At 65.7% G+C, this 41367-nt stretch carries 32 protein-coding genes and 2 rRNA genes (2 of these 34 only partly in view); 27 read left to right on the top strand and 7 right to left on the bottom strand.

Features of this window, described 5'->3' with window-relative positions; translation table 11 throughout:
• Positions 1–2612: ribosomal RNA gene (locus tag K2L43_RS16570) — 23S ribosomal RNA — on the top strand (it extends 264 nt beyond the left edge of the window).
• A 120-nt stretch (positions 2613–2732) separates the two neighbouring features.
• Positions 2733–2845: ribosomal RNA gene (rrf, locus tag K2L43_RS16565) — 5S ribosomal RNA — on the top strand.
• 173 nt (positions 2846–3018) lie between these two features.
• Here the strand turns inward: rrf and K2L43_RS16560 are convergent.
• Positions 3019–4115 (bottom strand): IS3 family transposase gene (locus K2L43_RS16560; protein ID WP_255580481.1). Its coding sequence is split into 2 segments (ribosomal slippage): positions 3019–3863 and positions 3863–4115, totalling 1098 coding nucleotides; the frame shifts between segments, so codons are not numbered across the junction.
• 138 nt (positions 4116–4253) lie between these two features.
• On the opposite strand from K2L43_RS16560, the gene K2L43_RS16555 reads away from it, so the two are divergent.
• The 7 genes from K2L43_RS16555 (at position 4254) to K2L43_RS16525 (ending at position 11707) form a co-directional block, all read left to right on the top strand.
• On the top strand, positions 4254–4664 hold the full coding sequence (locus K2L43_RS16555; RefSeq protein WP_011806870.1) for a MerR family DNA-binding transcriptional regulator: 411 nt from the start codon (positions 4254–4256) through the stop codon (positions 4662–4664).
• A gap of 129 nt (positions 4665–4793) precedes the next feature.
• Entirely contained in the window at positions 4794–5984 is a 1191-nt protein-coding gene (locus K2L43_RS16550; protein ID WP_220638033.1) for an isovaleryl-CoA dehydrogenase, read from the top strand.
• A 55-nt stretch (positions 5985–6039) separates the two neighbouring features.
• A complete protein-coding gene (gene can / locus K2L43_RS16545) occupies positions 6040–6702 on the top strand; it encodes a carbonate dehydratase (RefSeq protein WP_015914330.1) in 663 nt (220 codons plus the stop codon).
• A 37-nt stretch (positions 6703–6739) separates the two neighbouring features.
• A complete protein-coding gene (gene aceK, locus K2L43_RS16540) occupies positions 6740–8569 on the top strand; it encodes a bifunctional isocitrate dehydrogenase kinase/phosphatase (RefSeq protein ID WP_220638032.1) in 1830 nt (609 codons plus the stop codon).
• A complete protein-coding gene (locus tag K2L43_RS16535; RefSeq protein ID WP_220638031.1) occupies positions 8566–9756 on the top strand; it encodes an acetyl-CoA C-acyltransferase in 1191 nt (396 codons plus the stop codon). The genes aceK and K2L43_RS16535 overlap by 4 nt, the downstream gene beginning before the upstream one ends.
• Positions 9757–9858: 102 nt before the next feature.
• Positions 9859–10527, top strand: a complete 669-nt coding sequence (locus K2L43_RS16530) for an SDR family oxidoreductase (protein WP_015914327.1) — start codon at positions 9859–9861, stop codon at positions 10525–10527.
• 49 nt (positions 10528–10576) lie between these two features.
• Complete coding sequence (locus tag K2L43_RS16525; RefSeq protein WP_011806864.1) at positions 10577–11707, top strand: acyl-CoA dehydrogenase family protein; 1131 nt, start codon at positions 10577–10579, stop codon at positions 11705–11707.
• A 70-nt stretch (positions 11708–11777) separates the two neighbouring features.
• On the opposite strand, the gene K2L43_RS16520 is transcribed toward K2L43_RS16525, so the two are convergent.
• On the bottom strand, positions 11778–12245 hold the full coding sequence (locus K2L43_RS16520; RefSeq protein WP_015914325.1) for a DUF421 domain-containing protein: 468 nt from the start codon (positions 12243–12245) through the stop codon (positions 11778–11780).
• 55 nt (positions 12246–12300) lie between these two features.
• Here K2L43_RS16520 and K2L43_RS16515 point away from each other — a divergent pair, with 55 nt between their 5' ends.
• A complete protein-coding gene (locus K2L43_RS16515; RefSeq protein WP_103738676.1) occupies positions 12301–12699 on the top strand; it encodes a YchJ family protein in 399 nt (132 codons plus the stop codon).
• A gap of 86 nt (positions 12700–12785) precedes the next feature.
• Here K2L43_RS16515 and K2L43_RS16510 read toward each other — a convergent pair whose 3' ends face one another.
• Positions 12786–14297, bottom strand: coding sequence for an ABC transporter substrate-binding protein (locus tag K2L43_RS16510; RefSeq protein WP_220638030.1), 1512 nt, complete (start codon positions 14295–14297; stop codon positions 12786–12788).
• 137 nt (positions 14298–14434) lie between these two features.
• On the opposite strand from K2L43_RS16510, the gene K2L43_RS16505 reads away from it, so the two are divergent.
• A complete protein-coding gene (locus K2L43_RS16505; protein ID WP_255580480.1) occupies positions 14435–16474 on the top strand; it encodes a diguanylate cyclase domain-containing protein in 2040 nt (679 codons plus the stop codon).
• Positions 16464–17144: an HAD family phosphatase gene (locus K2L43_RS16500; RefSeq protein ID WP_015914321.1), complete on the top strand. Its 681-nt coding sequence runs from the start codon at positions 16464–16466 to the stop codon at positions 17142–17144. The genes K2L43_RS16505 and K2L43_RS16500 overlap by 11 nt, the downstream gene beginning before the upstream one ends.
• Positions 17145–17203: 59 nt before the next feature.
• Here the strand turns inward: K2L43_RS16500 and K2L43_RS16495 are convergent, their stop codons facing one another.
• Positions 17204–18274, bottom strand: coding sequence for an AraC family transcriptional regulator (locus tag K2L43_RS16495; RefSeq protein WP_220638028.1), 1071 nt, complete (start codon positions 18272–18274; stop codon positions 17204–17206).
• 145 nt (positions 18275–18419) lie between these two features.
• Here K2L43_RS16495 and K2L43_RS16490 point away from each other — a divergent pair, with 145 nt between their 5' ends.
• Genes K2L43_RS16490 through K2L43_RS16455 form a run of 8 tightly spaced genes read left to right on the top strand, consistent with a single transcriptional unit; the run spans position 18420 to position 27721 of the window.
• Positions 18420–20156, top strand: a complete 1737-nt coding sequence (locus K2L43_RS16490; protein WP_220638027.1) for an AMP-binding protein — start codon at positions 18420–18422, stop codon at positions 20154–20156.
• A gap of 14 nt (positions 20157–20170) precedes the next feature.
• A complete protein-coding gene (locus K2L43_RS16485; RefSeq protein WP_088888299.1) occupies positions 20171–21775 on the top strand; it encodes a carboxyl transferase domain-containing protein in 1605 nt (534 codons plus the stop codon).
• A 10-nt stretch (positions 21776–21785) separates the two neighbouring features.
• Entirely contained in the window at positions 21786–22295 is a 510-nt protein-coding gene (locus tag K2L43_RS16480; protein ID WP_220638026.1) for a DinB family protein, read from the top strand.
• Complete coding sequence (locus K2L43_RS16475; protein WP_135148321.1) at positions 22292–23074, top strand: enoyl-CoA hydratase/isomerase family protein; 783 nt, start codon at positions 22292–22294, stop codon at positions 23072–23074. Before K2L43_RS16480 ends, K2L43_RS16475 begins: the two co-directional genes overlap by 4 nt.
• A gap of 6 nt (positions 23075–23080) precedes the next feature.
• On the top strand, positions 23081–23800 hold the full coding sequence (locus K2L43_RS16470; RefSeq protein WP_220638025.1) for a DUF4126 domain-containing protein: 720 nt from the start codon (positions 23081–23083) through the stop codon (positions 23798–23800).
• The gene (locus tag K2L43_RS16465; RefSeq protein ID WP_220638024.1) at positions 23801–25819 is read left to right on the top strand and encodes an acetyl/propionyl/methylcrotonyl-CoA carboxylase subunit alpha; all 2019 of its coding nucleotides are present in this window, start codon (positions 23801–23803) and stop codon (positions 25817–25819) included. It abuts the gene before it with no gap.
• 38 nt (positions 25820–25857) lie between these two features.
• Positions 25858–26778: a glyoxylate/hydroxypyruvate reductase A gene (locus K2L43_RS16460; RefSeq protein WP_047350697.1), complete on the top strand. Its 921-nt coding sequence runs from the start codon at positions 25858–25860 to the stop codon at positions 26776–26778.
• A gap of 28 nt (positions 26779–26806) precedes the next feature.
• Positions 26807–27721, top strand: coding sequence for a hydroxymethylglutaryl-CoA lyase (locus tag K2L43_RS16455; protein WP_015914312.1), 915 nt, complete (start codon positions 26807–26809; stop codon positions 27719–27721).
• Positions 27722–27735: 14 nt separating this feature from the next.
• On the opposite strand, the gene K2L43_RS16450 is transcribed toward K2L43_RS16455, so the two are convergent.
• Positions 27736–29469 (bottom strand): diguanylate cyclase, encoded by a 1734-nt coding sequence (locus K2L43_RS16450; protein ID WP_220638023.1) that lies wholly within the window; start codon positions 29467–29469, stop codon positions 27736–27738.
• A gap of 113 nt (positions 29470–29582) precedes the next feature.
• Between K2L43_RS16450 and K2L43_RS16445 the strand changes: the two genes are divergently transcribed.
• The 6 genes from K2L43_RS16445 to K2L43_RS16420 all read left to right on the top strand — a co-directional run bounded on the left by K2L43_RS16445 (position 29583) and on the right by K2L43_RS16420 (position 34702).
• Complete coding sequence (locus K2L43_RS16445; RefSeq protein ID WP_220638022.1) at positions 29583–30071, top strand: YbaK/EbsC family protein; 489 nt, start codon at positions 29583–29585, stop codon at positions 30069–30071.
• Complete coding sequence (locus tag K2L43_RS16440) at positions 30068–30352, top strand: DUF1289 domain-containing protein (protein ID WP_047350700.1); 285 nt, start codon at positions 30068–30070, stop codon at positions 30350–30352. Before K2L43_RS16445 ends, K2L43_RS16440 begins: the two co-directional genes overlap by 4 nt.
• Complete coding sequence (locus K2L43_RS16435; RefSeq protein WP_220638021.1) at positions 30349–31002, top strand: 2-hydroxychromene-2-carboxylate isomerase; 654 nt, start codon at positions 30349–30351, stop codon at positions 31000–31002. Before K2L43_RS16440 ends, K2L43_RS16435 begins: the two co-directional genes overlap by 4 nt.
• Before the next feature lie 446 nt (positions 31003–31448).
• The gene (locus K2L43_RS16430; protein WP_220638020.1) at positions 31449–33143 is read left to right on the top strand and encodes an MFS transporter; all 1695 of its coding nucleotides are present in this window, start codon (positions 31449–31451) and stop codon (positions 33141–33143) included.
• A gap of 238 nt (positions 33144–33381) precedes the next feature.
• On the top strand, positions 33382–34392 hold the full coding sequence (locus K2L43_RS16425; RefSeq protein ID WP_220638019.1) for a porin: 1011 nt from the start codon (positions 33382–33384) through the stop codon (positions 34390–34392).
• A gap of 136 nt (positions 34393–34528) precedes the next feature.
• Entirely contained in the window at positions 34529–34702 is a 174-nt protein-coding gene (locus tag K2L43_RS16420) for a hypothetical protein (RefSeq protein ID WP_162844577.1), read from the top strand.
• 86 nt (positions 34703–34788) lie between these two features.
• Here K2L43_RS16420 and K2L43_RS16415 read toward each other — a convergent pair whose 3' ends face one another.
• Both K2L43_RS16415 and K2L43_RS16410 read right to left on the bottom strand, forming a co-directional pair.
• On the bottom strand, positions 34789–35913 hold the full coding sequence (locus tag K2L43_RS16415; protein WP_103738660.1) for an ABC transporter substrate-binding protein: 1125 nt from the start codon (positions 35911–35913) through the stop codon (positions 34789–34791).
• A gap of 134 nt (positions 35914–36047) precedes the next feature.
• Entirely contained in the window at positions 36048–37160 is a 1113-nt protein-coding gene (locus tag K2L43_RS16410; protein ID WP_088888310.1) for an ABC transporter substrate-binding protein, read from the bottom strand.
• A 158-nt stretch (positions 37161–37318) separates the two neighbouring features.
• Here K2L43_RS16410 and uvrA point away from each other — a divergent pair, with 158 nt between their 5' ends.
• Positions 37319–41367, top strand: the 5' portion of a protein-coding gene (gene uvrA, locus K2L43_RS16405; RefSeq protein WP_220638018.1) for an excinuclease ABC subunit UvrA. The gene runs 1777 nt beyond the window's last position; the window shows 4049 of its 5826 coding nt (coding positions 1–4049); its start codon is at positions 37319–37321; the stop codon falls past the right edge of the window.

The raw sequence follows: 41367 nt of genomic DNA, 5'->3' as shown, positions 1-41367 counted from the left end.
CTAGTGATAGCACGACTGTTAGCAAAGCGGCATGGAAAGGCCGGCCATAGTGGGTGATAGCCCCGTATGCGAAAACAGACGTGTGGTACTAAGCTAGAGAAAAGTAGGGCGGGGCACGAGAAACCCTGTCTGAACATGGGGGGACCATCCTCCAAGGCTAAATACTCATCATCGACCGATAGTGAACCAGTACCGTGAGGGAAAGGCGAAAAGAACCCCGGGAGGGGAGTGAAATAGATCCTGAAACCGCATGCTTACAAAAAGTCGGAGCCCTTAGGGGTGACGGCGTACCTTTTGTATAATGGGTCAGCGACTTACATTCAGTGGCGAGCTTAACCGAATAGGGGAGGCGTAGAGAAATCGAGTCCGAACAGGGCGTTCAGTCGCTGGGTGTAGACCCGAAACCAAGTGATCTATCCATGGCCAGGATGAAGGTGCCGTAACAGGTACTGGAGGTCCGAACCGACTAGTGTTGCAAAACTAGCGGATGAGCTGTGGATAGGGGTGAAAGGCTAAACAAACTTGGAAATAGCTGGTTCTCTCCGAAAACTATTTAGGTAGTGCCTCAAGTATTACCTGCGGGGGTAGAGCACTGTTTTGGCTAGGGGGTCATGGCGACTTACCAAACCAAGGCAAACTCCGAATACTGCAGAGTACAGCTTGGGAGACAGAGCACCGGGTGCTAACGTCCGGACTCAAGAGGGAAACAACCCAGACCGCCAGCTAAGGTCCCTAAAATTGGCTAAGTGGGAAACGAAGTGGGAAGGCTAAAACAGTCAGGATGTTGGCTTAGAAGCAGCCATCATTTAAAGAAAGCGTAATAGCTCACTGATCGAGTCGTCCTGCGCGGAAGATGTAACGGGGCTAAGCCAGTTACCGAAGCTGCGGATGTGCAATTTATTGCACGTGGTAGGAGAGCGTTCTGTAAGCCTGTGAAGGTGTCTGGTAACGGATGCTGGAGGTATCAGAAGTGCGAATGCTGACATGAGTAGCGTTAAAGCGGGTGAAAAGCCCGCTCGCCGTAAGCGCAAGGTTTCCTACGCAACGTTCATCGGCGTAGGGTGAGTCGGCCCCTAAGGCGAGGCAGAGATGCGTAGCTGATGGGAAACAGGTCAATATTCCTGTACCGATCAATAGTGCGATGTGGGGACGGAGAAGGTTAGCTCAGCCAACTGTTGGATATGTTGGTTCAAGCCTGTAGTCGTGCCTGGTAGGCAAATCCGCCGGGCTTAGATGAGGGGTGATAACGAGTCTGCTTGCAGACGAAGTGAGTGATACCCTGCTTCCAGGAAAAGCCACTAAGCTTCAGCTATTGACGACCGTACCGCAAACCGACACTGGTGCGCGAGATGAGTATTCTAAGGCGCTTGAGAGAACTCAGGAGAAGGAACTCGGCAAATTGATACCGTAACTTCGGGAGAAGGTATGCCGCAAGTAGGTGAACTTGTACAAAGGGAGCCCAAAGCGGTTGCAAAAAATCGGTGGCTGCGACTGTTTAATAAAAACACAGCACTCTGCAAACACGAAAGTGGACGTATAGGGTGTGACGCCTGCCCGGTGCTGGAAGATTAAATGATGGGGTGCAAGCTCTTGATTGAAGTCCCAGTAAACGGCGGCCGTAACTATAACGGTCCTAAGGTAGCGAAATTCCTTGTCGGGTAAGTTCCGACCTGCACGAATGGCGTAACGATGGCCACACTGTCTCCTCCTGAGACTCAGCGAAGTTGAAATGTTTGTGATGATGCAATCTCCCCGCGGAAAGACGGAAAGACCCCATGAACCTTTACTGTAGCTTTGTATTGGACTTTGAACGGATCTGTGTAGGATAGGTGGGAGGCTTTGAAGTGAGGTCGCTAGATCTCATGGAGCCAACGTTGAAATACCACCCTGGTGCGTTTGAGGTTCTAACCTAGGTCCATTAGCTGGATCGGGGACAGTGCATGGTAGGCAGTTTGACTGGGGCGGTCTCCTCCCAAAGCGTAACGGAGGAGTTCGAAGGTACGCTAGTTACGGTCGGACATCGTGACGATAGTGCAATGGCATAAGCGTGCTTAACTGCGAGACTGACAAGTCGAGCAGATGCGAAAGCAGGACATAGTGATCCGGTGGTTCTGTATGGAAGGGCCATCGCTCAACGGATAAAAGGTACTCTGGGGATAACAGGCTGATACCGCCCAAGAGTTCATATCGACGGCGGTGTTTGGCACCTCGATGTCGGCTCATCTCATCCTGGGGCTGTAGTCGGTCCCAAGGGTATGGCTGTTCGCCATTTAAAGAGGTACGTGAGCTGGGTTTAAAACGTCGTGAGACAGTTTGGTCCCTATCTTCCGTGGGCGCTGCAGATTTGAGGAAGCCTGCTCCTAGTACGAGAGGACCGGAGTGGACACACCTCTGGTGTATCGGTTGTCACGCCAGTGGCATTGCCGAGTAGCTAAGTGTGGAAGAGATAACCGCTGAAAGCATCTAAGCGGGAAACTCGTTTCAAGATGAGATCTGCCGGGGCCTTGAGCCCCCTGAAGGGTCGTTGTAGACCACGACGTTGATAGGCTGGGTGTGGAAGTGCAGCAATGCATTAAGCTAACCAGTACTAATTGCCCGTGCGGCTTGACCCTATAACTTTGACTGCCAATCGCAGTTCAAGACTGTTATGCCAAGTACGCAATCAAATCCACGCTGATTCACAGACTCTATGAATTCGCTGTGCAGTCCTCACTGCTCAGCAACCCTTTATGCCTGATGACCATAGCAAGTTGGTCCCACTCCTTCCCATCCCGAACAGGACAGTGAAACGACTTCGCGCCGATGATAGTGCGGGTTCCCGTGTGAAAGTAGGTCATCGTCAGGCTCTTACAGCCCAAACCGCCCTCCCACTAAAACAGTGGGAGGGCGTTTTGCTTTTGGGCTTGAGCGGTCAACATCGGCTGGCGCACAGCATTCAACAACTCCCAGTTGCCGTAGATCTACATCTGCTTGATGTGTTGACGGGGATGTTGAAGTCCCCTCGAATTTCTGAGCCAATCAGAAGTAGAGGTTGGGGAACAGTTTGACACGGTACTCAACCGGTGGGATGCGGCCGAGGGCTTCATGGGGGCGATGGTGGTTGTATCGGTGCAGCCAGTCGGCCGTCATGTCACGCACCTCCTGCAGGTTGTCAAAGACGTAGCAATCGAGCACCTCGGTACGGTAGGTCTTGTTGAATCGTTCGACATAGGCGTTCTGCGTGGGCTTGCCAGGCTGGATATGGTTAAGGGCAATGCCCTTGGACTTCGCCCATTCGGACAGGGTATGGGCGATGAACTCGGGGCCGTTGTCCAGGCGAATCGACAGTGGCGCACCACGCACCTCCACCAGTTCGTTTAGGGCCCGGATGACGCGAGTAGCCGGCAGGCTGGTGTCGACCTCTATGCGCAGGCCCTCGCGGTTGAACTCGTCGATGACGTTGAAGGTCCTGAAGCGCCGGCCAGACCACAAGGCATCGGCCATGAAGTCGCAGCTCCAGCCCTGGTTGGGCTGAGCTGCCGCGTGCAGGGGCTGCTTGATGCGCGCTGGCAGCCGTTTCTTGCCACGACGTGGCAGGTTCAGCCGCAGCTCGCAGTACACGCGCCAGAGCACCGTCTTACCCCATGGCTTGCCCTGGTGGCGGGCACTGTCGTACAGCAACCCGAAGCCGTGGCGCGGGTTGAGCGCCATGTAGGCCCGGATGAAGGTGATGACCCCGGAGTCGTCGCGTGCAATGGGTCGGTAGCGCAGCGTGGAGCGGGCAATGCCGCTGGCCTGGCAGGCGCGGCGCTGGCTCATGCCGTGCTCGACCATAAGACCTTGGACAACCATCTCGCGACGCTCCGGGGTCAGAGCTTTCGGTCAACAACGTCCTTGAGCGCGTGGTGCATCAGTGCCAGGTCGGCGTACATGCGTTTGAGCTTGGCGTTCTCGTCCTGCAACTGGCGCAGTTGGGCCAGGTGCGAGACTGTCATGCCTGAGAACTGGCTCTTCCACTTGTAGTAGGTCGGCTCGCTCACGCCATGCTTCCTGCATGTCTCGGCAACCTTGGCGCCCATCTCGACCTCCTTGAGAATGCCGACTATCTGGGCTTCGCTGAATCTGGATTTCTTCATGTAGAGACTCCGTCTGGGGGAATTCTCTACTTCCGGGTGGTTCAGGTTTTCGAGGGGACTTCAATGTATCTGCTGTAGCATTGACGTTCACGTCAACTAATACGCTACATTTGGAGCAGATCTCCCGGTCTGCAATGCATGGCTACCTACACCATCAGTGACCTTGCCAAAGAATTCGATCTCACCACTCGCGCCATGCGGTTCTACGAGGACATGGGCTTGCTGCGTCCGGAACGGGCAGGTCCAGGGGGGCGGAATCGGATTTACAGCGCACGCGATCGCACACGGCTCAAATTGACACTGCGGGCAAAGCGCCTGGGTCTATCGCTCACCGAAGCCAAAGAAATCATCGACCTCTACGACAGCCCTCGTGACACGGGGGTGCAACTGCGCAAGTTCCTAGAGGTTCTTGCGGTTCATCGCAGGCAGTTGGAGTCCCAGATGACGGATCTGCAAGCCAATCTGGACGAGGTGCGGGAGCATGAGCGCGAGGCTCAGGAACTGCTTCAAAAAATTGAGGCCCCAACGCCTAAAGTCGTGGATAATTGACGTTTACGTAAACGTAATATTTGCGCGTCCTGGCTTTGTCCGGCCTGTAGCGTCGTCGTCTTGGGCGTATCGCAGTGGGGACATATCGAGCCAACGACCCGTGAGAGATCATCTTCCGAGGAGACACCCATGAGCACCGCCACCCAGTTGCCAGGCCTGAACTTTCAGTTGGGCGAAGACATTGACGCCCTGCGCGACGCGGTGCGCGAATTCGCGCAAGCCGAGATTGCGCCTCGCGCTGCCGAGATCGACCGCAACGACCAGTTTCCCATGGACCTGTGGCGCAAGTTCGGTGATCTGGGCGTGTTGGGTATCACCGTGCCGGAGCAATACGGTGGTGCCGACATGGGCTACCTCGCGCACATGGTGGCCATGGAGGAGATTTCTCGCGCCAGCGCATCGGTGGGTTTGAGCTATGGCGCGCACAGCAACCTGTGCGTGAACCAGATCAACCGCAATGGCAACGAAGCACAGCGTAAGAAATACCTGCCCAAGCTGATCAGCGGGGAGCACGTTGGCGCCCTCGCCATGAGCGAGCCCGGTGCCGGCTCCGACGTGATCAGCATGAAGCTGCGTGCGGAGGACAAGGGCGGCTACTACCTCCTCAACGGTTCCAAGATGTGGATCACCAATGGTCCGGATGCCGACACGCTGGTGGTGTACGCCAAGACCGAGCCTGAACTGGGTGCGCGCGGCGTGACTGCCTTCCTTATCGAAAAAGGCATGCAAGGCTTCAGCATTGCGCAGAAGCTCGACAAACTCGGCATGCGCGGCAGTCATACGGGGGAACTGGTGTTCCAGAACGTCGAGGTACCGGCTGAGAACGTGCTGGGCGGCGTGAACAACGGTGCCAAGGTGCTGATGAGCGGCCTGGACTACGAGCGCGCCGTACTGACGGGTGGGCCGCTGGGCATCATGCAGAGCGTGATGGACAACGTGGTGCCCTACATCCACGACCGCAAGCAGTTCGGCCAGAGCATTGGCGAGTTCCAGCTCATCCAGGGCAAGGTGGCCGACATGTACACCGTGCTGCAGGCGGGCCGCTCGTTCGCCTACACGGTGGCCAAGAACCTGGACATGCTGGGTTCCGACCACGTGCGCCGGGTGCGCAAGGATTGCGCCAGCGTCATCCTCTGGTGCGCCGAGAAAGCCACTTGGATGGCCGGCGAAGGTGTGCAGATCTACGGTGGCAACGGCTATATCAACGAATATCCGCTCGGTCGCCTGTGGCGGGATGCGAAACTCTACGAAATCGGCGCCGGTACCAGCGAGATCCGCCGCATGCTGATCGGCCGGGAGCTGTTTGCCGAAACCTGCTGATGGCCTGCGCCGACGCCGCTCATTCATTCACAGCAAGAAGAAAAGGATTGCCTTTATGACCACCGCCTCCATCGACGAGCTGTTTGCCCACAACCGCGAGTGGGCGGAACGGATGGAGCGTGACCGGCCAGGTTTCTTCACCGGCTTGCTGGCGCAGCAGAAACCGCGCTACATGTGGATCGGTTGCTCCGACAGCCGCGTACCGGCCAACCAGATCACGGGGCTGGAGCCGGGCGAGGTGTTCGTCCACCGCAACATCGCCAACGTGGTCGTGCCCACTGACCTCAACTGCCTGTCGACCATCCAGTACGCGGTCGATCAGCTCAAGGTCGAGCACCTGATGGTCGTGGGCCACTACGGCTGCGGTGGCGTATTGGCGGCGCTGCAGGACGCACGCATTGGTTTGGCGGACAACTGGATCCGCCATGTGAAGGACGTGCGCGACAAGCACGCCGCCCTGCTTGAAGGCATGGACGTGCAGTGGCGCCACGACGCGCTGTGCGAACTCAACGCGATCGAGCAGGTGATGAACATCGCCCACTCCACGGTGATGCAGGATGCCTGGGCGCGTGGCCAGAAGGTGCAGTTGCACGGATGGTGCTACAGCCTGAACAACGGCTTGATCACCAATCTGCAGATGTCCGTACCTGACGTGGCGGGGCTCGGCGAGGCGCACCGCCAGGCGGTGGCCCTGGTGGCCAGCCGCGTGCGCCAATAGGGCGCACCGCACTGCGCGCGGTTCTGCAGGCACAGTCATGTTTCCCGAGCGACTTGATGCCCCGCAGGCCTACGACATCGCCAAGGCGATGATGGATGGCTTCAACCGCCACTACCGCCTGTTTCGCGCCGAGTCTGCGCGCGCCAAGCACCGCTTCGAGACCGCCGACTGGCATGGCCAGCAACGCGCCCAGCGCGAGCGCATCGAGTTCTACGATCTGCGCGTCAAGGAGTGCGTGCGCCGCCTCGACAAGGAGTTCCACGCGGGTGAACAGTCCATGGAGGTGTGGCACCAGATCAAGCTGCACTACATCGGGCTCATGGTGAACCACCTGCAGCCCGAGCTGGCCGAGACCTTCTTCAATTCGGTCACCACCAAGATCCTGCACCGCACGCACTTCCATAACGACTTCATCTTCGTGCGACCCGCGGTGAGCACGGAGTACATCGAAAGCGACGACCCCGGGGCGCGGCCCACCTATCGCGCCTACTACCCGTCGCGCGACAACCTGCACGAGACCGTCGTGCGCATCGTCGAGCACTGTGCGCTGCAGCGGGACTTCGAGGACCTGCCGCGCGATGCGGGCTACGTGGTGCAGGCCCTGCAGCAGCGCCTGGGCGCGGTCAAGCTGCGCACCAACTTTCAGGTCCAGGTGCTGTCCAGCCTGTTCTTTCGCAACAAGGGTGCGTACCTGGTCGGCAAGGTCATCAACGGCTATAACGAACTGCCGTTTGCGTTGCCCATCCTGCATGGTGAGGATGGTCGCCTGCTGATCGACGCCGTGCTGTTCGGCGAGAACGACCTGCAGATGCTGTTCTCCTTTGCGCGGGCCTACTTCATGGTGGACATGGAGATCCCCAGTGCCTACGTGCAGTTCTTGCGCAGCCTCATGCCGCGCAAGCCCCGTGCCGAGCTCTACACCGCACTGGGCTTGGCCAAGCAGGGCAAAACGTTGTTCTACCGCGATTTCCTGCACCACCTGCGTTATTCCACCGACAAATTCCGCATCGCTCCCGGCATCAAGGGCATGGTGATGCTGGTGTTCGACCTGCCGAGCTTTCCCTACGTCTTCAAGCTCATCAAGGACCAGTTCCCCGCACCGAAGGACACCACGCGTGAACAGGTGCAGGGCAAGTACCTGCTGGTCAAGCAGCACGACCGCGTGGGACGGATGGCCGACACGCTGGAGTACAGCCTGGTTGCCTTCCCGCGCGAGCGTTTCTCGGACGAACTCATCGAGGAGATCCGCAGGCATGCGCCGAGCCAGATGGAGATCAGCGACCGCGACGGCGATGGCCGCCAGGAGGTCATCATTGCGCACCTGTACATCGAGCGGCGCATGATCCCGCTGAACATCCACCTGCAGGAATGTTTCGATACCGGGCTGGACAAGCCCGAGGCACGCAGCGCGCTGGAGCATGCCGTCACCGAATACGGCAACGCCATCAAGGACATGGTCGCGGCCAACATCTTCCCCGGGGACATGCTCTGGAAGAACTTCGGCATCACCCGCAATGGCAAGGTCGTGTTCTACGACTACGACGAGATTGAATACCTCACCGACTGCAACTTCCGCCGCGTGCCGCCGCCGCGTTGTGAGGAGGACGAAGTGTCTGGCGAGGTCTGGTGGCCCGTGGGGCCGCACGATGTGTTCCCCGAGACCTTCGGCCCGTTCCTGCTGGGTAACGACGCCGTGCGCGAGGCGTTCATGCGCCACCACGCCGACCTGCTGGACGTGGAGTTCTGGCAGTCGCACAAGGAACGCATCCAGGCCGGCCACGTGTACGACGTGTTTCCCTATGACAGCGCGCGGCGCTTTCGCTGCGCAAGCCCTTCTTCATTTCAAACCCAAGGAGATTCCACATGAGCCAACACCACGACCCCGTCGTCATCGTCAGCGCCGCGCGCACGCCCATGGGCGCTTTCATGAGCGACTTTGCCGACCTCGCGGCGCATGACCTGGGCGGCGCTGCTATCAAGGCCGCCGTCGAGCGTGCCGGCATTGCCCCCGAGAAGGTGGACGAGGTACTGTTCGGCAACTGCCTGATGGCCGGCCAGGGCCAGGCGCCTGCGCGCCAGGCGGGCTTCAAGGGTGGGTTGCCGCAGAGCACCGGCGCGGTGACGTTGTCCAAGATGTGCGGCGCGGGCATGGAGGCCACCATCCTGGCCCACGACCAGCTGATCGCCGGCAGCCGCGACGTGATGGTCTCCGGCGGCATGGAGAGCATGACCAACGCCCCCTACCTGCTCAAGAAGGGGCGCGGCGGCTACCGCATGGGCCATGACAAGGTGTACGACCACATGATGCTCGACGGCCTGGAAGACGCCTACGAGGCTGGCCGCTCCATGGGCACCTTTGGTGAGGACTGCGCCGCCAAGTACAGCTTCACGCGCGAGCAGCAGGACGCCTTTGCCATCGAAAGCGTCAAGCGCGCGCAGCAGGCGACGCAAAGCGGCGCCTTCGCCACCGAGATCACACCCGTCACGGTCAAGACCCGCAAGGGCGATGTGACGGTGAGCATCGACGAAGGCCCGGCCAAGGCCAAGCTGGACAAGATCGCCGGCCTCAAGCCCGCGTTCAAGAAGGACGGCACCATCACCGCCGCCTCCAGCTCCAGCATCAACGACGGCGCCGCCGCCCTGGTGCTGATGCGCCAGTCCACCGCCCAGCAACTGGGCTGCAAGCCCCTGGCCAAGATCGTGGCGCACGCCACCCATTCCCAGGCTCCCGAGTGGTTCACCACCGCCCCCGTGGGTGCAACCCAGAAGGCCCTGAAGAAGGCCGGCTGGAAGGTCGAGGACGTGGACCTGTGGGAGGTGAACGAGGCCTTCGCCGTCGTGCCCATGGCGCTGATGGCCGAGCTGAACGTACCGCACGACAAGGTCAACGTGCATGGCGGCGCTTGCGCTCTGGGCCACCCCATCGGCGCCAGCGGCGCGCGCATCATCGTGACATTGATCCACGCGCTGCAGCGCCATGGCAAGAAGAAGGGCCTGGCCACGCTGTGCATCGGCGGCGGCGAAGGCACGGCCATGGCCATCGAACTGGTCTGACCCGCCAGCCATGGGCGCCCCTGCACACGCAGTGGCGCTCTTTTTTTTATAGCTGCTAGCGCTTGCTGAATAAGCGCTTGCGGCCTATTTGGCTTATCACTTATGTCCACAGTCCTGGTGATTGGAGCGTCGCGCGGCATCGGTCTGGAGCTGGTGCGCCAGTACGCGGCCGACGGCTGGCGCGTGCTGGCCACGGTGCGTGACGAAGCCGGCCGCGCGCGCGTGCAGGCGCTGGGCGCGCAGGCCCTCACCGTGGACGTGGCCCAGCCCGCCAGCGTAAGCGGACTGGCCTGGATGCTGGACGGCGAAAAGCCCGACCTGGCGTTGTATGTCGCAGGCGTGATGCGCCGCCCCGGTGCGCGCACCCCGCCCACGCGCGAGGACTTCGACGCCGTCATGCACACCAACGTGCTGGGCGCCATGCAGGTCATTCCGCAGGTGGCGCCGCTGGTGGAGGCCGCGGGCGGCGTGTTTGCCTTCGTGTCCTCGTCCATGTCGCTGATCGGCGGCGTGCCGGACAGCAACGCCTGGCTGTACCGCACCAGCAAGGCGGCGCTGAACATGGCCGTGGCAGCGGCGCAGCACGATTACCCGGCCGCGACGCTCGTCACCATCGACCCCGGCTGGGTGCAGACCGACATGGGCGGCGAGGCCGCTCCGCTCACCGTGGCCGACAGCGTGCGCGGCATGCGCGCGGTGCTGGCGCAGGTCACACCCGCGGACCGCGCACGCCTGCTGCACCACGACGGCCGGCGCGCCACGCACTGGTAAGCCCGCGTAACGCGCCACTTCAAGAACCACTGAACCCTACGGAGACACGATGCTGCTGACCCAAGACCAGGAAATGATCCGCGACGCCGTGCGCGACTTCGCCCAGCAGGAGCTGTGGCCGAATGCCGCGCGCTGGGACAAGGAACACCACTTTCCACGCGAGGCGCACCAGGGCCTGGCCGCACTGGGCGCTTACGGCATCTGCGTGCCCGAGGAGCTGGGCGGTGCGGGCCTGGACTACCTGACGCTGGCCCTGGTGCTGGAGGAAATCGCCGCCGGCGACGGTGGCACGAGCACCGCGATCAGCGTGACCAACTGCCCGGTCAACGCCATCCTCATGCGCTACGGCAACGCGCAGCAGCAGCGCGACTGGCTCACGCCCCTGGCGCGCGGCGAGATGCTGGGCGCGTTCTGCCTGACCGAGCCGCATGTGGGCTCCGACGCTTCGGCCTTGCGCACGACGGCCGTCAAAGAAGGCAACGAGTACGTCATCAACGGCGTCAAGCAGTTCATCACCAGTGGCAAGAACGGGCATGTGGCCATCGTGATTGCCGTGACCGACAAGGGCGCGGGCAAGAAAGGCATGAGCGCGTTCCTGGTGCCCACGAATACGCCCGGCTACGTGGTCGCGCGCCTGGAGGACAAGCTGGGCCAGCACAGCAGCGACACGGCGCAGATCAACTTCGACCACTGCCGCATCCCGGCCGAGAACCTCATTGGAGCGGAGGGCGAGGGCTACAAGATCGCGCTGGGCGCGCTCGAAGGTGGCCGCATCGGTATCGCCGCGCAAAGCGTGGGCATGGCACGCAGCGCGTTTGATGCGGCGCTGGCGTACTCGAAAGAGCGCGAAAGCTTCGGCCAGCCCATCTTCAACCACCAGGCCGTGGGATTTCGCCTGGCCGACTGCGCCACGCAGATCGAGGCCGCGCGCCAGCTCATCTGGCACGCCGCCGCGCTGCGCGATGCGGGACGCCCCTGCCTGAAGGAAGCTGCCATGGCCAAGCTGTTTGCCAGCGAGATGGCCGAGCGCGTGTGCAGTGCCGCCATCCAGACGCTGGGCGGCTATGGCGTGGTGAATGACTTCCCGGTGGAACGCATCTACCGCGACGTGCGCGTGTGCCAGATCTACGAAGGCACGAGCGACGTGCAGAAGATCATCATCCAGCGTGCGCTGGCGTGATGGTGCTATTGATTGAATAGCTTCTCGCGCCCGCCAGACGGGCGCGACAGGCCATTTTGATGTAAAAGCGTCAGCGCTTCTTGAGCACCACGGTGATGGTGCCGTTGGTCTCCAGCGTGGCGCGCTCCACCTCGTGGGTGTGCAGGCAGCCGCCCATGCGCAGCGCGGCAGCGAGGTCGCTGGGAGAGATCAGCTCGCGCCGCAACAGCGCCTCGTCCACCTGTCCGTCCTGCACGACCACCTGAGCGTGGCCGTCGATCAGGCGTTCCAGCCACCGCATGCGGAACGTGAGCTGCGCCAGCGCCACATGGCACAGGATCAATGTGGAGGCCGAGATCAGCCCGCCGATGAGCGAGTTGTCACCCGCGTTCATCGAGTTCTGCACCGCGTTCGAGAGGATCAGGAGCAACACCAGATCGAACGGTGCGTACTGCCCCGTCTGGCGCTTGCCCGTCAGGCGCAGAAACACCAGCAAAAAGACATACACCACCACGCCGCGCAGCACGAATTCCCACCACGGAACACCCATAGACCACATGCAAGGCTCCCCATCTGCAACGTGAGGGGGGCAGTCTACGTTCAATAATCGCCGCATGACCTTGCCGATCTGCCCCTGCGGCGCCACCCACCGGCGCCGGCCGCTGGCCTATGCCGACTGCTGCGGCCGCTACGTGGAGCATTTCGACGCCGAGCCCGCGCCCAGCGCCGAGGCGCTCATGCGCTCGCGCTACAGCGCCTTCGTGCGCGAGAACGCCGCCTATTTGCTGGCCACCTGGCACGCCAGCACCCGCCCGGCGCAACTCGACTTCGAACCCGGTGCCAAGTGGCTGGGCCTGGAGGTGCGCGCCGGGGCGCAGACCGGCGAGCACAGCGCCGAGGTCGAGTTCGTCGCCCGCTACCGCGTGGGCGGGCGTGCCGTGCGCCTGCATGAACGCAGCCGCTTCGTGTACGAGCAGGGGCGCTGGTATTACGTGGATGGCGACCTGAAGTGACGCCAGGGCTGCGGTCCTGGTGTTGTCGCGCCAGAGGCCTTTGCTGGTGAGCGCGAGAGGCTATTGAATTTGTAGTAATTCAGCCGTCATTCCCACCACATGGCGGCGATCTGGTGCGCAAAGATGGGGTAATTCATCCAGGTGCCGCGCAGGCCCTTGCGTACCACGGTGCCGATCTGCGGGGCAAAGATCCAGGCGTTGACGGCATCCTGCGCCAAGTGCCGCTGCATCTGGGAGAACAGCATCTGGCGCTCGCGCGCGTTGGTGGCGCTGGCGTGGCGCTCCACCAGGGCGCGAAAGGCCGGGCTGTCGTAGCCGAAGTAGTAGCCCGGATCGGTGTAGATGCGGTAGTCCAGCGGCTCCACATGATTGATGAGAGTCATGTCGAACTGGCCCTTGAACGGGCCCTGCAGCCACTGCTGCCAGCTCAGCTGCTGGATGTTGGCCTCTATGCCCACCTGGGCCAGGTCGCGGGCGATCAATGGCCCGCCCACGTGTGCGTACGGTGCGGGCGGCAGGGCCAGTTCCAGCCGCAGCGGCGTCTGCACCCCGGCCTGTTTCAGCAGGGTGCGTGCGCGGGCGGGGTCGTAGGGGTGCAGGCTGGCCAGGTGCACGTAACCCGCGTCGGTGGGACTGAAGTGGCTGCCGATCACCACGCCGCGCCCATCCAGCGCAGTGCGGATAAAGCCCTCGCGGTCGATGGCGTGGGTGATGGCGCGGCGCACGCGCACGTCGTCCAGGGGTTTGCTGCGGTGGTTCAACGCCAGCATCCCCTTGCCGCCGGAGGCCCCGATCAACACCTGGTAATGGCTGTTGTCCTGAAAGCGCCGCACCGTCTGCGTGGCGAAGTTGAACAGCACGTCGATCTCGCCCGCGCGCAGGGCGTTGTCCTGCGCCTCCAGGTCGTGCAGAAAGCGGTACACGGCGCGTTCCATGCGCACCTGGGCCGCGTGGCGGTGGGACTCGGCCTTGACCAGCGTGATGCGCTGGCCGCGCTCCCAGCGCTGTACGCGGTAGGGGCCCGTGCCCACCGGGGCGCTGGCCGCCTGTGCGGCCGTGTCCGGGTGCAGGATCACGGCTGGCCCTTCGCCCAGGCGGAAGAGCAGGTGCGGATCGGGGTGGTGCAGCGTGAGCGTGACGGTGTGCGCATCGGGCGTGACCACCGTGGCGATGTTGTCGAAGAGCGCCTTGCGGGACTTGTTGGTGGAGCCGGGCGCGACGGCACGCTCGAAGCTGAAACGCACGGCCGCCGCGTTGAGTGCGCTGCCGTCGTGAAAGCGCACCCCCTGGCGCAGCCGGAAGGTGCACGCGAGGCCGTTCGGGTCGGTGTTCCAGGACTCGGCCAGCAGTGGCTGTACCGCGCCGTTTTCCGTGATCTGCGTCAGCCCCTCCAGCACGTTGTAGTGCGTCACCTCGCCCACGGCGGCGGCAGCGGCCATGGTGGGGTCCAGGCTGTCGGGCTCCAGGGAGAGGTTGATCACCACGGAGCGTTCCGCGGCACGCGGTGAGACCTGCGCGGCGGCCGGCGCGGCGCACAGCGCGAGGGCCTGGGCCAGGCAGGCACGACGGGTGAGGGAAGTGGGAGGCTGCGCAGGCATGGGCTACACCATCAGGGATGGGGGCCTGTGGCCCCGGTGCTCGAATGCTACAGACTGTGACATAGTAGGGGCACATTGGCTATTCCTATCGTCCCCTGCGGGTTCAACCCGCGCCGTTATCACCCATGACTTCGCCTGTGGCCTCGCTCCGCCTACCGGCGCCCGCCCGCGCGTGGTGGGCGCTCGGGTTGCTTGTCGCCCTGCTGTTTGCGGCGATTGGCTGGGGGGTGCATGCCATCTACCAGGCGCGTGAGCAACGCTACCGCCATCAGATCGAAGGCGGCCTGCAGGCCGTGAACCACATGCAGGTGCGGGGGGTGACGGACTGGCGGCGCCGGCGCTTGCAGGAGGCGGCGGCACTCACCGACGACCGCCTTCTGGCACAGGCGGTGGCCCGCTGGCGCGCAACGGCGGCGCCTGACGCCGAACAGGCGGTGCGTGAGCGGTTGCGCATCCTGGTCGAGCATGTGCGCTATACCGCTGCCTATTTCGTCGATCCGCAGGGCCGGCTGATCCTGGATGCCGGCGGGCCGGCCACGGGCACGCTGCAGCCACCCGAGATGCGCGCGCTGGAGGGCGCGCTGGCGCGGGCCGAGCCCGGCGTTGTCGAGCTGCGCCGCGACCCGGCCTTCGCCTTTCCGTTCTTCGGATTGCTGGCGCCGCTGTACGACGGAACCGCGTCGCTGGGGGCCATCTGGCTGGTGATGGACGCGCGCACCACGCTCTACCCATTGCTGGAGACCTGGCCCACCAGCAGCCGCACCGCCGAATCGGTGCTGGTGGAGCGGCAGGACGACACGGCCTTGTTCCTCAGCCCCTTGCGCCATCGCAGCGATGAACCACTGGCGCTGCGCCTTCCGGCGGAGCCGGGCAGCCGTGATCCCATGGTGCTGGCCGTCGCGGGCGTGCGGGGCGCCTTCTACGGCAGCGACTATCGCAACCAGCCGGTGCTGGCGGTGGCCAGCGCGGTGCCGGACTCGCCCTGGCTGCTGGTGTCCAAGGTGGACGTGGCCGACGCCTTCACCGCTGCCCAGCGGCGCGAATGGCTGGCCCTGAGCCTGTTCGTCAGCCTGGGGCTGCTGTCGCTGGGGTGCGTCGTGGTGCTGTGGCAGGGGCGGGCCTGGCGGCGCGAACGGGCGTTGAAGGCGGAGCTGGAGCGCAACCTGCGCTGGCTGGACAACGCGCAGAAAGCGGCCTCGGTGGGCTACTTCGTCTATGAGGGGCAGAGCGAGGCATTCATCATGTCGCGCATGGCCAGCGCCATCTTCGGCCTGCCATCCGACGGGCGCATGACGCTGCGCCAGTGGGTGGGGATGCTGCACCCCGACGAGCGCGCGCAGACCCTGGAGATCCACGGCCGTGCCATGAGCGAGCGCATTCCGCTGCGCACCCAGTACCGCATCCAACGCAACGGCGACGGCCAGGTGCGCTGGATCGAGGTGTGGGGCGAGTACGGCGACTCCGCCGGCAACGGCGAGCCGCTGCTGATGACCGGCACCGTGCAGGACATCACCGACCGCAAGCACACCGAGGACGAACTCGCGCGTTACCGCAACGCGCTGGAGTCGCAGGTGCGCATGGACCCGCTCACCCAGGTGGCCAACCGCCTGGCGCTGGACGAGGCCGTGGCGCGCGCCTGGAGCCAGGCGCTGCGCGAGGGTTCGTCGCTGTCGCTGCTGATGATCGACGTGGACCATTTCAAGGCCTACAACGACTATTACGGCCACGTGGCGGGCGACCTCTGCCTGCAGCGCGTAGCGTCGGCGCTGGCGTCGGCCTTGGGGCGGCCGGGTGACCTGCTGGCGCGCTATGGAGGCGAGGAATTCGCCGTGCTGCTGCCGGGCGCGGACGCCGATGCCGCCCTGGCCGTGGCGCACCGCCTGCAGGAGGTGCTGCGCGCCCTGTCGCTGGAGCACCGCGCCAACCCGGGCGGATTCACCGTCACCGCAAGCATGGGCCTGGCCCACCTGCGTCCGGCCGACGTCGTGTCCGCAGGCACCGAAACGCGCGCCGGCGTGGACGCGGCCCAGCCCCTGTTCCAGCAGGCAGACGCCGCGCTGTACCGCGCCAAACAGCTGGGCCGCGACCGCGTGGTGAGCTACGACGCGCAGTGCGCGGCCACCCTGTACGAGGCCGGGCAGCCCGCGCCTGCGATCATGCTGACCTATGACATTTGAAGCGATATTGTTCGATTGCGACGGCGTGCTGGTGGACAGCGAGCCCATTACCAACGGCGTGCTGTGCGAGATGCTCAATGAAGCCGGCTGGCTGCTGGCCCCCGAGGAGTGCATGCGCCTGTTCATCGGCAAGACCGTGCGCAGCGAGGCTGCGCGCATCGAGGCCGAGACCGGCCGCCCGCTCACCGACGCGTGGATGGCCGAGTTCTACGCGCGCCGCAACGCACGCCTGCAGGCCGAGCTGGTAGCCATCCCCAACGCGCCCCAAGCCGTGCGCGCCGTGCACGGGCTGCTGCAGGGGCGCATCGCCTGTGCCTCCGGCGCCGACCGGCAGAAGGTGGAGATGCAACTGGCGCAGGTGGGCCTGGCGCCGCTGTTCGCGGGCCGCGTTTTCAGCGGCCACGAGATGCCCGCCACCAAGCCTGCACCCGACGTGTACCTGGCAGCGGCCGCAGCCGTGGGCGTGCCGCCCCTGCGCTGCCTGGTGGTGGAAGACACGGTGACGGGCGTCACGGCCGGCGTGGCCGCGGGCGCCACGGTGCTGGGCTACAGCCCGTCACCCGTGGGCCATGGCTCTGCCGAGGCGCTGCGCGCCGCGGGCGCCGTGCAGGTCATGGCCGATATGGCAGAACTGCCCGCGCTGCTGCAGGCCATGCGGGTTGCGGTTTAAGCCAAATTGGGCTCTAGCGCTTACTGGGTAAGCGCTAGCAGCTACTAATAAATGAGCGTCTATACCGCGACGGAGCGCGCGCCGCGGCGGAACTCCGCGGGCGACTGGCCTGTCCAGCCGCGAAACGCGCGGATGAAGCTCTTCTCGCTGGCAAAGCCCGTGGCCTGCGCCACCTGCTTGATGGGGCGGTCGCTGCGGTGCAGCAGCTCGATCGCGCGGCTGCGGCGCACCTCGTCTTTCAGCGACTGCAGCGACGCGCCTTCCTCCTTGAGCTGGCGGTGCAGCGTGCGCGCCGAGACGTGCAGCTGCTCGGCCAGCGTGTGTGCGCTGTGGGTGGCGTCGGGCAGGGCGGCCAGCACCTGGCGCACGCGCTGCACCAGCAGCCGGTCGCGGCGGTACTGGCGCACGGTGAGGGGCAGCGCGTGCTGCAGCATCTGGCGCATGGCCGCCTCGTCGCGCGTGATCGGCAGCGCGAGGTAGCGCGCATCGAAATGCACGGCCGCGCGCGGTGCCTGAAAGCGCGTCGGGCCGCTGAAGAGCACGCCATAGGCCTGGGCATGGGGCGGTGGCGCGAAGGGGAACTCGGCCGCCAGCACCGGCAGGCGCGAGTCGATGAACCAGCTGGCCAGCCCGAGCGCGTTGCGCAGCGTGGAAACCAGGCAGAACTCGCGCAGCGTGCCCAGGTCGCGCTGCTCGGCGATGGTGAGCGTGGCCTGCTCGCCCTCGGCGTGCAGGTGCAGCGTGATGTCGTCCGTCAGCAGGGCGTGGTGGCGGCACCAGCGCGCCAGCGCCAGGCCCAGTGTGGGTGCACTCAGCGAGGCGCGCGCCAGCAGGCCGTAGCTGCCCCAGGGCAGGCGGCGGGAGAACCAGCCCAGAGCTTCGTCGTCCAGCTCGCGCATCGCACCGGCGGACAGCACCTCCATCTGCTGCGCCGTGATGCGGCCCGCAGAGTTGCCAACCTGCTCTGGCGGGATTTGTGCCAGCGCCAGCACCTGCGCCGCGTCCATTCCGCGCGCTGCGTAGGCCTGCACGATGGCCTGCACAAACGCCATCGGCGTGGCGGCCGTGGGTGTAGCGAGGAGTGCGGTGGGTGCGGGCGGTGGCGGCGCGGGGTCAGGGCGGTCGGGCATGCGTGGAGTCTGCAACTCTGTGGCGCAATTTGCAACCTTTCTGACCCATCCCGGTCACCGCGCGTGCGGGGGTGCGGCGTATGCTGTGCAGCCTGTTGCCGGGCCCCGCGCGGGCGCTGGCCCACCCCGACCAGGAGACAAGCCCATGGAACCCGCATCCACCCCATCGGCCGCGTTGAGCCATGCGCGTGGCAGTGCCGCCACCCCCCTCATCGAGCAGACGCTGGGCGACTTCTTCGCCGGCATGGCGCAGCGCCAGCCCACGCGCGAGGCACTGGTCAGCCGCCACCAGGGCCTGCGCTACACCTACGCCGAGCTGCACCAGGCGGCCCGCCAACTGGCCAGCGCGCTGCTGGGCCTGGGGCTCGCCAAGGGCGACCGCATCGGCATCTGGTCGCACAACAATGCCGAATGGGTGCTGATGCAACTGGCCACGGCGCAGGTGGGCCTCATCCTGGTGAACATCAACCCGGCTTACCGCACGGCCGAGGTGGAGTACGCGCTGAACAAGGTCGGCTGCAAGGCGCTGGTGGCCATGCCGCAGTTCAAGACCAGCGACTATCTGGGCATGCTGCGCGAGCTGGCACCCGAGTTGGCCGCGTCCCAGCCCGGCGCACTGCAGGCCGCGCGCCTGCCCACGCTGCGCACGGTGGTGTGGATCGATGCGGCCGGCGCAGGTGTGGCGGGCCAAGGCGACGAACAGCCGGGCATGCTGCGGTTTTCCACGCTGATGGCGCGGGGCGACGCGCAGGACGCGCGCATCGACGCCATTGCCGCCCAGCTGCACAACACCGACCCCATCAACATCCAGTTCACCAGCGGCACCACCGGGTTCCCGAAGGGCGCCACGCTCACGCACCGCAACATCCTGAACAACGGTTTTTTCATCGGCGAGTGCATGCGCCTCACGCCCGAGGACCGGCTGTGCATTCCCGTGCCGCTGTACCACTGCTTCGGCATGGTGCTGGGCAACCTGGCCTGCCTCACGCACGGCAGCACCATCGTGTACCCCAACGACGGCTTCGACGCCCTGACCGTGCTGGAGACCGTGCAGGCCGAGCGCTGCACCGGCCTGCACGGCGTGCCCACCATGTTCATTGCCGAGCTGGACCACCCGCGCTTTGCCGAGTTCAACCTCAGCACCCTGCGTACCGGCATCATGGCTGGCAGCCCATGCCCGATCGAGGTGATGAAGCGCGTGGTGGGCGACATGCACCTGTCGGAGATCACCATCGCCTATGGCATGACCGAGACCAGCCCCGTGAGCTGCCAGAGCGACGCCGAAACGCCGCTGGCCAAGCGCGTGTCCACCGTGGGCCGCGTGCAGCCGCACCTGGAGGTGAAGATCATCGACCCCGAGACCGGCGCCGTGGTGCCGCGCGGCGAGCGCGGCGAACTGTGCACCCAGGGCTACTCCGTCATGCACGGCTACTGGGGTGATGAGGCCAAGACCCGCGAGGCGATCGACGAAGGCGGCTGGATGCACACGGGCGACCTGGCCACCATGGACGACGAGGGCTACGTGAATATCGTCGGCCGCATCAAGGACATGGTGATCCGCGGCGGCGAGAACGTGTACCCGCGCGAGATCGAGGAATTCCTCTACCGCCACCCCATGGTGCAGGACGTGCAGGTGGTGGGCGTGCCCGACCAGCGCTTCGGCGAGGAGCTGTGCGCCTGGATCATCGCCAAGCCCGGCACGCGCCCCAGCGAGGACGACATCCGTGCCTTCTGCAAAGGCCAGATCGCACACTACAAGGTGCCGCGCTACATCCGCTTCGTTACCAGCTTCCCGATGACGGTGACGGGCAAGATCCAGAAGTTCAAGATCCGCGACGTCATGAAAGACGAGCTGGGCCTTGCCGAAGACAAAACCGCTTGAAACGAGCCACCGCCATGATTCTTGAATCCCAACTCAACCCGCGCTCGGCCGACTTTCAGGCCAATGCCGCCGCCATGCGCGCCGTGGTGGAGGACCTGCGCGCCCAGATCGAGCGCGTGTCCCAGGGCGGCGGCGAGGCCGCCCGCGCCAAGCATGTGGCGCGCGGCAAGCTGCTGCCGCGCGAGCGCGTGGAGATGCTGCTGGACCCCGGCACGCCGTTCCTGGAGATCGCCCCGCTGGCAGCCCTCAACATGTACGGCAACGACGCGCCCGGCGCGGGCCTGATCGCGGGCATCGGCAGCGTGGCCGGCATCGCCTGCATGATCGTGTGCAACGACGCCACGGTGAAGGGCGGCACCTACTACCCCATGACGGTGAAGAAGCACCTGCGCGCGCAAGAGATCGCGCAGCAGAACTGCCTGCCGTGCATCTACCTGGTGGACTCGGGCGGCGCCAACCTGCCCAACCAGGACGAGGTCTTCCCCGACCGCGACCACTTCGGCCGCATCTTCTACAACCAGGCCAACATGAGCGCGCAGGGCCTGGCGCAGATCGCCGTGGTCATGGGTTCGTGCACGGCCGGCGGCGCCTACGTGCCGGCCATGAGCGACGAGACCATCATCGTCAAGAACCAGGGCACCATCTTCCTGGGTGGCCCGCCGCTGGTGAAGGCCGCCACGGGCGAGGTCGTCAGCAGCGAAGACCTGGGCGGCGGCGACGTGCACACGCGCCTGTCCGGCGTGGCCGACCACCTGGCACAGAATGACCTGCATGCGCTCTCGCTGGCGCGCGGGGCCGTCAAGAATTTGAATAGAAATCAGCCTGTAGCACCCACGGATCAAGCGCCAGTAGCTCCTAAATATGCAGCAGAAGAGCTGTATGGCGTCATCCCCGTGGACACGCGCAAGCCCTTCGACGTGCGCGAGATCATCGCCCGCATCGTGGACGGCAGTGCGTTCGACGAGTTCAAGGCGCGCTACGGCAACACCCTGGTGTGCGGCTTCGCGCGCATCGAGGGCATGGCCGTGGGCATCGTGGCCAACAACGGCATCCTGTTCAGCGAGAGCGCGCAGAAGGGCGCGCACTTCATCGAGCTGTGCTGCCAGCGCAAGATTCCCCTCGTCTTCCTGCAGAACATCACCGGCTTCATGGTCGGGCGCAAGTACGAGAACGAGGGCATCGCCCGCCACGGCGCCAAGATGGTCACGGCGGTGGCCACGGCCAACGTGCCCAAGTTCACGGTGATCATCGGCGGCAGCTTCGGCGCGGGCAACTACGGCATGTGCGGCCGCGCGTACTCGCCGCGCTTCCTGTGGATGTGGCCCAACGCGCGCATCAGCGTGATGGGCGGCGAGCAGGCCGCCAGCGTGCTGGCCACCGTCAAGCGCGACGGCATCGAGGGCAAGGGCGGCAGCTGGAGCATGGAGGAAGAAGAGGCCTTCAAGACGCCCATCCGCCGCCAGTACGAGGAGCAGGGCCACCCCTACTACGCCACCGCCCGTCTGTGGGACGACGGCATCATCGACCCTGCCGACACGCGCCGCGTGCTGGCGCTGGCGCTGGCGGCTTCGCGCCATGCGCCGATCGAAGACATGAAGTTCGGCGTGTTCCGCATGTAAGGCGCGGTCCATGGATGCCGTCACCCATTTCAGCCTGCTCGCGCGCTACAACGTGTGGGCCACGGCGCGCCTGCTGGCAGCCGTGCAGGTGCTGCCCGAGGCGGACTACCGGCGCGACATGGGCCTGTTCTTTCGCAGCATCCATGGCACGCTCAACCATCTGCTGGTGGGCGAGCACCTGCTGTGGTTCGCGCGCTTTGCCGAAGGCGCGTCGCCCCGCATGGCGCTGGATGCCGAGGTGGAGAGCGATCGCGCGCGCCTGGCCGAGCGGCTGCGGGAAGGCGCCGCGCGCTGGGAGCCGCTGATCGCCGGCTTTGCGCCAGCGCGCTGGGAGGGTGCGCTGTCTTACACCACCACGCGCGGCACGCCCGCCGTGCTGCCGTTTGCCGCCACGCTGGCGCATGTGTTCAACCACGGCACGCACCACCGCGGACAGATCACGGCGGCACTCACCGCGCTGGGCCAGCCGTGCCCGTCGCTCGACCTTGTCTACTTCCTGCAGAACCCGGATACGCCATGAGCCAGAACCTTTCCATCACCCAATCGGGCGCGGTGGCGCGCATCACGCTGACGCAGCCCGAGATCCGCAATGCCTTCAGCGACGAAGTGATCGCAGAGATCACCGCGGCCTTCACGGAAGTCGGGGGACGCGCGGACGTGCGCGCCGTGGTGCTGGCCGCCGAGGGGCCGGCCTTCTGCGCGGGTGCCAATCTGAACTGGATGCGCCGCATGGCCGACTACACGCGGCAAGAGAACCTTGCCGACGCCGCCAAGCTGGCCGAGATGCTGCGCGTGATCTACGAATGCCCCAAGCCCACCGTGGCGCGCGTGCAGGGTGACGTGTACGCCGGCGGCATGGGGCTGGTCGCGGCCTGCGACATGGCGGTGGCGGTCGATACCGCGGGCTTTTGCCTGTCCGAGGTGAAGATCGGCCTGATCCCCGCCACCATCAGCCCCTACGTGATCCGCGCCATGGGCGCGCGCGCCGCGCACCGCTACTTCCTCACCGCGGAACGCTTCAGCGCGGCCGAGGCCTTGCGCATCGGTTTCGTGCACCAAGTGGTCGGCGCAGAGCAGCTCGACGCCCAGGTGGACGAGCTGCTCAAGGCACTGGCGGCCGCGAGCCCGAACGCCGTGCGCGCCTGCAAGACGCTGGTGCGCGACGTGGCCGGGCGCGAGATCGACGCCGCACTCATCGCCGCCACGGTGGAGGGCATTGCCGACATCCGCGCGAGCAGCGAGGGCCGCGAGGGCGTGCAGTCGTTCCTGCAAAAGCGCAAGCCCTCCTGGCTGGGCTGATCCGCCATGGACGCGCTCTGGCTCCAGATCGTGCAGTGGCTCCACAGCGTGGGGCTGCATGTCGATGCGGGTGCCGCCCAGGCGGTGGCCGAAGGGGCTGCGCGCGCCACGCAGCAGCTGGACATGCCCGCCCTGCTGGCGCTGGCCGCCGCACTGGGCTGGGCCAGCGGCTTTCGCCTGTACGCCGTGGTGTTCCTGGTGGGCATGATGGGCGTGGCCGGCTGGCTGCCGCTGCCGCCGGGGCTGGCGCTGCTGCAGCACCCGCTGGTGCTGATGGCCAGCGGCTTCATGCTGCTGGTGGAGTTCTTCGCCGACAAGGTGCCCTGGTTCGACAGCGCCTGGGATGCCATCCATGCCTTCATCCGCGTGCCCGCCGGCGCGCTGCTGGCCGCCGGCGTGTTCGGTGCCGACAACGCCACCATGGCGCTGGCCGCGGGGCTGCTGGGCGGCTCGCTCTCGGCCACGGCGCTGGCCACCAAGATGACCACGCGGGCGGCGGCCAACACCTCGCCCGAGCCGTTTTCCAACTGGGGCCTGTCGTTCTTTGAGGACGGCCTGGTCGTCGGCGTGGTCTGGCTGGCTACGCAGTATCCGCTGGCCTTCGGCATTGCGCTGGTGGTGATGCTGGCGCTGTCGGCGCTGCTGCTGGTGGTGCTGTTCAAGTTCCTGCGCGCCGTGCTGCGGCGCATTTCCTCATTCTTTTCCGATTCCGCCAAGGTGGCCTGAATGTTCCAAAAAATCCTGATTGCCAATCGTGGGGAGATCGCCTGCCGCGTGGCCGCAACCGCCCGCCGCATGGGCGTTAAGACCGTGGCCGTGTACTCCGACGCCGATGCCCAGGCCAAGCACGTGGCCGCCTGCGACGAGGCCGTGCATATCGGCGGCAGCGCCCCCAAGGACAGCTACCTGCGCTGGGAGCGCATCATCGAGGCCGCCCAGGCCACGGGTGCGCAAGCCATCCACCCAGGCTACGGCTTCCTGAGCGAGAACGAAGACTTCGCCCAGGCCTGTGCCAATGCGGGGCTGGTGTTCATCGGCCCGCCGCCTTCGGCCATCAAGGACATGGGTTTGAAGGCCGAGTCCAAGCAGCTGATGGAGAAGGCGGGCGTGCCGCTGGTGCCTGGCTACCACGGCAAGGACCAGGACCCGCAACTGCTGCAGCGCGAGGCCGACCGTATCGGCTACCCCGTGCTCATCAAGGCCAGCGCCGGTGGCGGCGGCAAGGGCATGCGCCTGGTGGAAAAGAGCGAGGACTTTGCCGCGGCGCTGGCCAGCTGCCAGCGCGAGGCCATCAACAGCTTTGGCGATGATGCCGTGCTGGTGGAGAAGTACGTGCTGCGCCCGCGCCACATCGAGATCCAGGTGTTCGGCGACACGCAGGGCAACTGCGTCTATCTGTTCGAGCGCGATTGCTCCGTGCAGCGCCGCCATCAGAAGGTGCTGGAAGAAGCCCCCGCCCCCGGCATGACCGAGGCCCTGCGTCGCCAGATGGGCGAGGCTGCCGTGGCAGCCGCCAAGGCCGTGGGCTACGTGGGCGCGGGCACAGTGGAGTTCATCGTGGAACAGCCCGGCGGCTACGACGCGCCCGAGCAGATGAAGTTCTACTTCATGGAGATGAACACCCGCCTGCAGGTGGAGCACCCCGTGACCGAGGCCATCACCGGCGAAGACCTGGTGGAGTGGCAGCTGTGCGTGGCCAGCGGGCAGCCTTTGCCCAAGCGCCAGGACGAGCTGAAGATCATCGGCCACGCCATCGAGGCGCGTATCTGCGCCGAGAACCCTGACAACAACTTCTTGCCCGCCACCGGCCAGCTGCACGTGTACCGCAAGCCGGCATGCACCAGCTTCGAACGGGGCAGCGTGCGCGTGGATGACGGCGTGCGCGAGGGCGACGCCATCAGCCCCTTCTACGACAGCATGATCGCCAAGCTCATCGTGCACGGCGACACGCGCGCGCAGGCCCTGGCGCGGCTGGACGATGCGCTGGCGCAGACCCACATCGTGGGCCTGGCGACCAACGTGCAGTTCCTGCGCCATGTGGTGAAGAGCGATTCGTTCGCCCAGGCGCGGCTGGACACCGCGTTGATCCCGCGCGAAGAGGCCGTGTTGTTCGGCCAGGAGCGCGTAGGTCTGCCTTTGGCCGCGGCAGCCGCCGTGGCCAGCCAGTTGCAGCGTGAGCAGGCGCAGGAAGGCGCCAATCCGTTCAGCCGCCGCGACGGCTGGCGTTCGCTGGTAGCGTGCCGCCGGCGTTTCGAGTTCGACTTCAATGGCACACATGCCAAGGCCTGGCTGACCTATGAACGCGATGGCGGCTACCAACTGACCGTGGGAGAAGGCGAGGGAGCCGCGCGGGGTCCGCTGGCTTTCACGCCCTGGGCGGGCGGCCTGGACCTGCAATACGCCGGCCAGCGCACCCGCGCAACGGTCTATGCCCAGGGCGAGACCGACCACATCTTCACCCCCCGTGGCGCCACGCGCATCGAGGCATTGGACCTGCTGGCCCATGCGGGCGAAGCCGCCAGCGAGGGCGGGCGTCTCACCGCGCCCATGCCGGGCAAGGTGGTGTCGTTTGCCGTGCAGGCCGGCGACAAGGTGACCAAGGGCCAGCCCCTGGCGGTGATGGAGGCCATGAAGATGGAGCACACCATCGCCGCCCCCGCCGATGGCGTGGTGCAGGAGCTGCTCTACGCGCCAGGCGACCAGGTGGCCGAAGGCGCAGAACTGCTGCGGCTTTCCGCCGAGTGACGGCGGGGGCTTGCCCAGCCGCGGTACGCTCGTTGGCCATGAAGATTACCTTTTGCTGTACCGATACCAAGGCCGAACCCTGGCTGCAGGGGCTGGCCGCCGCCCTGCCGGGAGCCGACATTACCGTCTGGCAACCCGGAGCCCCGCAGGCCGACTACGCCGTGGTCTGGGCACCGCCCCAGCAGTTCATCGACGAACAGCCCGCCTTGCGGGCGCTGTTCAACATCGGCGCGGGGGTGGATGCGCTGCTCAAGCTGCGCCTGCCGCCGTCCGTGCGCGTCGTGCGTCTGGATGACGCCGGCATGGCCGTGCAGATGGCCGAATACGTGTGCCACGCGCTGATCCGGCATTTCCGCGAGTTCGACCAGTACGAGGCCACCATGCAGGCGGGCCAGTGGAGCTACCGCAAGCCGCGCCTGCGCCAGGACTTTCCTGTGGGCGTGATGGGCCTGGGCGTACTGGGCGAGCGCGTGGCGCGCGCGGTGGCGCAGTTCGACTTCCCCGTGCTCGGCTGGAGCCGCAGTCCGAAGCAGATGGCGGGCGTGCGCTGTTTCAGCGGGCAGGAGGGCTTTAACGAGTTCCTGGCCGCTACCCGCGTGCTGGTCAATCTGCTCCCGCTCACGCCCGAGACGCAGGGCATCATGAACCGCGACACGCTGGCCCGCCTCCTGCCCGGCGCCTACGTGATCAATGTGGCGCGTGGCGCGCACCTGGTCGAGGAGGACCTGCTCGCGCTGATCGACGCCGGCCATGTGGCGGGCGCCACGCTGGACGTGTTCCGCACCGAGCCGTTGCCTGCCGGGCATCCCTTCTGGGGACATCCCAAGATCACCCTCACACCCCACACTTCGGCACGCACGCTGCGCGACGAGAGCATCGCCCAGATCGCCGGCAAGATCGCGGCGCTCGCGCGCGGCGAGGCCGTGGCCGGCGTGGTGGATGCCGGACGCGGCTACTGACGAATCCCTCACCCAAGGACACCCACCGATGAACCCGAACATCCCCTCCCGCGTCAAGCTTGTGGACGTGGGCCCGCGCGACGGGCTGCAAAATGAGAAGCACCCGGTGCCGGCGGCCGTCAAGATCGAATTGGTACACCGCCTGCAGCAGGCGGGCCTCAAGGAAATCGAGGTCACCAGCTACGTTTCTCCGAAGTGGGTGCCGCAGATGGCCGACAACCACGAGGTCATGCAAGGCATTACACGCATGCCCGGCGTGCGTTATTCGGTACTGACGCCCAACCTGAAAGGCTGGGAGGCAGCCGTGCTCGACAAGCCCGACGAGATCGTGGTCTTCGGCGCCGCCAGCGAGGCCTTCAGCCAGAAGAACATCAACTGCAGCATTGCCGAGAGCATCGAGCGCTTCGCCCCCGTGGTCGAAGCCGCGCGCGCCGCTGGCGTATATGTGCGTGGCGCCATGAGCTGCACCGTGGGCTGCCCCTACGAGGGCGAGATTGCGCCCGAGCGCGTGGAATACCTGGCCGGGCTCATGAAGGGCATCGGCGTGCAGCACATCGGCGTGGCCGACACCATTGGCGTGGGTACGCCGCGCAAGGTGCAGCGCGCCATCGAGGCAACGCTCAAGCACTACGACCTGAACGACGTGTCCGGCCACTTCCACGACACCTACGGCCAGGCGCTGGCCAACACGCTGGCGGCGCTGGAGCTGGGCGTGTGGCAGTTCGACACGTCCGTGGCCGGCCTGGGCGGCTGTCCCTATGCCAAGGGCGCCACGGGTAACGTGGCCACCGAGGACGTGGTCTACATGCTGCACGGCATGGGCATCGAGACTGGTATCGATCTGGACCAGCTGATCGACGCCGGCGCCTACATCAGCGACTTCCTGGGCCGCAAGCCGCAGTCGCGCGTGGCCGTGGCGGTGCTCACCAAGCGCAAGGGCTGAGCGGCCAGCCGGCGTCAGGCCAACGGCAGAGCCGGCGCTGCCGGGTGCTGCGCCGCGTCCTTGTGCGCCTGCTTGGCCTGGTACATGCGCTGGTCGGCGCAGCGCATCAGCTCCGTCAGCGTGGCGCCGTCCTGCGGGCTGTGTGCAACGCCCGTGCTGACGCCCACGCACAGTTCCTGGTGCTGGAAGTACACCGGCTGGCAGATAGCCAGCTCCAGATACTTGACCAGCGCCGTCAGGGCGTCGCCCGCGGGCGCGTGGGCCAGCATGACCACGAACTCGTCGCCGCCCAGCCGGGCCACGATGTCGCCGGACCGCGTGTGCGTCTGCAGCCGTGTGGCAACGGCGCGCAGCACCTCGTCGCCGGCGTCATGGCCATAGGTGTCGTTGATGGGTTTGAAGCGGTCCAGGTCGAGCAGCAGCAGGGCGTGCGTGCCCCCTTCCGACAGTAGTTGCGTTGCGCCCTGGGTCAGCCCCATGCGGTTGGTCAGGCCCGTGAGAGGGTCGGTGGTCGCGGCCTTGGCCAGATGGTCCGCGCGCAGCCGCAGGGCGATCTGGGAGGCGTTCAGGCTGTCGATGCGGGTGCTCAACGCAACGGCGAACACCACCATCTCGGCCGCCACGCCGATCTGCAGGCCGTTGGCGAGCATGAAGGGCGCGTCGATCACCTTCCAGTTGCTCAGCACCACGCCGGCCACCGTGACGAACAGCAGCGCCTGCGCGCCCAGGTACCAGCGCGCGGGCGTGAAGCCCCGGCGCAGCACCAGAATGGCCGCGAGCGACGCGGCCGCGATGCCGGCGCTGGCCAGCAGTTCGTTCTGCGTCTGGGCGATGGCAAATTGCCCGAGCCCGCCGAGCACGGCGGTGAGCGCCGCCAGCAGGCCGATTGCCACCAGCACTCCGTCCATCAAGGGCGTCTGCCGGGTGTCCAGGAAACTGCGCGTGAACAGCGCGCCGAAGAACAGCCACAGGCTGGGCAATACGAAATAGCTGCGCTCCTGCCACCACGGCGCGTCGCCCCACAGGTAATGGGCCGTGTGGCCGTTGAAGGTGGCCAGCGTCAACAGCGCGAAGATGCACTGGCCGACGTGGAAGGTGTACGTGGTGTCCCGAAAGATGCCCACGAGCGTGAGGTTGTAGACCAGCAGTGCGATCAGGATGCCGTAGCAGATGCCGTCGAACAGCCGCTTGTGCTGGCGCCATTGCAGGTATTCGGCCGTGTCCCAGACGGACAGGTCGAAGGACGGCGCCGTCTCGCTGTACAGCCGGGCGTAGACCGTGTAGGTGCCCGGGCCCGGGGGCTGCAGGCGCATGAGGTAGCGCTCGCTGCCCAGGGGCCGCGTGGCGAAGGGCTGCGCCAGGCCCGTATGCACTGGCGGCGCAAGCGCCGTGCCCGACGCATCGAACGGGCCGTAGAACCGCACGTCCTGCAAAGACGTGGTCTGGGTGGCCAGCACCCAGTCGCCGCTGGCCGCGCGCTGCTCCAGGACCACTTTGAACCAGTGGTAGGCCGGTGTGGCCCCGCGCAGCGGCATGCGGGGGGGCGGGCCGAAGCGCGCATCGGTAGCCGCTGCGCGCACATCGTCGATGGTGAGGGTGCCCAGGTCGTCCACGAGCCAAAAAAGCTGGCCGGTGCTTCCCAGCGATAGGCCCTTGCGGTGATCGTCCAGCACCGCAGGGGCGCCACCGGCCCAGGCCAGTTTGCCGACGAGAAGCCACAAGAGCAGGCAGGCGCGAAGCAGGTTCATGGACAATGGATGGCAGCCATCACACTGTAACCCCGCCTGGGGCTTGTGGCTGCGCCGAGGCACTCCGCATCCGTGCGTGCGCTTCGCCGTCCCAGGCCCCGGATTGCCCTGTTATGCACGCATTACCTGAAAGCACCCAGCGGGTGGCTGCCGAGTTGCAGCGCCTGCGCCACCCCCACGCGCCGCGCATGCTTGACGACGCCGCGCGCACCGCGCAGCAGGCGGCTGACGGGCTGGACGTGGCGCTGGGGCAGATCGCCAAGAGCATCATCTTCCGGCGCAAGAGCGATGACGCAGCCGTGCTGGTGGTTACCTCCGGTGACCGGCGCGTGGACGAGAAGAAGGTCGACGCCCTCGTGGGCAAGACGGGCCGCGCCGACGCGGAGTTCGTCAAGGCCAAGACCGGCTTCGCCATCGGCGGCGTCTCGCCCGTGGCCCATTCCACCGCCCCTGTCACCCTCATCGACCGCGAGCTGTTCCGCTTCGATGTGATTTGGGCTGCCGCCGGCCATCCCCACGGCGTGTTCCAGTTGAGCCCGCACGATCTGCAGCGGCTCACCGGTGCCCCGGTGGCCGACGTGGTTCAGGAGATCAGCGTATGAGCGACGCCGCAGTGAATGCTTCTGAATTGATAGCTGCTCGCGCTGGTGAAATAAGCGCTAGAGGCCAATTTGGCTTAAATTCCCAGGAGCCGGTTCCGTCGCCCTGTGTGTCGGTCTGCCGCATGACGGCCGACCGCAGCCATTGCGAGGGGTGCTTCCGTACGATCGACGAGATCCGCGCCTGGTCGCAAGCCGATGGCGCCGCGCGCCGCGCGATCTGGACCGCCGCATTGCAACGCGCGGGGGTGGACCTTCCCGAAGAGTTGGAGCCACTGGCATGAAGCACATCACGTTCTACCTGGATTTCGTCTCGCCGTACGCGTGGCTGGCCTTCGAGCGGCTGCCGCAGGTACTGGAGGGGCTGAGCTACCACCTGCACTACAAGCCGGTGTTGTTGGGCGCGCTGCTGCAGCAGCATGCCAACCCCGGGCCGGCCGGCGTGCCGCCCAAGCGCGACTGGACGTACCGGCACGCCACCTGGCTGGGCCATGCGCTGGGCTGCGGTCTGGACATGCCGGCGCGCCACCCCTTCAATCCGCTGCCGTTGCTGCGCCAGGCGCTGGCGTGCAGCGACGATGGCACGGTCAACCGCTATGTCGCCGGCACCGTGCTGCGGCATGTCTGGCTGGGCGGGCAGGATGCGCTGGACCCCGCGCGCCTGGACGTGCTGGCGCAGGCCCTGGCAGAGCAGTTGCGGCCCGACGCCGAAGGCGCGGGCGCCCTGCCCAAGGCCCTGCTGCGCGCCAACACGGACGAGGCGTCGGCCCGTGGCGTGTTTGGCGTGCCGGCCTTTGAGGTGGATGGGCGCCTGTTCTGGGGGCTCGACAGCCTGCCCATGTTGCGCGCCTACCTGGACGGCGACGCGTGGTTTGACGGGCCGGCATGGGATGCGGCCCCCGCGGTGCCATCGGGCCTGCCTTCCGTGCGCTGAAGCGCATTCCTCGGCGGCGGCCGACGGGGCCGCGGCAGGCGTTCCAGGGCGCCGCAGACAGCGTTCTGCGGCGCCTTTTTGCATGGGGCCGTGCCCAGCACTGTGCGGCGGGCGTGGGTTTGTCATGCGTCAAGGGTTTGTCCTAGGGAGGGCAAACCCTGGCGAAAAACTGCGGGGTTACCCGTGTCTGGTGCCGTGCGCGAGACTCGCCGCAGCCTCGTGTAGTCCGATTTTTCGCATCAAGAAAAACGATCTGCGGGTTGTCACGGAGTTTGTCAGATGGCCGTAAGACTGGGGTGGCGGCAGCGTTTTGCGCATGTCAGCTTTCGGTCAGATGGCGGCCCGATATTGCGTCGCAAGCACCGCAGAGTGCTTCAGATCGTCGGTTTTTCGCGCTTTCTTACGCGCATTTTCGATTCCATCCCAATAAGCAGGAGACAGCATTCATGGCTACCAGCACTGCATACGCCGGCCGCCCCGGCGCTGCCCCCCGACCGATGTCGGCGGAAGAAAAGAAGGTGATCTTCGCCTCGTCCCTCGGCACCGTGTTCGAGTGGTACGACTTCTACCTCTACGGCTCGCTGGCGGCCATCATCGCCAAGCAATTCTTCAGCGGCCTGGATGCCGGTGCCGCCTTCATCTTCGCGCTGCTGGCCTTTGCCGCGGGCTTCCTGGTGCGCCCCTTCGGCGCGCTGGTGTTCGGCCGCCTGGGCGACATGATCGGCCGCAAGTACACCTTCCTGGTCACGATCCTGATCATGGGCGTGTCCACGTTCATCGTGGGTATCCTGCCCAACTACGCCAGCATCGGCATCGCAGCGCCGATCATCCTGATCGCGCTGCGCATGCTGCAAGGCCTGGCCCTGGGCGGCGAGTACGGCGGGGCGGCGACCTACGTGGCCGAACACGCGCCACACGGCCGCCGCGGCGCCTACACGTCGTGGATCCAGACCACCGCAACGCTGGGCCTGTTCCTGTCGCTGCTCGTGATTCTGGGCACCCGCACCGCGATGGGCGAGCCTGCGTTCAATGACTGGGGCTGGCGCATCCCGTTCATCGTGTCCATCCTGCTGCTGGCCATCTCCGTGTGGATCCGTTTGTCGCTGTCGGAGTCTCCCGCCTTCCAGAAGATGAAGGCCGAGGGCAAGACCTCCAAGGCGCCGCTGTCCGAGTCGTTCGGCGAATGGAAGAACCTCAAGATCGTGATCCTGGCGCTGATCGGCCTGACGGCCGGCCAGGCCGTGGTGTGGTACACGGGCCAGTTCTATGCGCTGTTCTTCCTGATGCAGCAGCTCAAGGTGGATGCCGTCACGGCCAACCTGATGATCGCTGCCGCGCTGCTGATCGGCACCCCGTTCTTCGTGGTGTTCGGCTCGCTGTCCGACAAGATCGGCCGCAAGCCCATCATCATGCTGGGTTGCGTGCTGGCCGTGCTGACCTACTTCCCGGCCTTCAAGATGCTGACGGAAGCCGCCAACCCCGACCTGGCCAAGGCCCAGGCGACAGCGGGTGTCGTGGTGATCGCCGATCCCGCCACCTGCTCGTTCCAGGGCAACCCCGTGGCACGCGAGATCGACTTCAAGAGCTCCTGCGACATCGCCAAGCGCTACCTGGTGCAGAACTCGGTGAGTTATGACAACGCCGCAGGCGCACCTGGCTCCCAGGCCGTGGTGAAGATCGGCGACAAGGTCGTTACGGCGCCCAGCGGCACCGTGGTCAACCACAAGTTCGACGAGGCAAGCGTGAAGGCCATCGCCGCCTTCAAGAAGGAGATGGCGGAAGACCTGAAGCTCGCCGGCTACCCCTCCAAGGCCGATCCCGCCAAGATGAACAAGGTGATGATGATCGTCATCCTGACGTATCTGGTGATCCTGGTGACCATGGTGTACGGCCCCATCGCGGCCATGCTGGTGGAACTGTTCCCCACGCGCATCCGCTATACCTCCATGAGCCTGCCGTACCACATTGGCAATGGCTGGTTCGGCGGCCTGCTGCCCACGACATCGTTCGCCATCGTGGCGTCCACCGGCAATATGTATAACGGCTTGTGGTACCCCATCATCATCGCCGGCATGACGGCAGTGATCGGCACGCTGTTCATCCGCGAAACCAAGGACGTGGACATCTACGCCAACGACTGACCTCGTTCCGCTCTTTTGTCAGGGTTTTCCCTGGCTGAGCCCTGCCGCCACACCTTTGCCTGTGCGAAAGTGTGGCGGCAATACGTCAGGGGTATTACAGGCGGGACTTTCCTCTGTGTTGGCCCAGATGGTTACACCTAGAATTTGCGCCGTAGCTGCACATTGTGCTAATCGGCTCCCTGCGGGCGGCGAGCTGTGCCTACCACAACTGATGGACACAAGCATTCAAGGAACTCAAATGCAAAAACCAAGTCGTTTGCTGCTCGCTACCCTGGCTCTGCTGGGTACTTCCGCTGTTTTCGCGCAAAGCAGCGTGACCCTGTACGGCCGCGTGAACACGTCGGTGGAACGCCAGAAGGTCGGCGGTACCAGCAACACCGTCATGCAGAACAACGCCTCGCGCTTCGGCTTCAAGGGCACTGAGGACCTGGGCGGCGGCCTGAAGGCCGGCTTCCAGCTGGAAAGCGGCTTCAACTCCGATACCGGCACGGGCTCGGTCTGGACTCACCCCACCACCGGCATGACCTTCGCCCGCCAGAGCGAAGTGAACCTGTCCGGCGGCTTCGGCATGATCCGCCTGGGCAACTTCATGCCCGAGTCGTACTACGCTACGGCCGACTACGTGAGCATGCACAACCATGACACGGGCACGTCTTCGGACGCTCTGTACTACGATCCCGTGTGGTTCGGCGGCCTGAGCACCACCAACAAGATCGGCTATCGCACGCCCAGCTTCGGTGGGCTGACGGTGGACGCTTCCGTCTCGTTGCATGAGAAAAACGCTGCCATTCCGCAAAAGAATGGCTATGACCTGGCTGCCAACTACAACATCGGCGCGCTGAACCTGGGCGCCGGCTACAGCCAAGTGGACAGCAATCGCCAGCTGGGCCTGCGCGCGTTGTACACCTTCGGCCAGTTCGTCGTGGGTGGCTACTACCAGCGTAACAAGGACGACAACCAGCTCCTCGCCACGGGCGCAGGCAACCGCAACAACTTCCGCCTGGCGGGCGCCTACATGATGGGTGCTTCCGAGTTCCACGTGAACGTGGGCCGCGCTGGCAAGTGGAGCGACATTGCCGACAGCTCCGCTACGCAGTGGACCCTGGGCTACAACTACAACTTCAGCAAGCGCACCAAGGTGTACGCTTTCTACACGAAGGTGGACAACAAGGCAGGTGCTACCTACATGACGGGCGCCGCCGGCCAGGACTTCAGCTCGCTGGCGCTGGGCGTTCGCCACAACTTCTGATGCACCGGCAGCGTAAGCTGCCTGCAATGCAAGCCTGATTCAATGGAGTCGGGCTTGCGATCAGACAGGCCTCACACGATGGTGTGAGGCTTTTTTATTGGTGCCGCCCTTTTCCGTCGACAACAATTTTCAGGAGATGAGCATGTGGAAGATCGTGGTGGGTTTCGTGGTGTTCGCAGTGATCATGCTGTTCGTGATCATGAAGGCAGGAGACCAGGTGGACATGAGCGGTGAAAAGCATGGGGTGGAAGCGACGCACGTGCCCGAGTCCGCAGCTGCTCCCGCGTCCGGCGCCAGCGCAGCGCAGTGAACCGGCCCCACCCATCCAAAACGCGGAGCCAGGCTCCGCGTTTTGGATGGGGCGGTGGACTCCGCCGCCGTGGCGTTACGGCCCGCTCAGCGCTGGAATCGGCCGTCCGCTCCGATGATGGACAGGTCGGCGAAGTCCAGCCCCGAGTGTTCCTTTGCGCTGTAGGAAAGCTCCAGGCCCCCCAGGTCGAATTTGCTCAGGCTTTCCAGGGCCGCGTGCAGCCGTGCACGGTCCGGCTTGGGGCCGGCGCGGCGCAGGCCCTCGGCCAGCACCTTGGCGTTCACGAAGCCCTCGACCATGGCCGGAGTGAGTTCCTTCAGCCCTTGCGCCTTCGCCAATTCCAGGGCTTCTTTGATCACCGGGTAGTTCAGCGACCGCTCGGACGGAAAGACCTGCGTGACGATGACGCCGCGGGCCTGGTCGCCCAGCGCCTTGGTGAAGCCCCCCGACGCATTGTTTGACAGCGTGACGATCTGCCCGCCCACGCCGGCCGCGCGCAGTGCCTTGATGCCGTCCACGACCGCCGCGCCCGTGCCGATGAAGATGACGGCCTGGGGATCCTGCGCACGCACGCGCGGGGCGATGGCTGAGAAATCGGGCTTCGCCCGGTCGAACTTCTCTACGAACAAGGCGGGCAGCTTGTTGTTCTGCAGGCCCTTTTGCGCACCGGCCAGGCCGTCCTGGCCGAAGGCGTCGTCCACATGCACGATGCCGATGCGCTGAACTCCCAGCAGCGCAAGGTGGGCGATGGCTTTCTCCACCTCGCGCTGGTAGGGCGCGCGGACGTTGAAGATATTGCGGGAAACGGGCTGGTGCAGCGCCATCGCGCCCGTGGAGGGCCCCACCAGCGGCACGCCGTACTTGTCCAGCAGCGCAACAATGCCCTGGGTGTGGGGTGTGCCGCGCGTCATGAACAGTGCCAGCACACCCTTGTCCTCGATGAGCGTGCGGGCGTTGTCCTGCGTCAGCTTGGGGTCGAACTTGTCGTCGAGCGCGACGAGTTCGATCTTCTGCCCGTTCACGCCGCCGCGGGCGTTGACGTGGTCCAGGTACAGCGACGCGCCCAGCATCGATTCCTTGACGGTTGCCGCCGCGGACCCGGTGATGCCGACGGTCTGACCCACGAGCAACTGCGCGTGGGCCAATGATGAGGCCGCACTGACCACCGCCAGGGCGCACGCTGCGCCCCACGTCTTCCAATGTGTCTTCATGAGGTGTCTCTTCCCTGTGTATTTGCGCGCGAGTGCGAGCAGGGGCGAGTGTATCGGCGGCAGCCTACGCTGGAATGACGTGCCGCAGACGCCGCGCGATCACCCGGGCGGCGTCTGACCTCACGAAAAGGGCTTCAGCGGCGGAACTTGCCGTCCGTGCCGATGATGGAAAGATCGGCGAAATCCAGGCCCGTGTGGTCGTCGGGGCCGTAGGAGATGTCCAGTCCGCCCAGATCGAACTTCTGGATGGATTCCAAGGCCGTCTGGATCTTCTCGCGCGACGGCTTCGGGCCGGCGCGGCGCAGGCCTTCGACCAGCACCTTGGCGGCGGCAAAACCTTCAAGCATGGCCGGGCTGACCTCGGTCATTCCCTTGGCCTTGGCCAGGTCGATGGCTTCCTTGACCAGCGGGAAGGTCAGGCTGCGCTCGTTCGGGTAGACCTGCGTGACGATCACGCCGCGGGCATTTTCGCCCAGGCTCTTGATGAAGCCGCCCGAGGCATTGTTGGACAGCGTGACCACCTGTGCCGTGGAGCCCGCCTGGCGCAGCGCGTTGTAGCCATCCACCACCGACGTGCCCGAGGCGACCATCAGGACGGCCTGGGCCTGCGCCTGGGAGATCTTGGCCACCAGCGGGGTGAAGTCCGGCTTGGCGCGATTGAACTTCTCCAGCACCACGGGCTGCAGCTTGGCCTGGGCCAGGCCTTTTTGCGCGCCCGTCACGCCATCGGCGCCGAAGCTGTCGTCCGCATACAGCACGGCGATGCGCGTGATGCCCATCGAGGCCAGGTGGGTCATGGCCTTCTCGGCCTCGCGCTGGTAGGTGGCGCGCACGTTGAAGATGTGCTTGCGCACCGGCTGGTGCAGCACCATGGCGCCCGTGGACGGGCCCACCAGGGCCACGCCATGCTTGTCCAGGTGCGGGATCATGGATTCGGTGTGGGGCGTGCCGCGCGTGAGGAACATGACATGCACGTTCTTGTCCTCGATCAGCGTGCGCGCGTTCTCGCCGGCGGTTTTGGGGTCGAACTTGTCGTCCATCGAGATCAGTTCGATCTTCTGCCCGTGCACGCCGCCCTTGCCATTGACCGCGTCCAGGAACAGCTTGGCGCCCTGCGTGGTCTCCTGCACCCCTGCGGCCACCTGGCCGGAGAACCCGGCCGTCTGCCCCACCAGGATCTGTGCATGGCTTGCGCCCAGCGTTGCGCCCAGGACCAGGGCGGCCCCCCATTTATGCCATGGCTGCATGGCGTCTCCTCTCTTTGGTTGTTGGTGCGGCGCAGTCTAACGGATAGGGCCGGATGCGCCATCACCTGCGTGACCGGCTGTGGTGTGGTGTCCACCCGGTCGATGCGGAATCCGGCTCGTCCCTAGAATGTTCCGCCTCATTGCAGAAAGACCCGCTCATGACCCAGGGACTGATCCGTATCCACGGCGCGCGCCAGCACAACCTCAAGAACATCGACCTGGACATCCGCACGGGCGAGCTCACCGTGGTCACCGGTCCCAGCGGCTCCGGCAAGTCCAGCCTGGTGTTCGACACGCTGTATGCCGAGGGCCAGCGCCGCTATGTGGAGACCTTCAGCGCCTACGCGCGCCAGTTCCTGGACCGCATGGACAAGCCCGCCGTGGACAAGGTGGAGGGCGTGCCCCCGGCCATCGCCATCGACCAGACCAACCCCGTGCGCTCGTCGCGCTCCACCGTGGGCACGATGACCGAGCTGAACGACCACCTCAAGCTGCTGTTCGCGCGCGCTGGCCAACTCTTCGACCGCGAGACGGCGCTGCCCGTGCGCCACGATTCGCCGGACACCATCCATGCCGAGTTGCAGCGGCGCTGCGCCGCCGAGGGCGACCCGCGCATCGTGCTCACTTTTCCCGTGGAACTGCCCGCGGGCACCACCGCGGAACAGCTGGAGCAATGGCTGTCGGCCAGTGGCTTCACCAAGGTGCAGGCCGAGCGCGAGGTGGCCACGCCCACCGGCCCGCGCAAGCTGCTGGACGTGGTGGCCGACCGCTTCCGCATGGGCAACGTGGAGCGCGCGCGCGCGGTCGAGGCGATCGAGGTCGCGCTCAAGCGCGGCGGGGGGCGGCTCAATGTCTATCGCCTGCGGGACGATGGCGAAGCGGACCTGTGGCGCTTCTCCACCGGCCTGCATTGCCCCGAGAGCGACCTGCGCTACGCCGAGCCCATCGCGTCCATGTTCTCGTTCAACTCCGCCGTGGGCGCCTGCGACACCTGCCGGGGCTTCGGCCGCGTGATCGGCGTGGACTACGGCCTGGTCATTCCCAACGACAAGCTCACGCTGCGCGCCGGTGCGATCAAGACCATCCAGACCCCCGCCTGGAAAGAAGCGCAGGACGACCTCATGCGCCACGCCGAGGCCGCCGGTATCCCGCGCGACACACCCTGGTACAAGCTCACCGCGGAGCAAAAGCACTGGGTGATCGAAGGCACACCCGGCTTCAAGAACGGCAACTGGAACAAGCAGTGGTACGGCATCCGCCGCTTCTTCGAGTACCTGGAGAGCAAGGCCTACAAGATGCACATCCGCGTGCTGCTGTCCAAGTACCGCAGCTACACGCCATGCCCGGTGTGCGCCGGCGCGCGCCTGAAGACCGAGAGCCTGCTGTGGCGGCTGGGCAGCAAGGAGGACGCCGACGCCGTGCTCGACCCCGCGCAGCGCTTCCTGCCGCAGGGCGTGGCCTGGACGCGCGCGCAGCTGGAGGCGCTGCCCGGCCTGTGCCTGCACGACCTGATGTTGTTGCCCATCGACCGCCTGCGGCGCTTCTTCGCGCGCATGGCGGGTGTGCAGAATGCTCCTGTTTCAATAGCTGGTGACGCTCTACAGGTAAGCGCTACAGGCCAAAACGACTCTCAGGCTGGCGATCGTCAGGCGCTGCAGCTGCTGCATGACGAGATCGCCACGCGCCTCAAGTACCTGTGCGACGTGGGCATCGGCTACCTCACGCTGGACCGGCAAAGCCGCACGCTGTCGGGTGGCGAGGTGCAGCGCATCAACCTCACCACGGCGTTGGGCACCTCGCTGGTGAACACGCTGTTCGTGCTGGACGAGCCCAGCATCGGCCTGCACCCGCGCGACATGCACCGCATCACCGAGGCCATGCTGCGCCTGCGCGACGCGGGCAACACGCTGGTGGTGGTGGAGCACGACCCCGCCGTGATGCTCGCGGCCGACCGCGTCCTCGACTTCGGCCCGGGTCCCGGCGAGCGCGGCGGGCAGATCGTGTTCGACGGCACGGTGGGCGAGTTGCGCCGCGCGCCCACGCTGACCGGCCAGTACCTCGGCGGGCACAAACAGATCGGCACCGGGCTCAAGCGCCTGGTGACGGATGCCACGCCGCGCCTGGTGCTGGAGGGTGCGCGCGAGCACAACCTGCGCGATGTGAACGTGGAGTTCCCGCTGCAGCGCCTGGTCACCATCACCGGCGTGTCGGGCTCGGGCAAGTCCACGCTGATCCAGGACGTGCTGGCGCCCGCGCTCATGCGCCACTTCGGCAAGGCCACGGAGACGCCCGGCGCGCATGAGCGCCTGCTGGGCGCCGACCACCTGAGCGACGTGGTGTTCGTGGACCAGTCGCCCATTGGCAAGACGGCGCGCTCCAACCCCGTGAGCTATGTGGGTGCGTGGGATGCCATCCGCGAGCTGTTCGCCGTGGCGCCGCTGGCCCGGGAACGCGGCTACACCGCGGCCAAGTTCAGCTTCAATTCGGGCGACGGGCGCTGCCCGACCTGCGGTGGCTCGGGTTTCGAGCATGTGGAGATGCAGTTCCTGTCGGATGTGTACCTGCGCTGCCCCGACTGCGACGGCAAGCGCTACCGGCCCGAGATCCTGGAGGTGCGCATCGAACGCGGTGGCAGGCTGCTCAACGTGGCGGACGCGCTGGACCTCACCGTGCACGAGGCAGCAGAGCTGTTTGCGAAAGACCGCGAGGTGATCCGCGCGCTGCAGCCCATCGTGGACGTGGGGCTGGAGTACGTGAAGCTGGGCCAGCCTGTGCCCACGCTGAGCGGTGGCGAGGCGCAGCGCCTGAAGCTGGCGGGCTTCCTGGCCGAGGCGGCCCGGAGCCAGGCCAAGTCGCGCCAGCCGCTGGCCCGCAAGGGCACGCTGTTCCTGTTCGACGAGCCCACCACCGGCCTGCACTTCGACGACATCGCCAAGCTCATGCGCGCGCTGCGCAAGCTGCTGGACGCGGGGCACTCGCTCATCGTCATCGAGCACAACCTGGACGTGATCCGCGCCAGCGACTGGCTCATCGACCTGGGGCCCGAAGGCGGCGACGCCGGCGGCCAGGTGGTGGCCGAGGGCGCACCCGAGGAGGTGCGCCAGCACCCCACGTCGCACACCGCGCAGGCGCTGCGCGAGTACGAACTGGCGCTGGGCGAGGGCGGCCATTCGGTGCACGAGCAGCAGGCGGTGCTACGAAAAGAGAAGCTGCTCGCGCTGGATGGAAAAGCGCCAGAGGCCAAAAACGCCATAGAGATCGTGAACGCGCGTGAGCACAACCTGCGGCACCTCACGCTGGACATTCCGCGCGGCCGGTTCAACGTGATCACCGGCGTGAGCGGCTCGGGCAAGTCCACGCTGGCGTTCGACATCCTGTTCAACGAGGGCCAGCGCCGCTACCTGGAGAGCCTGAACGCCTACGCCCGCAGCATCGTGCAGCCGGCCGGGCGGCCCGAGGTGGACGCGGTGTACGGCATACCGCCCACCGTGGCCATCGAGCAGCGCCTGTCGCGCGGCGGGCGCAAGAGCACCGTGGGCACGACCACCGAGGTGTGGCATTTCCTGCGCCTGCTGTATGTGAAGCTGGGCGTGCAGCACTGCGTGCACGACGGCGCGGCGGTGCAGCCACAGACCAGCGAGAGCATCGCCGCGCAACTGCTGCGCGACTACCGCGGCCAGCACATCGGCCTGCTCGCGCCCCTGGTCGTGAACCGCAAGGGCGTCTATACCGAACTGGCCGACTGGGCGCGCCCGCGTGGCTACACCCACCTGCGCGTGGACGGCCACTTCCTGCCGACCGCGGGCTTTCCGCGCATCGACCGCTTCAAGGAGCACACCATCGAGCTGCCCGTGGCCAGCGTGGACGTGTCGGTCGATCACGAGGACGCGCTGCGCCAGCACCTGTCCAGGGCGCTGGAGCTGGGCAAGGGCGTGGTGCATGTGCTGAGCGACCTGGACGGCCTGCAGCAGGCGCTGCTGGACGGAGCGCCCACGGCGCACATCGGGCGGTTGCAGGTGTTTTCCACCAAGCGCGCTTGCCCCGTGTGCGCCACCAGCTATGCCGAGCTTCAGCCTTCCCTGTTCTCCTACAACAGCAAGCATGGCTGGTGCCCCGACTGCGTGGGCACGGGCGTCAAGCTGACATCGGCGCAGCGCAAGGTGTTGGACGACTCCGTGCAGTCGGAGGACAACCGCGGCCGCGAGCA

It is taken from the genome of Diaphorobacter sp. MNS-0 (genome assembly GCF_019602835.1).
Lineage (GTDB): Bacteria > Pseudomonadota > Gammaproteobacteria > Burkholderiales > Burkholderiaceae_C > Diaphorobacter > Diaphorobacter nitroreducens.
The sequence above is the reverse complement of the archived record's forward strand: the minus strand, read 5'-3'. Positions and strand labels throughout refer to the sequence as shown.

What these genes read in the sequence shown, in the direction of transcription:
- K2L43_RS16465 (WP_220638024.1), top strand. Translation starts at nt 23,801, where the DNA reads ATGTTCCAAAAAATCCTGATTGCCAATCGTGGGGAGATCGCCTGCCGC.
- K2L43_RS16495 (WP_220638028.1), bottom strand. Translation starts at nt 18,274, where the DNA reads ATGCCCGACCGCCCTGACCCCGCGCCGCCACCGCCCGCACCCACCGCA.
- K2L43_RS16460 (WP_047350697.1), top strand. Translation starts at nt 25,858, where the DNA reads ATGAAGATTACCTTTTGCTGTACCGATACCAAGGCCGAACCCTGGCTG.
- K2L43_RS16550 (WP_220638033.1), top strand. Translation starts at nt 4,794, where the DNA reads ATGAGCACCGCCACCCAGTTGCCAGGCCTGAACTTTCAGTTGGGCGAA.
- K2L43_RS16440 (WP_047350700.1), top strand. Translation starts at nt 30,068, where the DNA reads ATGAGCGACGCCGCAGTGAATGCTTCTGAATTGATAGCTGCTCGCGCT.
- K2L43_RS16425 (WP_220638019.1), top strand. Translation starts at nt 33,382, where the DNA reads ATGCAAAAACCAAGTCGTTTGCTGCTCGCTACCCTGGCTCTGCTGGGT.
- K2L43_RS16455 (WP_015914312.1), top strand. Translation starts at nt 26,807, where the DNA reads ATGAACCCGAACATCCCCTCCCGCGTCAAGCTTGTGGACGTGGGCCCG.
- K2L43_RS16490 (WP_220638027.1), top strand. Translation starts at nt 18,420, where the DNA reads ATGGAACCCGCATCCACCCCATCGGCCGCGTTGAGCCATGCGCGTGGC.
- K2L43_RS16450 (WP_220638023.1), bottom strand. Translation starts at nt 29,469, where the DNA reads ATGAACCTGCTTCGCGCCTGCCTGCTCTTGTGGCTTCTCGTCGGCAAA.
- K2L43_RS16410 (WP_088888310.1), bottom strand. Translation starts at nt 37,160, where the DNA reads ATGCAGCCATGGCATAAATGGGGGGCCGCCCTGGTCCTGGGCGCAACG.
- K2L43_RS16480 (WP_220638026.1), top strand. Translation starts at nt 21,786, where the DNA reads ATGGATGCCGTCACCCATTTCAGCCTGCTCGCGCGCTACAACGTGTGG.
- can (WP_015914330.1), top strand. Translation starts at nt 6,040, where the DNA reads ATGACCACCGCCTCCATCGACGAGCTGTTTGCCCACAACCGCGAGTGG.
- K2L43_RS16525 (WP_011806864.1), top strand. Translation starts at nt 10,577, where the DNA reads ATGCTGCTGACCCAAGACCAGGAAATGATCCGCGACGCCGTGCGCGAC.
- K2L43_RS16535 (WP_220638031.1), top strand. Translation starts at nt 8,566, where the DNA reads ATGAGCCAACACCACGACCCCGTCGTCATCGTCAGCGCCGCGCGCACG.
- K2L43_RS16555 (WP_011806870.1), top strand. Translation starts at nt 4,254, where the DNA reads ATGGCTACCTACACCATCAGTGACCTTGCCAAAGAATTCGATCTCACC.
- K2L43_RS16530 (WP_015914327.1), top strand. Translation starts at nt 9,859, where the DNA reads ATGTCCACAGTCCTGGTGATTGGAGCGTCGCGCGGCATCGGTCTGGAG.
- K2L43_RS16510 (WP_220638030.1), bottom strand. Translation starts at nt 14,297, where the DNA reads ATGCCTGCGCAGCCTCCCACTTCCCTCACCCGTCGTGCCTGCCTGGCC.
- K2L43_RS16520 (WP_015914325.1), bottom strand. Translation starts at nt 12,245, where the DNA reads ATGTGGTCTATGGGTGTTCCGTGGTGGGAATTCGTGCTGCGCGGCGTG.
- K2L43_RS16475 (WP_135148321.1), top strand. Translation starts at nt 22,292, where the DNA reads ATGAGCCAGAACCTTTCCATCACCCAATCGGGCGCGGTGGCGCGCATC.
- K2L43_RS16430 (WP_220638020.1), top strand. Translation starts at nt 31,449, where the DNA reads ATGGCTACCAGCACTGCATACGCCGGCCGCCCCGGCGCTGCCCCCCGA.
- K2L43_RS16415 (WP_103738660.1), bottom strand. Translation starts at nt 35,913, where the DNA reads ATGAAGACACATTGGAAGACGTGGGGCGCAGCGTGCGCCCTGGCGGTG.
- K2L43_RS16485 (WP_088888299.1), top strand. Translation starts at nt 20,171, where the DNA reads ATGATTCTTGAATCCCAACTCAACCCGCGCTCGGCCGACTTTCAGGCC.
- aceK (WP_220638032.1), top strand. Translation starts at nt 6,740, where the DNA reads ATGTTTCCCGAGCGACTTGATGCCCCGCAGGCCTACGACATCGCCAAG.
- K2L43_RS16515 (WP_103738676.1), top strand. Translation starts at nt 12,301, where the DNA reads ATGACCTTGCCGATCTGCCCCTGCGGCGCCACCCACCGGCGCCGGCCG.
- K2L43_RS16470 (WP_220638025.1), top strand. Translation starts at nt 23,081, where the DNA reads ATGGACGCGCTCTGGCTCCAGATCGTGCAGTGGCTCCACAGCGTGGGG.
- K2L43_RS16445 (WP_220638022.1), top strand. Translation starts at nt 29,583, where the DNA reads ATGCACGCATTACCTGAAAGCACCCAGCGGGTGGCTGCCGAGTTGCAG.
- K2L43_RS16435 (WP_220638021.1), top strand. Translation starts at nt 30,349, where the DNA reads ATGAAGCACATCACGTTCTACCTGGATTTCGTCTCGCCGTACGCGTGG.
- K2L43_RS16500 (WP_015914321.1), top strand. Translation starts at nt 16,464, where the DNA reads ATGACATTTGAAGCGATATTGTTCGATTGCGACGGCGTGCTGGTGGAC.
- K2L43_RS16420 (WP_162844577.1), top strand. Translation starts at nt 34,529, where the DNA reads ATGAGCATGTGGAAGATCGTGGTGGGTTTCGTGGTGTTCGCAGTGATC.